This window comes from Flavobacterium sp. UBA6195 (assembly GCF_002422095.1).
Taxonomy (GTDB): Bacteria; Bacteroidota; Bacteroidia; order Flavobacteriales; family Flavobacteriaceae; genus Flavobacterium.
The window spans coordinates 1-57,671 of the sequence record NZ_DITB01000038.1 but is presented as its reverse complement, the minus strand read 5'-3'; the positions used below and the strand labels follow the sequence as shown (position 1 = coordinate 57,671).

Annotated in this window: 47 protein-coding genes and 1 pseudogene (1 of these 48 running past the window's edge); 20 read left to right on the top strand and 28 right to left on the bottom strand. The window is 32.1% G+C overall.

Annotation, left to right across the window (positions count from 1 at the left end):
- The 3 genes in view from fusA to rpsL are tightly spaced (at most 24 nt apart) and all read right to left on the bottom strand, a layout consistent with a single transcriptional unit that may run on beyond the window.
- Nucleotides 1-580: the 5' end (the start) of an elongation factor G gene (gene fusA / locus B4I81_RS03040; RefSeq protein WP_291107334.1), read on the bottom strand. Its footprint begins 1,577 nt before the window's first position; the window shows 580 of its 2,157 coding nt (coding positions 1-580); the start codon lies at nucleotides 578-580; its stop codon lies off the left edge, out of view.
- An 11-nt stretch (nucleotides 581-591) separates the two neighbouring features.
- Nucleotides 592-1,068: a 30S ribosomal protein S7 gene (gene rpsG / locus B4I81_RS03035; protein ID WP_291107331.1), complete on the bottom strand. Its 477-nt coding sequence runs from the start codon at nucleotides 1,066-1,068 to the stop codon at nucleotides 592-594.
- Nucleotides 1,069-1,092: 24 nt separating this feature from the next.
- Nucleotides 1,093-1,500 carry a 30S ribosomal protein S12 gene (gene rpsL / locus B4I81_RS03030; protein WP_231836113.1) on the bottom strand — a complete coding sequence of 136 codons (408 nt, stop codon included), beginning with the start codon at nucleotides 1,498-1,500 and terminating at the stop codon, nucleotides 1,093-1,095.
- Between the two features lie 304 nt (nucleotides 1,501-1,804).
- On the opposite strand from rpsL, the gene B4I81_RS03025 reads away from it, so the two are divergent.
- From B4I81_RS03025 to B4I81_RS03015, 3 genes are all read left to right on the top strand, one after another.
- Nucleotides 1,805-3,418, top strand: a complete 1,614-nt coding sequence (locus B4I81_RS03025; protein WP_291107326.1) for a hypothetical protein — start codon at nucleotides 1,805-1,807, stop codon at nucleotides 3,416-3,418.
- Between the two features lie 147 nt (nucleotides 3,419-3,565).
- A complete protein-coding gene (gene rlmB / locus B4I81_RS03020; protein WP_291107324.1) occupies nucleotides 3,566-4,300 on the top strand; it encodes a 23S rRNA (guanosine(2251)-2'-O)-methyltransferase RlmB in 735 nt (244 codons plus the stop codon).
- 30 nt (nucleotides 4,301-4,330) lie between these two features.
- Nucleotides 4,331-4,831 carry a hypothetical protein gene (locus tag B4I81_RS03015; protein WP_291107321.1) on the top strand — a complete coding sequence of 167 codons (501 nt, stop codon included), beginning with the start codon at nucleotides 4,331-4,333 and terminating at the stop codon, nucleotides 4,829-4,831.
- Here the strand turns inward: B4I81_RS03015 and B4I81_RS03010 are convergent, their stop codons facing one another.
- On the bottom strand, nucleotides 4,832-5,584 hold the full coding sequence (locus tag B4I81_RS03010) for a rhomboid family intramembrane serine protease (protein WP_291107318.1): 753 nt from the start codon (nucleotides 5,582-5,584) through the stop codon (nucleotides 4,832-4,834).
- 242 nt (nucleotides 5,585-5,826) lie between these two features.
- Here B4I81_RS03010 and B4I81_RS03005 point away from each other — a divergent pair, with 242 nt between their 5' ends.
- The gene (locus B4I81_RS03005; RefSeq protein ID WP_291107315.1) at nucleotides 5,827-7,104 is read left to right on the top strand and encodes a replication-associated recombination protein A; all 1,278 of its coding nucleotides are present in this window, start codon (nucleotides 5,827-5,829) and stop codon (nucleotides 7,102-7,104) included.
- A gap of 15 nt (nucleotides 7,105-7,119) precedes the next feature.
- On the opposite strand, the gene B4I81_RS03000 is transcribed toward B4I81_RS03005, so the two are convergent.
- The 9 genes and pseudogenes from B4I81_RS03000 to B4I81_RS02960 all read right to left on the bottom strand — a co-directional run bounded on the left by B4I81_RS03000 (nucleotide 7,120) and on the right by B4I81_RS02960 (nucleotide 15,575).
- On the bottom strand, nucleotides 7,120-7,818 hold the full coding sequence (locus B4I81_RS03000) for a hypothetical protein (RefSeq protein ID WP_291107312.1): 699 nt from the start codon (nucleotides 7,816-7,818) through the stop codon (nucleotides 7,120-7,122).
- Between the two features lie 2 nt (nucleotides 7,819-7,820).
- The gene (locus B4I81_RS02995; RefSeq protein WP_291107309.1) at nucleotides 7,821-8,513 is read right to left on the bottom strand and encodes a YjjG family noncanonical pyrimidine nucleotidase; all 693 of its coding nucleotides are present in this window, start codon (nucleotides 8,511-8,513) and stop codon (nucleotides 7,821-7,823) included.
- A gap of 50 nt (nucleotides 8,514-8,563) precedes the next feature.
- On the bottom strand, nucleotides 8,564-9,055 hold the full coding sequence (locus B4I81_RS02990) for a hypothetical protein (RefSeq protein ID WP_291107306.1): 492 nt from the start codon (nucleotides 9,053-9,055) through the stop codon (nucleotides 8,564-8,566).
- On the bottom strand, nucleotides 9,048-10,304 hold the full coding sequence (locus tag B4I81_RS02985) for an ABC transporter permease (protein WP_291107303.1): 1,257 nt from the start codon (nucleotides 10,302-10,304) through the stop codon (nucleotides 9,048-9,050). Before B4I81_RS02985 ends, B4I81_RS02990 begins: the two co-directional genes overlap by 8 nt.
- Nucleotides 10,301-10,930 carry an ABC transporter ATP-binding protein gene (locus tag B4I81_RS02980; RefSeq protein ID WP_291107300.1) on the bottom strand — a complete coding sequence of 210 codons (630 nt, stop codon included), beginning with the start codon at nucleotides 10,928-10,930 and terminating at the stop codon, nucleotides 10,301-10,303. Before B4I81_RS02980 ends, B4I81_RS02985 begins: the two co-directional genes overlap by 4 nt.
- A gap of 467 nt (nucleotides 10,931-11,397) precedes the next feature.
- Nucleotides 11,398-12,057: pseudogene (locus tag B4I81_RS02975) on the bottom strand (superoxide dismutase); the annotation flags it as partial.
- A gap of 166 nt (nucleotides 12,058-12,223) precedes the next feature.
- A complete protein-coding gene (radC, locus tag B4I81_RS02970) occupies nucleotides 12,224-12,907 on the bottom strand; it encodes a RadC family protein (RefSeq protein ID WP_153207758.1) in 684 nt (227 codons plus the stop codon).
- A gap of 553 nt (nucleotides 12,908-13,460) precedes the next feature.
- The gene (locus tag B4I81_RS02965) at nucleotides 13,461-14,816 is read right to left on the bottom strand and encodes a UDP-N-acetylmuramate--L-alanine ligase (RefSeq protein ID WP_291107295.1); all 1,356 of its coding nucleotides are present in this window, start codon (nucleotides 14,814-14,816) and stop codon (nucleotides 13,461-13,463) included.
- 69 nt (nucleotides 14,817-14,885) lie between these two features.
- A complete protein-coding gene (locus B4I81_RS02960) occupies nucleotides 14,886-15,575 on the bottom strand; it encodes a tetratricopeptide repeat protein (protein ID WP_291107292.1) in 690 nt (229 codons plus the stop codon).
- Between the two features lie 111 nt (nucleotides 15,576-15,686).
- Between B4I81_RS02960 and B4I81_RS02955 the strand changes: the two genes are divergently transcribed.
- The gene (locus B4I81_RS02955; protein ID WP_291107289.1) at nucleotides 15,687-22,247 is read left to right on the top strand and encodes an MG2 domain-containing protein; all 6,561 of its coding nucleotides are present in this window, start codon (nucleotides 15,687-15,689) and stop codon (nucleotides 22,245-22,247) included.
- A 58-nt stretch (nucleotides 22,248-22,305) separates the two neighbouring features.
- On the opposite strand, the gene B4I81_RS02950 is transcribed toward B4I81_RS02955, so the two are convergent.
- From B4I81_RS02950 to hpt, 5 genes are all read right to left on the bottom strand, one after another.
- The gene (locus B4I81_RS02950) at nucleotides 22,306-24,453 is read right to left on the bottom strand and encodes a S46 family peptidase (protein WP_291107286.1); all 2,148 of its coding nucleotides are present in this window, start codon (nucleotides 24,451-24,453) and stop codon (nucleotides 22,306-22,308) included.
- 184 nt (nucleotides 24,454-24,637) lie between these two features.
- A complete protein-coding gene (gene obgE, locus B4I81_RS02945; protein ID WP_291107282.1) occupies nucleotides 24,638-25,648 on the bottom strand; it encodes a GTPase ObgE in 1,011 nt (336 codons plus the stop codon).
- A 141-nt stretch (nucleotides 25,649-25,789) separates the two neighbouring features.
- Complete coding sequence (locus B4I81_RS02940) at nucleotides 25,790-27,064, bottom strand: hemolysin family protein (RefSeq protein ID WP_291107279.1); 1,275 nt, start codon at nucleotides 27,062-27,064, stop codon at nucleotides 25,790-25,792.
- Between the two features lie 117 nt (nucleotides 27,065-27,181).
- The gene (locus B4I81_RS02935; protein ID WP_291107277.1) at nucleotides 27,182-27,757 is read right to left on the bottom strand and encodes an adenylate kinase; all 576 of its coding nucleotides are present in this window, start codon (nucleotides 27,755-27,757) and stop codon (nucleotides 27,182-27,184) included.
- Nucleotides 27,758-27,814: 57 nt separating this feature from the next.
- Nucleotides 27,815-28,345 carry a hypoxanthine phosphoribosyltransferase gene (hpt, locus tag B4I81_RS02930; RefSeq protein ID WP_291107274.1) on the bottom strand — a complete coding sequence of 177 codons (531 nt, stop codon included), beginning with the start codon at nucleotides 28,343-28,345 and terminating at the stop codon, nucleotides 27,815-27,817.
- Between the two features lie 108 nt (nucleotides 28,346-28,453).
- Between hpt and B4I81_RS02925 the strand changes: the two genes are divergently transcribed.
- From B4I81_RS02925 to B4I81_RS02890, 8 genes are all read left to right on the top strand, one after another.
- Entirely contained in the window at nucleotides 28,454-28,990 is a 537-nt protein-coding gene (locus tag B4I81_RS02925) for a hypothetical protein (protein ID WP_291107271.1), read from the top strand.
- 71 nt (nucleotides 28,991-29,061) lie between these two features.
- On the top strand, nucleotides 29,062-30,240 hold the full coding sequence (locus B4I81_RS02920) for a 5-(carboxyamino)imidazole ribonucleotide synthase (protein WP_291107268.1): 1,179 nt from the start codon (nucleotides 29,062-29,064) through the stop codon (nucleotides 30,238-30,240).
- A 344-nt stretch (nucleotides 30,241-30,584) separates the two neighbouring features.
- The gene (purE, locus tag B4I81_RS02915; protein WP_291107358.1) at nucleotides 30,585-31,067 is read left to right on the top strand and encodes a 5-(carboxyamino)imidazole ribonucleotide mutase; all 483 of its coding nucleotides are present in this window, start codon (nucleotides 30,585-30,587) and stop codon (nucleotides 31,065-31,067) included.
- A 160-nt stretch (nucleotides 31,068-31,227) separates the two neighbouring features.
- Complete coding sequence (locus tag B4I81_RS02910; RefSeq protein WP_291107265.1) at nucleotides 31,228-33,252, top strand: M3 family metallopeptidase; 2,025 nt, start codon at nucleotides 31,228-31,230, stop codon at nucleotides 33,250-33,252.
- A 127-nt stretch (nucleotides 33,253-33,379) separates the two neighbouring features.
- The gene (locus tag B4I81_RS02905; RefSeq protein WP_291107262.1) at nucleotides 33,380-34,741 is read left to right on the top strand and encodes a phospholipase D-like domain-containing protein; all 1,362 of its coding nucleotides are present in this window, start codon (nucleotides 33,380-33,382) and stop codon (nucleotides 34,739-34,741) included.
- 3 nt (nucleotides 34,742-34,744) lie between these two features.
- Complete coding sequence (locus B4I81_RS02900; protein ID WP_291107259.1) at nucleotides 34,745-36,382, top strand: hypothetical protein; 1,638 nt, start codon at nucleotides 34,745-34,747, stop codon at nucleotides 36,380-36,382.
- On the top strand, nucleotides 36,375-36,839 hold the full coding sequence (locus tag B4I81_RS02895; protein WP_291107256.1) for a hypothetical protein: 465 nt from the start codon (nucleotides 36,375-36,377) through the stop codon (nucleotides 36,837-36,839). Before B4I81_RS02900 ends, B4I81_RS02895 begins: the two co-directional genes overlap by 8 nt.
- On the top strand, nucleotides 36,836-37,705 hold the full coding sequence (locus B4I81_RS02890) for a hypothetical protein (protein WP_291107253.1): 870 nt from the start codon (nucleotides 36,836-36,838) through the stop codon (nucleotides 37,703-37,705). The genes B4I81_RS02895 and B4I81_RS02890 overlap by 4 nt, the downstream gene beginning before the upstream one ends.
- A gap of 30 nt (nucleotides 37,706-37,735) precedes the next feature.
- On the opposite strand, the gene B4I81_RS02885 is transcribed toward B4I81_RS02890, so the two are convergent.
- A complete protein-coding gene (locus tag B4I81_RS02885; RefSeq protein WP_291107250.1) occupies nucleotides 37,736-38,554 on the bottom strand; it encodes a hypothetical protein in 819 nt (272 codons plus the stop codon).
- A gap of 150 nt (nucleotides 38,555-38,704) precedes the next feature.
- On the opposite strand from B4I81_RS02885, the gene gcvP reads away from it, so the two are divergent.
- The 7 genes from gcvP (at nucleotide 38,705) to B4I81_RS02850 (ending at nucleotide 46,262) form a co-directional block, all read left to right on the top strand.
- A complete protein-coding gene (gene gcvP / locus B4I81_RS02880; protein ID WP_291107248.1) occupies nucleotides 38,705-41,548 on the top strand; it encodes an aminomethyl-transferring glycine dehydrogenase in 2,844 nt (947 codons plus the stop codon).
- A 70-nt stretch (nucleotides 41,549-41,618) separates the two neighbouring features.
- Entirely contained in the window at nucleotides 41,619-41,990 is a 372-nt protein-coding gene (locus B4I81_RS02875) for a group III truncated hemoglobin (protein WP_291107245.1), read from the top strand.
- A 132-nt stretch (nucleotides 41,991-42,122) separates the two neighbouring features.
- Entirely contained in the window at nucleotides 42,123-43,181 is a 1,059-nt protein-coding gene (locus B4I81_RS02870; RefSeq protein WP_291107242.1) for a 3-oxoacyl-ACP synthase III family protein, read from the top strand.
- A 100-nt stretch (nucleotides 43,182-43,281) separates the two neighbouring features.
- On the top strand, nucleotides 43,282-43,815 hold the full coding sequence (locus B4I81_RS02865; protein ID WP_291107239.1) for a methyltransferase: 534 nt from the start codon (nucleotides 43,282-43,284) through the stop codon (nucleotides 43,813-43,815).
- Nucleotides 43,816-43,830: 15 nt separating this feature from the next.
- The gene (locus B4I81_RS02860) at nucleotides 43,831-44,679 is read left to right on the top strand and encodes a glycosyltransferase (RefSeq protein ID WP_291107236.1); all 849 of its coding nucleotides are present in this window, start codon (nucleotides 43,831-43,833) and stop codon (nucleotides 44,677-44,679) included.
- A 66-nt stretch (nucleotides 44,680-44,745) separates the two neighbouring features.
- Nucleotides 44,746-45,492 carry an MlaE family ABC transporter permease gene (locus B4I81_RS02855; protein ID WP_414655079.1) on the top strand — a complete coding sequence of 249 codons (747 nt, stop codon included), beginning with the start codon at nucleotides 44,746-44,748 and terminating at the stop codon, nucleotides 45,490-45,492.
- Nucleotides 45,492-46,262, top strand: coding sequence for an ABC transporter ATP-binding protein (locus tag B4I81_RS02850; RefSeq protein ID WP_026725688.1), 771 nt, complete (start codon nucleotides 45,492-45,494; stop codon nucleotides 46,260-46,262). The genes B4I81_RS02855 and B4I81_RS02850 overlap by 1 nt, the downstream gene beginning before the upstream one ends.
- Before the next feature lie 2 nt (nucleotides 46,263-46,264).
- Here the strand turns inward: B4I81_RS02850 and B4I81_RS02845 are convergent, their stop codons facing one another.
- From B4I81_RS02845 to porU, 9 genes are all read right to left on the bottom strand, one after another.
- Nucleotides 46,265-47,320 (bottom strand): mannose-1-phosphate guanylyltransferase, encoded by a 1,056-nt coding sequence (locus tag B4I81_RS02845; protein ID WP_291107231.1) that lies wholly within the window; start codon nucleotides 47,318-47,320, stop codon nucleotides 46,265-46,267.
- Nucleotides 47,321-47,338: 18 nt separating this feature from the next.
- Nucleotides 47,339-47,947 (bottom strand): SprT-like domain-containing protein, encoded by a 609-nt coding sequence (locus B4I81_RS02840; protein ID WP_291107228.1) that lies wholly within the window; start codon nucleotides 47,945-47,947, stop codon nucleotides 47,339-47,341.
- 2 nt (nucleotides 47,948-47,949) lie between these two features.
- A complete protein-coding gene (locus B4I81_RS02835; RefSeq protein ID WP_291107225.1) occupies nucleotides 47,950-48,633 on the bottom strand; it encodes an SDR family NAD(P)-dependent oxidoreductase in 684 nt (227 codons plus the stop codon).
- Nucleotides 48,623-49,585 (bottom strand): M28 family metallopeptidase, encoded by a 963-nt coding sequence (locus B4I81_RS02830; protein ID WP_291107222.1) that lies wholly within the window; start codon nucleotides 49,583-49,585, stop codon nucleotides 48,623-48,625. Before B4I81_RS02830 ends, B4I81_RS02835 begins: the two co-directional genes overlap by 11 nt.
- Nucleotides 49,586-49,657: 72 nt before the next feature.
- Nucleotides 49,658-51,250 (bottom strand): 2-oxo acid dehydrogenase subunit E2, encoded by a 1,593-nt coding sequence (locus B4I81_RS02825; protein ID WP_291107219.1) that lies wholly within the window; start codon nucleotides 51,248-51,250, stop codon nucleotides 49,658-49,660.
- Nucleotides 51,251-51,255: 5 nt separating this feature from the next.
- Nucleotides 51,256-52,254: a pyruvate dehydrogenase (acetyl-transferring) E1 component subunit alpha gene (gene pdhA, locus B4I81_RS02820; RefSeq protein ID WP_291107216.1), complete on the bottom strand. Its 999-nt coding sequence runs from the start codon at nucleotides 52,252-52,254 to the stop codon at nucleotides 51,256-51,258.
- A 162-nt stretch (nucleotides 52,255-52,416) separates the two neighbouring features.
- Nucleotides 52,417-52,896 (bottom strand): cytidine deaminase, encoded by a 480-nt coding sequence (locus B4I81_RS02815; protein WP_291107214.1) that lies wholly within the window; start codon nucleotides 52,894-52,896, stop codon nucleotides 52,417-52,419.
- A gap of 66 nt (nucleotides 52,897-52,962) precedes the next feature.
- The gene (gene porV, locus B4I81_RS02810) at nucleotides 52,963-54,135 is read right to left on the bottom strand and encodes a type IX secretion system outer membrane channel protein PorV (RefSeq protein ID WP_291107213.1); all 1,173 of its coding nucleotides are present in this window, start codon (nucleotides 54,133-54,135) and stop codon (nucleotides 52,963-52,965) included.
- A 37-nt stretch (nucleotides 54,136-54,172) separates the two neighbouring features.
- On the bottom strand, nucleotides 54,173-57,671 hold a 3,499-nt coding region (gene porU / locus B4I81_RS02805; RefSeq protein ID WP_291107209.1), incomplete at its 5' end, for a type IX secretion system sortase PorU.

Below are 57,671 nucleotides of genomic sequence, written 5' to 3'. Positions count from 1 at the left end.
CTTGATTTTTCACTAAGTCAACTACTCCTTTGAAATCAGCCTCTTCACCAATTGGTAAAGTAATCGCTACTGCGTTTGATTTCAACATATCTTTAACTTGCTGACAAACTCCTAAGAAGTTAGAACCTTGACGGTCCATTTTATTTACGAATCCCATACGAGGAACTCTGTACTGATCTGCTAATCTCCAGTTAGTTTCAGATTGAGGCTCAACACCATCAACCGCACTAAATAAGAATACTAAACCATCTAATACACGTAATGAACGGTTTACCTCTACTGTAAAGTCAACGTGACCAGGAGTATCGATAATGTTAAAGTGATACGGTTTAGATTCAGGTAAAATTTTACCTTGGTTTGTTGGGAAATTCCACTCACAAGTTGTAGCAGCCGAAGTAATAGTAATACCTCTTTCTTGCTCTTGTGCCATCCAGTCCATTGTTGCAGCACCATCGTGTACTTCTCCAATTTTGTGTGATTTTCCTGTGTAGAATAAGATACGCTCAGTTGTTGTTGTTTTACCAGCATCAATGTGAGCCGCAATACCTATATTTCTTGTATATTTTAAATCTCTAGCCATTTCTTTATGAATTAAAATCTAAAGTGAGAGAATGCTTTGTTAGCTTCTGCCATTTTGTGAGTATCCATTCTTTTCTTAACAGCAGCACCTTCTTCTTTAGCAGCAGCTAAAATTTCAGACGCTAACTTTGCAGCCATCGATTTTTCATTTCTTTTTCTTGCATACAAAATCATCCATTTGATAGCGTAAGAAATTTTTCTATCTGGACGAATTGGCATTGGAATTTGAAATGTAGCTCCACCTACACGACGAGAACGAACCTCTACGTGTGGCATTACATTTGTTAATGCGTCTTTCCAAATTTCTAATGCAGATTTTTCCGCATCTTGCTTTTTGTTTTCTACGATTTCTAATGCATCATAGAACACTTTAAAAGCAGTTGATTTTTTACCATCCCACATTAAGTTGTTCACAAAACGTGTAACTAACTGATCGTTAAATTTTGGATCTGGTAAAAGAGGTCTTTTTTTGGCCTGTCTTTTTCTCATGTCTTTTGTTTAAAAGATTTTAAATTACTTTTTCTTTCCAGCTGCAGCAGGTGCTTGTCCTGGTTTTGGACGTTTTGCTCCATACTTAGATCTACGTTGTGTTCTACCTGCAACACCCGCAGTATCTAATGCTCCACGTACGATGTGATAACGTACTCCTGGTAAATCTTTTACTCTTCCACCTCTAACTAATACTATCGAGTGCTCTTGTAGATTGTGACCCTCTCCAGGAATGTATGCATTCACTTCGTTACCGTTTGTTAAACGAACCCTAGCCACCTTTCTCATCGCTGAGTTTGGTTTTTTAGGAGTTGTTGTGTAAACACGAGTACACACACCTCTTCTTTGAGGACAAGAATCTAAAGCAGCCGATTTACTCTTCTTAGTTATTTGGGTTCTCCCTGTTCTTACTAATTGTTGAATTGTTGGCATAATTAAATACTAAAAATTTTTAATGTTTAAAATTCCCGCTTTTTACGGGGTTGCAAATGTAGGAATTATTTTTTACTTTCCAAATCATAATTTATTAATTTTCAATGCAATTGTATTTTTTAGTGTTTTGATTGGCATTGAGTTAGAAAAAAGAAATACAAAAATTCAGATGAATTACTGCATTAGACTCTGAAACAAGTTCAGAATAACAAAGTAGATATAAAATTATTTTACTTTTTTTCGTTTCTTTACTGCTATGAAATTACTCTTGGGTTTACTACTATTTTTTTGTTTCCAATTTTCGTTGGGACAAAATTTCTATTTAAACATAAAAGGAACTTCTGAAATCGAAAACAAAACCATTGATAGTTTGCAATACGAAAACAAACACACTTCAGTAGCTTCTATTTTAGAAGAACAAAAACGATTTGAAAACATGTTAACGAATCAAGGTTTTTTCGATTGGCAGTTATTGGAACAGAAAAAAGTGAACGACAGCAGTTTTGTTTTTTACTACCGATTGGGAAATACAATAAAAAACAACACTATATATATAGGTAAACTTTCTGCTGAAGAAAAATCGCTATTACAATTAGAGAAAGACATTTTAACTATTGCCACGAATGAAGTTGAAAATTTCATGAAGAGCAAAATTGCACTTTTAGAGAAGAAAGGGTATTCGCTTGCTAATTTACAGTTAGTCAATCAGCGAAGAATTGGAAATAATTTAATTTCTGATTTACAAGTAAAACTCAATGCTAAAAGAAATATTACCGATTTAGTCATTGTAGGTTATGATAAATTTCCAGCTGGGATTAAAAAAGCAATTACCAAAAAAGCAAAAAAAGCCACTTTCAATCAAGACAATTTAAAACAGATTAACGATACTTTTGACAAGTTGCAATTTGTGAATCAAATCAAATATCCCGAAATTTTATTCACCACTGATTCCACTAAGATTTTCGTTTACGTTGAAAAATCGAAACCCAATAAATTTGATGGTTTCATTGGTTTTTCAAATGATGACCAAAGCAAATTAACTTTTAACGGCTATTTAGATTTACAATTGCAAAACATTTTAAACACCGGAGAAAAATTCAATTTGTATTGGAAAAACGATGGTAACCGACAAACTTCGTTTAACATCGGAACCGAGTTACCGTATATCTTTAAAAGTCCCATTGGAATTAAAGCGAATTTGAGAATTTTTAAACAAGATTCTACATTTCAAAATACCATAACCGATTTGAATTTGGGTTATTATTTTTCATACAACACCAAAGCTTTTGTAGGTTATCAAAAAACTACTTCTGTTGATATTCAAAATACCAATTCATTTAGTTTGAATGATTTCACTAACACCTTTTTAACTTCAAGTTTTGAACATCTTGAATTGAATCCTGATAGTTTTATTTTTCCTGAAAAAGCAAAAGTTTTTGTGAAATTTGGAACAGGAAATCGAACGATTGCATCTCAAAAAACGAGTCAGTTTTTTACCCAATTGGATGTGAATTATAGTTTTAATCTGAATCAGAAAAACAGCATATTTGTTCGAAATCAGACTTATTATTTACAAAGTGATGATTATATAATTAACGAACTTTTCCGATTTGGAGGAATTAATTCGATTAGAGGTTTTAACGAAAATAGTTTACAAGCCAATGCTTTTACCGGAATCATAGCGGAGTATCGTTATTTATTAGCTTCTAATTTATATTTACATTCTATTACCGATTTTGGCTATTTTCAAGACAAAACTTCCAATACAGAAGACCGTTTATTAGGTTTGGGATTCGGATTTGGATTGTTTACCAAAAATGGATTGTTCAATTTAGTTTATGCTAATGGTAGTACGAGCGACCAAGCTATAAAACTTTCCAATTCGATTGTGCATATTAGTTTTAAAACAAATTTTTAAGATTAAGCCACGGATTAAACGATTTTCACGGATTACTTTTCCAATGGAATATTTAAAAAATCCATTTCATCCTTTAATCCGTGGCAAAACCAAACTATTGAAAATCAAAATCTATAATAAATCAAACTAAAATCCTATCTTTGCCACATGGAAAAAGACAACCAAATATTCGGGATTAGAGCAATAATTGAAGCAATTAACGCAAAAAAGGAAATTGATAAAGTATTCGTTCAAAAAGAGGCACAAGGCGACTTGATGCAAGATTTGATGAAAACAATGAAAAGTAACAACATCAACTTTTCCTACGTTCCTGTTGAAAAACTAAACCGATTAACTCCAAATAATCACCAAGGCGCGGTGGCAACCATTGCTCCTATTTCTTTTGTTGCATTAGAAACTATGGTTGAAAGCGTTATCGAAAGTGGTAAAAAACCTCTATTCCTAATTTTAGATCAATTGTCAGATGCGCGTAACTTTGGCGCTATCATTAGAACAGCAGAATGCACAGGTGTTGATGGAATCATCATACAAAAACAAGGTTCGGCTCCTGTGAATGGTGATACGGTTAAAACTTCAGCTGGTGCTGTTTTTAATGTACCAATTTGTAAAGTAGACCATATTAAAGATGCGATTTTTTATTTGCAAGGTTCTGGAATTAAAACCGTAGCTGCAACTGAAAAAACAGAGCAACACATTTACGACATCAACTTCAACGAAGGCGTTGCGATTATTATGGGTAGCGAAGACCGAGGCGTGAATCCTTCAGTATTGAAAATTGTAGATGAAAAAGCAAAATTACCTATGTTTGGCACAATCGAATCATTAAATGTTTCAGTGGCTTGCGGTGCTTTTTTGTATGAAGCTTTGAGACAGAGAATGTAGTTTACTCAAACTTCCTTAAAATTAATGTTCATGAAAAATTTCATTTTATTTATCGCTGTTTTTATATCAATTCCAAGTTTTAGTCAAGATTTAAAAATAGTAAAAACTACCGATTACGAAATCTCATATCCAAGTAATTTAAGATATGATGATTCTAAAACAAGAGGTACTGAATTTATTATTTACACTGAAAAAGAAGATGAAAAAGATACATTTATTGAAAATATAAATCTTTTAATTCAAAATTTTAAAGGATACCAAATTGATTTAAATCAATACATTGAAATAACTGAAAAACAAATAAATGAAAATGGAATCTTAATAGAATCTAAAAGAACTGTCTTAAATAATTCCGAGGTTCATATTTTAACTTACGAAGCAAATTTAAATGTGAGAAATCTCAAATTTCATCAATATATTTTAGTTAAAAATGAAAAAGCGTATGTACTCACTTATACTGCTGAAATTGATAAATTTGATATTTACTTCCCAGAAATAATTAAAATTTTCAACTCTTTTTCTTTAAAGTAATCACTTCTTTCCTCCCAAAAACTCATATACCACTCTAATTGAAGAAGTAAAATATTCTCTAATGACTTCCTCTGGTTTTGGTGGTGGATTAAAATTTCCTTTTTCGTCGAAGTTTTTCATAAAGGGATCGAGTTCGGGATTGAAATCGGGTTTTTCCCATTCGTAGAAAATCGGTTTTGAAAATTGAGGTGTTTTTAGAACTAAAGCTAAGGCTAATCCCACAAGAAATCCTGCTAAATGGCCTTCCCACGAAATGCCTTCTTTTACATTGGGAAACATATACCAAACACTTCCACCGTATAAAATTACAATGGTGAAAGATAAAGCTACCAATCGGTAATATTTGGTAAAAATGCCTTTGAAGAAGATAAAACTCACCAAAGCATAGATTAATCCGCTGGCGCCAATGTGGTAACTTGGTCTTCCCAACAACCAAGTTCCTAATCCTGAAAAGAGAATTCCTAAAAACAAAACTATAAACGATTGTTCTTTGTAGAAATATCTCAAAATAGGCAACAAGACCAATAACGCGATGGAATTATTCGTCAAATGCTCAATATCGCCATGTAAAAATGGACTAAATAGAATGCCTTTTAATCCAAAAACTTCTCTTGGATAAATTCCAAAATGCGATAAATTATGTTGAAATTGTAATTCGTACCAAAAGACCAACCATAATGTCAATACAAAAAATAACGGTAATAAAATGACCGCTTTTGTAAACTGAAAAGGATTATCGTGTTGTTTTTCCATACTGAATCGAACTCAAAGATAAAGCCAAAAAGATAATTATGAAATAATGGCAGTCTTATTTAAAACACATAGAGACATAAGTTTGACTTTTGGTAAAAAAGGCTTTACACTTAACATAGTTCACAAAGCAAAATCTATATAATCTTAAATTAATGAAATGCCTTTAATTAATAATTTTAGAACCTATGTTTCTATGTGGTAAAAATCTAAAAAAGAATCGCATATTTTTGTAATTTTACGTCATGAATCAACCATTAGCCGAACGCATTCGACCGCAACAATTATCGGATTACATCAGCCAATTGCATTTAGTTGGACCTGAAGGGTCGTTAACGCAACAAATTGCCAAAGGATTAATTCCGAGTTTGATCTTATGGGGACCACCAGGAACCGGAAAAACCACCTTGGCACAAATCATGGCGCAAGAAAGTAAACGTCCGTTTTACCAACTGAGTGCCATACATTCGGGCGTAAAAGACATTCGCGAAGTCATTGAAAAAGCGAAGCAAAGCAGTGGTTTATTCACCGCTAAAAATCCAATTTTATTTATTGATGAGATTCATCGTTTTAGTAAATCTCAACAAGATTCATTATTGGCAGCGGTTGAAAAAGGTTGGGTAACTTTGATTGGCGCAACAACTGAAAACCCGAGCTTTGAGGTTATTCCCGCTTTATTGTCAAGATGTCAGGTATATGTGTTGAATGCATTTACCAAAGACGATTTGGAAGCTTTATTGCATCGTGCGATGAAAACGGATGTGGAACTTCAAAAGAAAGACATTCAATTAAAAGAAACCGAAGCATTGTTAAGACTTTCAGGTGGCGATGGACGAAAATTATTAAATATTTTCGAATTAGTCATTAATGCTACTGAAAGCGACACCATTGAAATTACAAATGAAAAAGTAATGCAATTGGCGCAAAAAAACACAGTGTTGTATGACAAAACTGGCGAGCAACATTACGATATAGTTTCTGCTTTCATAAAATCAATTCGTGGAAGTGACCCAAATGGCGCAGTGTATTGGTTAGCTAGAATGATTGAAGGTGGCGAAGATGTTAAATTTATTGCCAGAAGAATGTTGATTTTAGCAAGTGAAGATATCGGAAATGCAAATCCAACAGCTTTGATTATGGCGAATAATACGTTTCAAGCTGTAACCACCATTGGCTATCCAGAAAGTAGAATTATTTTGAGTCAATGTGCGATTTATTTAGCAACTTCTGCCAAAAGTAACGCAAGTTATATGGCTATTGGAAAAGCTCAACAACTCGTAAAACAAACTGGAGATTTACCTGTTCCTATTCATTTAAGAAATGCGCCAACCAAATTAATGAAAGAATTAGGCTACGGAGAAGAATACAAATATTCACACGATTACCCAAACAACTTTGCGGAACAAGAATTTTTACCTAACGAAATTTCCGAAACTAAATTCTTTGAACCAGGAGAAAATGCACGCGAAAAAGAATTACGTCAATTTCTAAAAAATCGATGGAAAGATAAGTATGGGTATTAAAAAGAGTTAAAAAAATTAAAACTTAACATCTACTTTTTGAGAAATTAATTTTTCTTCCTCATAGTATTCAAAAAACCAACCACTATTTTTCTTAATTAAAATACCACTCAGAACACCTTTAGTTGCAGTAAAAATATTGGTATTTGAAGTTTTTTGTAGATTAAAAACAACAACCGATTTCTCATTTACTAAATTATATCCAAGCTCTGTTGCAACTGCTGTGAATTTTTCAGATAGTACTTGTACTTCGCTGGTATTTTTAGAATCTTCTATTCTTATTTCTTCTTGACTTAAACCTTTTTCTATAGATTTTAATTTTTCTCTAACTGAAGATAAAGCAATTCGAAATGCTTCTACATACGCTTTTTGATATTCTTTTTCTCTACTAGATCCTAAATCGCTTACTAAAAGAACTTTATTGTAACAATCTTTAATCTCAATATTTATTTTAGTGACAAATAAATTATTATTTTCAATAACATTCACAAATAATGCTGAACAACGATTTTGCGCCAATTCTTTTGGAAATTGATCGGTATCATAAAAGGCCTCAAAACCTTCTCTTTCAAAGAAAGATTTAGTCATTGCATTTAAATTATATTTATTATTCTCATTAAAGAAGCTAAACTTTAAAGGAACAACTACATATTTATAATTTCCTTGAGCAAATGAAAATGAAAAACCCAATAACAATAATAAAAATAACTTCTTCATAACTATAATATATTTTTTAATTCTAATAAATGACTTACTTGTAAAACTGGATTTTCAACTTTGATTTTTTGTTCATTAAAAAATACAGCTTCAATTCCTGCTTCTTGTGCTCCAATGATATCAGCCTCATAACTATCGCCTATCATTAAGCTTTCTTCTTTTGAAGCGTTTGCCAAAGATAAGGCAAAATCAAATATGTTGCGATGCGGTTTTTTTACACCCGCCATTTCGGAATTGGTAATCGTTTCAAAATAATGATCAATTTTCGAATTCTTCATTTTTTTGGTTTGAACCGATGCAAAACCATTGGTAATGATGTGCAATTGATATTTTGGTTTTAAATAATCTAATAATTCAATAGCACCATCGAAAAGATGATTAAACTCTGGCAAGTATTTGATATATTCTTCCGATAAATGATGAATCATTTCGTCTGAAACTTCAAAATTCAAGGCATCGAAAACGTCTTTTAAACGATAATAACGTAAATCGTCGTGTGTGATTTGATTCACTTGATACAATTTCCAATAATGTTGGTTTCTTGGAATGTAGATATTAAGAAAATGCGATAATTCAATATCAAAACCTTGTTGTTTGAAAATAGTATCAAATGCAAAAGCTGAATTTTTATCGAAATCCCAAAGTGTGTGATCTAAATCGAAAAAGAGATGTTTTTTATGTTGGAATGAATGCAATGCTATGTGTTTGAATGATTAAAAAAAGCCCAAATGAATGGGCTTCTAAATTATTTGCTTTGAGAGATAATTACGGCGTCTTCGATATGGTAAATCCAATCTTCAACGTCTGTTTCGTTGTATCTAAAAGTCCCTTTTAAAGTCACGTAAGTATCGGTTTTTAACTTTGGAAAAGCGCCACCTTTAAATTTGATTCCAGCAATAGTCTCTGGTCCTGATTTTCCACAGAAGAAACAAGCTGCAAAAACGTTTTTACTTAATGCATAGTTTTTATTATCAATTGGCACAATAAATCCGCTCATGAAAACGGTTTTCTTTTGCATCATTTTCAATTTCATGTTCACTTGTGGGAATTCTACTTCGCCATAAGTCGCATGTTTTTTACGAACATATTTGATATCGCCTAACATTTTCCATGTTAGTGTATCTGATGCTACTGACGATTTTTTAGTAGCTTTTACAACTGAAGTTGTTCTATCTGAAAAGCTCATCATCGAAATAAAAACGACTAAAGCCAAACTTAATTTAATATAATTACGCATTTGCTAATGTTTTTGAAATATTTAAATTGTATGCTTTTATAGCTGGAATTAACGCTGCGATAAAGCCCACAAATATAGTTAGTAAAAATAAAGTTCCTTCTTTCTCCCAAATAAATTCGTATGGATTGAAACTCATTTTGAAATCTTCTTCGGCTGAGTTGGACAACATACTTAATCCTACTCTTCCCAAAATCGTACCAAAAATAAACCCAACAACACATAAAAGCAAACTTTCAATCATCACGACTTTTAAAAGTTGTAGTCTTTTGGCTCCGTTGACACGCATTAAGGCAAATTCATTTTCACGTTCTTTTAATGTGTTGTAAAGTGCGATGAAAATCGAAATTCCTGAAATCAACATGATTCCGTATGCTAAATATTGTAAAGCTGAAATTCCAATTCCGAATAAAGAGAATAAACGATTTACTTCGATTGCAGGTGAAGCAACTTGCATTTTGGTGTTTTGTGCGATGATTCTTGGCCAAGTTACAATTCCCATTTTGTTGCGGAATTTTAGTAAAACGGCAGTGATTTCCATTCCGGGTTCATCTAAAGTCATGTCTGCTTCCTCGTGATGTTCTCCTTCCACATGAACGTGACCTTCTTCCCCGTGAGCCGGATTTTCTTCTTCACCATGTCCACCGTGCATTTGCCAAACACTTGGAATTGTACATAAAATTAAATTATCAACTACTTTTCCTGTTGGTTTTGCAATACCGACAACTTTATAGGCGTAATGATCATGAACTTCTCCTTCAGTTGCATCACCGTGTGAACCAAAGAACTCATCTCCAATTTTTAAGCTTAATTTTTGAGCGATATCACTTCCGATTACTACTTCAAAATTCTTTTCGAATAGTTTGCCTTCTGAAATTTCGGCTCCATATTTATCTAAATAATCGGGTGTTGTTCCTAAGATTTTATAACCGCGATAATTGTCACCAAAGGCTAAAGGAATCGCTTTTTGAACAAACGGATGCTGCATCCAAACTTTTGCCGAATCGTAACTAATATTTCCTGTTGGAGCATCTACTTGGTAAACTGCAGATAAAATCAATTGCAATGGACTTCCTTGAGCGCCCATTACTAAATCAACTCCGTCAATATTACTAGAAAATTTTTCTTCAAATTGCTTTTCGACTAAAACTAAAGTCGTAATAATCGCAACACTTGAGGTTAGCAAAATAACACTCAAGATGGTATTTAATGGTTTGAACCATATATTTTTCCATGCTAATTTTGCTATCATATCAAGGTAATTTTATTGATAAATCTTTCTTTAATTCGGTTGTCGTGCGTAACGATTAGTAAAGCCGCTTTATATTCTTTCGATAATGAAGTCAACAATTCGATTACTTTATCTGCATTTTTATCATCTAAACTTGATGTGGGTTCATCAGCTAACAATACTTTTGGTTCATTCATCAACGCTCGAGCAATCGAAACACGTTGTTGTTGTCCAATACTTAATTGCGATGGTAATTTAGACGCTTGGTTTTCGATTCCCAATTGTTCTAATAATTTCTTAGCTCTTTTCGTATGCTTTTTACCCGTTGCTAACCAACTTGCCATTTCCAGATTTTCTAAAACGGTCAAAGCGCCAATAAAATGCGATTTTTGAAAAACCACTCCAATGTGTTTTCCACGAAATTTATCGGTTGCTTTTTCAGAAAGGGAAACGATATCGGTTTTATCGATTTCAATTGTTCCTGATTTTGGTTTTAGTAAACCTGCTAAAATATGCAAATAGGTAGTTTTTCCTTTTCCAGAATCACCTGTAATCAACAAAGTACTTCCTGCTTCACAATACAAATCGGGCATGTGAAAGATTTGGTCTTTGGTGTAGGAAAAAGTGATGTTTTTGGTGCTAATCATAGTTCAACGAACATTAATTTTAGTGTTGCAAGATAAGAAATTGAATAGAAAAATTTCTTAAATAATTTCTAATAAAAAACCTTGTGATTTACTTTCATCACAAGGCATTTATATTTTAATCTCAAATATTATTCTTCGTCATGAGTACACAATCCTACTATCGTATGGAAAGTGTCATGTAAACCATTTAAAGCTTTAGTGATTTTTTCATCAGAAGCTTTCGATTTCACTAATTTATCTAATGCTTTACTATCTTTTGCTAATTTATTAACCGAAGCTAAAATTTCTTTTTTATTGAATTGCGCTGGAATTTTAGCCATTTTTAAAGCATTTGCTTTTTCAGCCATTTCTGCACTTCTTTCTTTGATAGGCTGTAAATTTCCTTCTTCACTTGGATGGAAAGTTTGCGACATTACCTTGTGAAACGTTTTGATTTCTGGCCAAGAAGCAAAAGTATCTGGTTTTGGCATCGCTGTTTTGTATCTTTTACTTACTTCTGTCCAGTTTACAACATTCCATAAAGCAGATAAATAATCACCTCGTTTGTTTTGATATTTTAAATAATAAGCGTGTTCCCAAACGTCGATTCCGAAAATTGGCGTTCCTTTTACTTCGGCAATATCCATCAATGGATTATCTTGATTTGGAGTTGAACTCACTACTAATTTTCCTTCTTTCGTCACAACCAACCAAGCCCAACCTGAACCAAATCGACTTGCTCCTGTTGCATTTAATTTTTCTTTCAATCCGTCTAAACTTCCGAAAGTTTCATTTACCGCTTTTTCTAACTCAGCCGACATTTTAGTGTTTTTCTCAGGTGTTAATACCGACCAAAACAATTCATGATTGTAATGTCCACCTGCATTGTTACGAACAGCTGCTGGCATTGTAGAAACTTTTGCAAAAATTTCGTTTAAGCTTAGTTTTTCATCTGCTGTTCCTGCTAAAGCAGTATTTAGATTTTTAACATAAGCTGCGTGATGTTTGCTGTAATGAATTTCCATAGTTTGCGCATCTACAAAAGGCTCCAAAGCATTGTACGCATAAGGCAAAGCTTTTTGTGTAAACTGCGCCGAAGCAGTAAGAGTTACTAAAAGTGTTGCAACTAAAAGTTTTATGTTCTTCATGATATTTTAATTTTTGATAAAAATACGGCTTATTGATTAGATAAAAAATTAAGAATTCTTAAAATTTCTATAATTCTTGGTTTATACGCAAAGAACACAAAAGTTTTTCGCAAAGTTCGCAATGCGAAAATTAATAAAAACTATGTGCCTATGTGTTTTAAAAAAATCAAAAAATCCCTTCATCCTGAAAACTCAAATAACCATTTTCGGTAATGATAAGATGATCTAAAACTTGGATTTCTAATGTTTGCCCTGCTTCTTTGATACGCTTTGTGATTTTTAAATCGGCTTCACTTGCGATTAATTTTCCTGAGGGATGATTGTGGGAAAGAATTAATCCCGTTGCATTTTGTTCAAATGCCATTTTGAAAATGATTCGAATATCTACAACGGTTCCTGTGATTCCTCCTTTTGAGAGTTGGGCTTTGTAAATGACTTTATTGGAATTATTGAGATACAAAACCCAAAATTCCTCGTGAGGCAATTCGCCAATAATGGGTTGCATTATGTCGAAAACGGCTTTACTGGATGTGATTTTTTTGAGTTCTATGGCGTCTTCGGCTCTGCGTCTTCTTCCTAATTCTAATGCAGCGGCAATGGAAATGGCTTTGGCTTCTCCAATTCCTTTGAATTGCATGAGTTGGGAAACCGACATTTTCCCTAACGTATTCAGATTATTTTCGGAAGAAGCTAAAATGCGTTGGCACAATTGTACCGCACTCTCATTTCGAGAACCAGAACCAATTAAAATAGCAAGCAATTCGGAATCAGATAAGGTGGATTTACCTTTAAGAAGAAATTTTTCACGTGGGCGATCGTCTTCAGCCCATTGATTGATTGGCGTGTACATAAAATTTTATTTTGGCGTTTATAAGAACAAAGCTAATTAAAAAATCTAAAAAATGAAAAAAATCTAAACTTTTACCACATAGAAACATAGGTTGCTTTTCATTTAATAAGGCTTTTTATTTTTGATAGGTTACAGAGAAGCTTAATGAATCAATTTATTGACTAAGAAATTCTTTATTTTCTATGTTTCTATGTTTCTATATGGTTTTAAAAATTGCACAAAATAAATGGCTTAAAAATTGCGTTTGAAATTACAATCTGTCATTTAAACAAAGGAATAACCTCATAATATCTTACTTGATGTGATTTCTCCTTCGTCGAAATGACAAATTACAAATTTTATTTTTTTAATAGTTTATTTCCCAAAAAGATTATGAAAAATAAAACCCCTAAAAATATTAGAATTACAAAACAGATTATAAAAAAACTCAATAAGCGTTTTACTATGTGCAAATCTTTATCTCTAAATCTTTTATAATGCTTTTCAAGAGCCGGAAAAACATCTAAAAAATTAAAGAAATTGAAAATCAAATCAAGCAAATCTCCCATATTTGCTAATTGATTAATTCTTTCACCTCATCAAAATTCAATCCACCATAATTTCCTGAACTCATTAATAATAAAGCGGAGTTTTCAATATTTTGGCTGAATAAAAAGTCTTTAAATTCGGTTGGATTGGTGTAAATAATTAAATCTTCTCTTTGGAACGATTGTGCGATTTGATCATAAGTAACTTCCTCCAAACGTTTGATTTTTACCGCATCGGGTGAATAGAAAACTACGGCAACATCGGCCGCATCTAAAGCGCCTTGGTATTCTTTTAAGAACTCGGCATTTAAACTGCTGTAAGTATGTAACTCTAAACAAGCAATTAATTTTCTATCAGGATATTGTGCTTTCACCGCTTTTGTAGTGGCCGAAACTTTACTTGGCGAATGTGCAAAATCTTTATAAGCAACTTTATTTGCACTTTCGGCAATTTTTTCTAATCGTTTAGAAGCACCTTTGAAACTAGCGATTGCTTCGTAAAATTCGGCTTCGTCTACTCCCATGCATTGGCAAATCCATTTGGCACCGGCTAAATTGCTTAGATTGTGTGCCCCGAAAACTTCAATTGGCATTGAACCTTCTGGCGTATCTAGCAACGTGGTTCCGTTTTCAACTGTGTAACTTGGTGTTTGATACGCAATTTTTCGGATTGGATTTTCGGTTCCTTCGGCTACTGCTTTTACGGCTTCGTCATCTTCGTTATAGACTAAAATTCCCCCACGCGTGATTTGGTTAGCGAAAATTCTAAATTGTTCTACATAATTATCAAACGTTGGAAACACGTTGATATGATCCCAAGCAATTCCAGATAATAATGCAATATTCGGTTGGTACAAATGGAATTTTGGTCGCAAATCGATTGGAGAAGTCAAATATTCATCACCTTCCAAAACAATAAAATCATTATTTTCGGTTAAATGCACCATCGTATCAAAACCTTCCAATTGGGCTCCCACCATATAATCCACTTCAATATTGTGATAATGCATTACATGTAAAATCATAGAAGTAATTGTAGTCTTTCCGTGTGAACCACCAATCACCACTCGGGTTTTGTTTTTCGATTGTTCGTATAAAAATTCAGGATACGAATAAATTTTCAAGCCTAATTCTTGTGCTTTTAATAATTCTGGATTATCCGCTTTAGCGTGCATTCCTAAAATAATCGCTTCGATATCCGTTGTGATTTTTTCAGGAAACCAACCTTCTTCGGCTGGCAACAATCCTTTTTTCTCCAAACGCGATTTTGAAGGTTCGAAAATAGCATCATCGCTACCTGTTACGTGAAATCCTTTGTTATGTAATGCTAATGCTAAATTGTGCATGGCTGCTCCGCCGATGGCTATGAAATGTGTTCTCATTTTTTTGTTGAATTGTTAAACTGTTAATTTGTTAAATCGATTAAACGATTCAACATTTCAACAATTACACTATTTGTTTTCAAATTGTTCTTTTAACTTATTGGCTTTTGCTTTATCTTTTAACTTATTCAAATATAAGTCATATAATTTTTCGAAAGTAGTTTTTGAATTCCCAATTTCGTGTGCTTTTTTATAATGGATTTCTGCTTTCGCATAACGGCTGAAATAGACATCAATATATCCTTTTGCTAAATAACCATCAACTTTTGAAAGTGTCATTAATTCATCGGCATATTTTTGTGCTTTTTTTTCGCTTCCGCCAATAATTGCTGGTAATTCGATATATAACATTACTAAAGCCCAACGTGTTTCGATATGTTTTGAATCTAATTTTGCTGCAGTTAAAAACGATTTTTCTACTTCATCAATCATTCCTAAAGCTTTGAATTTATTGGATTCTTTGGCTTTCATTCCTAATGCGCCACCATATTTATACCAATAATTAGCATTTTTAGGATAACTAATTTTTAGTCTTTTATAGTTGGTAATCGCGACATCCCATTTTTTTTGATGTCCAGCAATATCGCCAAGAAATTCGATGGCTTTAGTATGATTTGGTTGTGATTTTAAAAACTCTGAAAATAGCTTTTCTGCTTCGTTGTATTTTTTTTGTTCATACAAATTCTCAGCCTTTTCAAATGTTGATTGCGAAAAGACTGAAAACGAAAAAAACAGGAAAAACAATTGGATAATTTTCATTTTTCAAAAATAGTAAAATGATTTTGGTTAATTTTACTTACAAATAATTTATTTTTTATTCGTCCCAACCTTTTTATATTTTTTTCACTCTATAGATAAAAACAAACTATTATGCGCAAAATATTATTATTAATCTTGTTAGTTAATTCTTTCCATGTATTTAGTCAATATGATGATAAGTGGAAAGAAGTTTACAAATATGAATTGGACGGAAAAATCAAATCCGCACAAGAAGAAGTAGAAGAAATTTACAAAAAAGCAAAACGTAAAAAAGAGGAGGTTCAAATTATAAAATGTTTTTTCTATTTATCAAAATTTGAACAAGTTTTTGATGAAAAAGCTCAAACTACGATTATTCATAATATTCAAAAAGAAATCAATGAAGCAAAACCTGTTTCAAAAGCACTTCTGCACTACATATACATTGATATTTTAGAAGAATATTATAATAGAAATCGTTATACAATAAAAAAAAGAACTAACTTAGAAAATCAAAAAAACACTGATTTTTTAACTTGGACAGAAGATGATTTTAAAGCTCAAATAGAGAAAAATTACAACCAACTGTTACTTAACGAAAATGATTTAAGATCAGTAAATCTTGATAAATTCAAAGATATTTTTGATATTTCACCAAGTGTAGACGATAAAAATTATTCAATCTATGAATTCCTTTCTCAGAAAAGTTGTAACTATTACAAATCAAGAATTGTTTCATGGAGACTAAAAAAATCAACTGATTTTGAAAATGATATCAAAATATTTTATACTAATCCTAATTCCTTTGTAAATTTTGATTCTAAAAAACTAGAAGATGAAAATCTAAGAAAGTTAATTTCGATTTTTCAGAAAAATGAAAAATATTATTTAGATAAGAAAAATTTCGACAAAGTTGATTTTGCTTATTATGAAAGGTTAAAATTCATCAAGGAAACGTTTTGGAATGAGGAAATATATTTGGAAAAAATTTCTTCATTAGAGAAAACGACTCAAGGTTTATTTTTAAAACAATTTTTAAGAGTTGACAGAGCTCAATATTATCAATCTAAAACATACAAAAACGGAAAAATCAATTCCTACAAAAATACTTTATCTTTAATTGACACAATACTGAATGCAAAAATCAACGTTAATGCACTAGCTGAAGCTGAAAAAATAAAAATAGAAATTACGAATAAAAGTTTGAACATTAAATTACCAAAAATAATTTACCCATTACAAAACAATAGAGCCTTTGTAAACTTCAAAAATGTAGACACAATTTCCATTTCTTACTTTAGGCTAAATGAAAAAATTAGTGCTCTTTTAGATAATAACTATGATTATACCCGAAATAAAAACATCAACACAGACTCTATTGTTAAATTAATAATAGCTAAAAACACGCCATTAAAAGAGCAAACAATTGTTTTACCTAACAAAAAAGATTATTTTGAGTATAATACAGAAGTTTTACTAGAAAAATTAGATACTGGAAAGTATTTAATTTATGTAGAAACCAATAACAATCTGAATACAAAAGCTTTCGCTTACAATAAAATTTCAGTTACTAACCTTTATTTAATAGAAGATAAGGAAGATAAGAAAGATGTATTTTATTTGTATGATAGAAAAACTGGAAGACCTTTAGAAAATGTAATTATTAGAAATGAAGATGAAGCAATAAAAACAAGTAAAAATGGGAATGCATATTTTAAACATAGAGATAGAATTAAAGACAAAACATACAAAAATGAAATTTTAGTAACCTTTAAAGATGATTCGCTTACAACAAAATACAATCGTGGCTTTTCATATAAAAACGAACAGAATAATCAATATGAAGACGATTTTATCAACTGGGAAGCTAAAGCTTTAGTATTTTTTGATCGTGCAATTTACAGACCTGGGCAAAAGTTATATTACAAAGGCGTGATTATTCAAAAGAAAGACAACAACAAAAGTGTTGTTCCATTTTTAACTGTACATGTAAGTATTTACGATGTTAATCAGACAACCTTGAAAGAATTTGACGTTCAAACTAATGAATTTGGAAGTTTTTCGGGTGAATTTGAAATTCCTAAAAATGTTCTAACAGGCGAATTTACTATAGAAATTGATGAGCCAAACAACTACGAACAAGATTCAAAATACTATAACAAAAAAGATGATGAACATCAATTTTGGGACAATGTTGATTTTGAAAGTCACACCGAATTTAATTTTAAAGTTGAGGAATACAAGCGCCCAACATTTGAGATAGTTTTTGATGAAATTACAGAAAATTACACTATTGGCGATTCTATAAATATTAAAGGAAATGCAAAAGCATTAGCTGGAAATAATCTTACCAATGCCAAAATTGAATATTCCATTTCAAAAAGTGTCCATAGTAAAACTAATAGTATTCCGTTTGATGAAGATTATATTATTTCAGAAACTACAACTGATGAAAATGGAAATTTTTCAATACAATTCATGGCTAATGAACCTACTGTTCCAAACAATGAAATTGAAACAATAAATTTTACAATTGATTTTAAAGTTACTGATATTCAAGGAGAAACGAGAACTGCCTCACAAACTATTTCAGTAGGAAGAGAAATGTTAAATATTAATTTAAGCATCAAACCTGAATTAATTTCTGAAGAAAATAACATCTTGTATATTTCCACAAAAACGCTAAACAATTATCCCATTGAAGCAAAGGGTGTTGTGAAAATTTATGAAATAAAAAGTAACGCATTTTTAAAAAGAAGGCTTTTCTCAATTCCTGAAATACAAACAATTAAACGAGAAGAATTTAAAAAATTATTTCCTCATGAGCCTTATGATAACACCGATGAAAAAACAGAAGAAATTCTCATAAAAACTATTCCTTTTGACACAAAAACTAGCAAAGAAATTGCTTTAGAATTTTTAAAAAATTACAGAAATTCTAAATTCAAAATAGTTGCTGAAGCTTATGATTTGAAAAACAATCTAATAACTAGACAAAGAGTAATTAATGTAAAATCAAAAGAATATCCTTATTCTGAAGATGAACTTTTTACTTACAAAGACATTACAACTCCTAATTCTAAATTTTATACTATTGAAATTCAATCTATTATTCCTGATTTATATATAACTTCTCGTTTTTATGCAGACGAAGATCTAATACAGGAAGTGAAGACAATTCAATTAAAAAATGGAAAAACTGTATTTAATTTTAACAAGGAAGTAAAATATTTGAACCATTTAACATTTCATTTCTCAACCATATGGGAAAATGAAGGTTATACAAAATCACACCAAATAAAAAGAGAAGAATCAGATGAAAAGTTCTTAATTGAAATTGAAAGTTTACGCAATAAAATTGAACCTGGAAGTACAGAAAATTGGTCCTTTGAAATTACAAATCCAAAACAACAAGCCGAAATTTTAGCCAGTATGTATGATAGTTCTTTAGACCAATTTGCAAAAGATCGTTGGAACAGCTTTCATTTCCAAGAAAATTATTCCTATCCAAGAATACCTTATATTACAAATTATGGTACTACCATTAATCTTTTTGTAAACAATTTTAGAACTCCAAGAAATCACTTTGCTATTTATAAAAGAGAACCTGAACTATATTGGTTTGGTTTTGATTTTAATGACCCAAAAAACAATTACACATATAAAAATTATCAGAAGAGAATAAGTAATGTAAATAAAATTCCTAAAAACTCTAAATTAATTTCTGGAGTTGTACAAGATGAATTGGGACCAATACCCGGAGCAAATGTATACATCAAAGGAACCAACAGAGGTACTACAACCGATTTTGATGGCGAGTTTTCTATTGAAGCCGCTAAAGGAGAAATTATTGTTATAAGTTATACCGGAAAAAAATCAGAGGAAATATCAATTGAGCAATTAAAAAATATAGAAATAAATTTAAAAGACGATTTGATTAATGGTAATGAAGTTGTTGTTACAGCTTTAGGCATCAAAAAGCAAGAAAAAGTTGTAACATATGCAGCTCAAAGTACAAATTCAAACATATTTTTAGAGCATGAAGAATCTGACTTAGTTAATGCTCTTTCAGGTAGAATAGCTGGTGTTCAAGTTACTAATTCTTATGGAGGCGTTGGATCAAGTACTCGAATTGTATTAAGAGGAACTTCGACAATCACAGAAGAAAATCAAACTTTATATGTAATAGATGGAATTGTTTATGATAGTTCAAACTATGACAACACAAATTCTAATGCAATTTCTTTTAATCCAGATGATATTGAGTCTATTTCGGTTTTAAAAGATTCTATAGCATCTGCTTTGTACGGAATTAGAGGCAAAAACGGAGTAATCATAATTACAACTAAAAATGGATTAAAAGAATTAACTCAAGTTAAAACAAGAAGTAATTTTAATGAAACGGCTTTCTTTTATCCTCATATTAAAACGGATAGTAATGGTAAATTTTCTTTCCAATTTACTACACCCGAATCCTTAACCAAATGGAAATTACGTCTATTTGGTCACAATAAAAATTTAGAATCAGGTTATTTTGAATCGAGCATTATTTCGCAAAAAGATGTTATGATTCAAACCAATATGCCTCGTTTTGTTCGTGAAAAAGATGAAATTACCTTAACGGCAAAAGTGGTAAATCTAACTAATGAAATCAAATCAGGAAATGCTATGTTATTGCTTTTTGATGCAACTACTATGCAACCGATTGATGCAATTGCGAATAATAGTTCTAATGTAAAAGCTTTCAATTGTAAATCAAAAGAAAGTGTTCCTGTTTCTTGGACAGTTACAATTCCAGAAGGAGTTCAAGGATTACAATATAAAATAGTAGCTAAATCGGGTAATTTTTCTGATGGTGAAGAAAATATTTTACCCGTAATAAGTAATAAAGTCTTACTAACCGAAAGCATTCCGATTTGGGTAAAAGGGAATTCTAAAAAAGAATATGTATTTGATAACCTTAAAAACAATGAATCTAAAACTTTAAAAAACCATTTATTTACTTTAGAGTATACTTCAAACCCAACATGGCTTGCTCTTCAATCATTACCCTATTTAATGGAATACGAACATGAATGTGCAGAACAAACTTTCTCAAGATATTATGGCAATTTTATAGCTACAGAAATTATTTCTAGTAATTCCAAAATAGCTAGCTTATTTGAATCTTGGAAAAATAACCCGAAAGCGGTTTCAAAGCTCACTCAAAATGAAGAATTAAAATCTATTGTTTTAAATGAAACACCATGGTTATTAGATGCCGAAAATGAAGAACTAAAAAACAAACGTTTGGCGCTGTTAATGGATTTAAATACCATGAAAGAATCTCAAAAATCTACCATCAAAAAAATAGAAGAAAAACAATTAGCCTCTGGTGGGTTTGCATGGTTTGATGGTGGAGAAGAAAATATTTTTATTACCCAACATATTTTTTCAGGCTTTGGGCATTTAAGTAAAATGTTCCCTGAAAAAAAATCGGAATTTAAAAATATAACTTCAAAAGCAATTCCTTATTTAGACAGTAAATACATAAATCAAAGTACGCTTAAAAATGAACGTATTAATTATTACGCTTATTCCAACTTACATTATTTATATGCCCGAAGTTTTTATTTAGAAGAATATCCTATTTCAAAAAAAATAGATTCCATTATAAACATTCAAAAAGTGGAGTTTAAAGCTAATTGGTTAAATTATTCTTTATACCAAAAAGGATTATTAGCATTAACGATGAATCGATTTGGTGATAAAAAATTCGCAGAGAAAATCATTGAAAATTTAAAAGAAACAGTAGCTCGAAATGATGATTTTGGCATGTATTGGATTGAAAATAAAAATGGATATTATTGGTACCAATCGGCTATAGAAACACAAGCATTATTAATTGAAGCCTTTTCCGAAATTGAAAAAGACAAAAAGTTTGTAGATGAAATGAAGGTTTGGCTGTTAAAACAAAAACAATTAAAACATTGGCCTACAACAAAAGCCACAACAGAAGCCATTTATGCGCTTTTATTACAAGGAACCGACTGGACAAGTATAAAAGATAATACCAAATTTAAAATCGGAAACGAAAAAGTATTGTCTAAAAAAATATCAGAAAAAAATAAAGATGCAAGTACTGGATATATAAAAATGAATTGGAATTCTGATGAAATTTCAAAAGAAATGGGACAAATTTCAGTTGAAAACAAATCAGATGTAGCTGGATTTGGTGGTTTATATTGGCAATATTTTGAAGATTTAGATGCTGTAAAATCAGATAGCACCTCAGCACTTTCAATTACAAAAAACCTTTATAAAAAAGTAAAAACTTCAGAAGGAGATAAACTTATCGATATAAATTATGAAAATGTAAAAGTTGGTGATTTAATTACCATTCGACTAATAATTAATACGGATAATGATTTAGAGTTTGTTCATTTAAAAGACTTACGAGCATCTTGTTTTGAGCCTATTGATGTAATTTCGAAGTACGAATGGAAAGACGGCATCAGTTTTTACAGAAGCACAAAAGATGTAGCAACTCATTTCTTCTTTGACAAAATTAAATTCGGAACTTATGTTTTTGAATATGATGTTAGAGTAAATAATTCAGGAGTATTTAATGACGGAATTGCAACTATTCAAAGCATGTATGCTCCAGAATTCTCGAGTCACTCAACCAATACCAAATTAAAAATTCAAAAGTAAACCATAAAAAAAACGTCCCGAATAATCGGGACGTTTCTATTTATATTGTAATTAAAAATTACTTCACAATAGTCATTTCGTCTACAATGTGTTTAGCACCTGAGAAATTCTCAATTACCCACAATACATAACGAATATCTACGTTGATTGTTCTTTGTAATTTTTTGTCAAAGATTACGTCACCTGCCATAGCTTCGATGTTCCCGTCGAATGCTAAACCGATTAATTCACCTTTTCCATTTAATACTGGCGAACCTGAATTTCCTCCTGTAATATCATTATCAGTTAAGAAATTTACATGTAATGAACCATCTTTATCTGCGTAACGACCGAAATCTTTAGCTGCGTTCATTTGTAATACTCTTTCTGGCAAATCAAATTCTAAATCACCTTTTTTGTATTTTTTAACTTGACCAGCTAATGTAGTGTAGTTATTAATTTTAGCATCATTACGTTTGTCTGCTGGTAAAGAACGTACTTTACCATAAGTTAAACGTAAAGTTGAATTGGCATCTGGATATTTAATTTCTCCAATTTTAGATTCTCTCAAACCTTCCACCAATAAACGGAAAGAAGCACCAAAATCGTTTTGAGCTTTGATTAATTCCTCACTTCTAAAGCTATAATGAGTTAATAAATCATTTGTTAATACATAAAGTGGATCATTTTTAAGTAATTCTTCAGATGGTAAATTTAAGAAAGCTTTTACTCTATCAACAGAAGTAAAAATACTTAAATCAAATGCTGCGTTTACATATTTAGTAAAATCGCCATTGTTTTCTTTAGCTAGTTTTTCAACCATTGGAGCCAAAGTATAACCTGCTTTACTAGAATATAAATTTAATTGTGCCGCTAAAATATCTTTCTCTGCTGGAATATGCATTTCTTTATACATTTCATCCACCATTTCTAAGATTGCAGGTGCCATTTGTGCTCTTTTAGCTGCATCTGCTTTAGCATAATTTTCTAATTGTCTTCCTAAACCTCTACTAACAGTTCCAAAAGCAGAAGTTCTAAATAATTGCATTAAATAATTATCATGACGTGATTTTTCATTCGTCATTGCATAATATTTATTAATTGTAGGAACTACATTACCATATTTTGCTTTGTTAGCTGGTTGATTAGCCCATTTATGGAATTTAGCTTCTTGAGCTGCTTTTGTTTTTGCTGTTCCAAATTTTGTCAATGCATCAATCATTCCTTGACGGTTTTTCCAGTAATTAGCTACTCCTGCAAATTTAGAAGCATAGATAAGGTTTAAAGCATCAGATTGAACCATATATTTTTTCATATTGTCCATTCCTGTTTTAGAACCTTCAACCCAAGCTGGATAAGCAAATTTTACGTTTTGCTCAATTCCGCCTGCTGGCATCCAACGGTTAGTTCTACCAGGATAACCTAAAATCATTGCGAAGTCATTTTCTTTAACTCCACCAATGTTTACTGGTAAATAATGTTTTGGTTGTAAAGGAACGTTATTTGTAGAGTATTCAGCTGGATTACCGTTTGCATCAGCATACACTCTAAACATAGAGAAATCTGCTGTATGACGTGGCCATTCCCAGTTGTCTGTATCACCACCAAATTTTCCTAAACTTTCTGGTGGAGTTCCTACTAAACGAACGTCTTTGTAATCTTGGTAAACGAAATAGTAATATTCATTTCCTTGGAAAAATGGACGAACAGAAACTGTATATTTCCCACCTTCGTTGTTTTCTTTCTCAATTTTCGCGATTTCAGCATTGATAGCTTTTTCTCTATCCGCTTCGCTCATTGAAGGATTTACAACAGATAAGATTCTTTTTGTACAATCGTCCATACGAACAAAGAAACGTACATATAAACTTGAAGGTTTTAACTCTTCAGCTCTGTTTTTTGCCCAATACCCATTTTTTAAATAGTTTTTTTCTGCTGAAGATAATTCTGCAATGGCATCATATCCACAGTGGTGATTAGTCAAAACCAATCCATCTTTTGAAATTAATTCAGCTGTACATCCACCATTAAATTGAACGATAGCATCTTTTAAACTGTGGTTGTTGATACTGTAAATTTCTTCGGCTGTTAATTGCAAGCCCATTTTTTGCATGTCGCGGTGATTTAAACGCTCAATGAACATTAAAAACCACATTCCTTCATCTGCTTTTACCGAAGCTGGCACAAGCATAATAGCAGAAACGACAAATAATACTAATTTTTTCATAATAAATCTGTGTTCTTTTGATTTGTGTGGCGAATATACTTAAAAATACGATTTCGATAAAATTATCATTTCAAAATCAAGTTAGATTGAAGCAATTTTAACTTTTTATTATAATAACTGCATTAAAAACAAAAAAGCACCTTCAAATAAAAGATGCTTTTTCTTACGTTTATTTTAACTTTTTTTATTTTTCTTCAGCATTCAACATTTGCCACAATTTGTCTTTCAACTCTTGTAAACCTTGTTGTGCAACAGATGAAATAAACATATAAGGTGTTCCTTTAAATTCCTTATCCAATTGTTTTTTCAATTCTGCTTTTAACTCGTCATCTAACATATCGCATTTTGAAATCACAATTAAACGATCTTTATCTAACATTTCTGGATTGTAACGACGTAATTCATCTAACAGAATTTCGTACTCTTTCTTAATATCATCGGCATCCGCAGGAACTAAAAACAACAAAGTTGAATTTCGTTCGATATGACGCAAAAAATAATGACCTAAACCTTTTCCTTCTGCTGCACCTTCAATAATTCCAGGAATATCAGCCATTACAAACGATTGAAAATCTCTGTAAGCTACAATTCCTAAATTAGGTTTTAAAGTTGTAAATGGATAATCGGCAATTTTTGGCTTTGCCGAAGTTAAAACTGACAACAAAGTTGATTTTCCTGCATTAGGGAAACCTACCAAACCTACATCTGCTAATACTTTTAATTCTAAAGTTACATCTACTTCTTTTACAGGCATACCTGGTTGTGCATAACGAGGCGTTTGATTCGTAGCACTTCTAAAATGCCAGTTACCTAAACCTCCTTTTCCACCTTCTGCTATGATTTTCATTTCATCGTGCTCTGTAATTTCGAACAAAACATCACCCGTTTCTTGATCTTTTACAACTGTTCCTAATGGGACTTCAATAAATTTATCTTCTCCATCATGACCTGTACTTCTTGAACTTCCTCCATCGCCACCGTGACCCGCACGAACGTGTTTCAAAAATTTTAAATGAAATAAAGTCCAAAGATTTTTATTTCCTTTAATATATACGTGTCCACCACGACCTCCATCACCACCATCGGGTCCACCTTTTTCAATAAATTTTTCTCTGTGTAAATGCGACGACCCTTTTCCTCCCTTTCCGGAAGAAACATATATTTTTACGTAGTCTACAAAATTTCCTTCTGTCATCTTTTCTTAGTGTTCAGTTATCAGTGTTGAGTGTTCAGTAATTTTCCAACCTACAAAACCTCTTTTCTGATAACAATTTGTTATTCTCAATGACACTATTTAGAACTGCATACTAAATACTGAACACTGAATACTTAATTATTATTCTTTTAAATTGGTAATTAAAACTTTATCAATTTTAACACCGTCCATATCGATAACTTCGAACTCTAATTTGTTCCAAATTAACTTTTGTCCTTGTTTTGGGATTACTCCTAATTCTGTTATGATTAATCCACTTACTGTTGTTACTTCGTAATCTCCAATTAACTCATCCATATCAAAATAAATTAAGAAATCGTGCAGCGAATAATGTCCGTCAACTAACCACGAACCGTCTTCTCTTGCTACAATTTTAAATTCGTCTTCATAGAAATCAGCCGCATCTCCTACTAACGCTTCTAAAATATCATTCAATGTAATTATTCCTTGAAAAACACCGTGTTCATCGGTAACCAAAGCATAATGCACTTTTGAAACCTTGAAATTTTCCAATGCTTTATATGCCGATGTTTGCTCAATAAAATATACCGGCTCTTTAATTATCGATTTTAAATCGAAATTTCCTTTTTCAAAACTGGCAAACAAATCTTTCAACAAAACGATTCCTTCTACATCGTCTAAATTATCCGCACATACTGGATAAACCGAATGCAATTCATCTAAAACTTTCGCTTTGATTTCTTCAATGGAATCTTCGTAAGACAAATACACAATTGAATTTCGGTGTGTCATTAATGAATTAACTTTTCTATCGCCAATATGAAAAACACGTTCCACAATATCTTGCTCAATTTCTTGAACTTCACCTACTTCAGTTCCTTCTTTTATAATGGCTTTGATTTCTTCTTCTGTAACTTTTCCGTCAGCTGTTGGTTTAATTTGCAAAAGTTTCATCAAAGATTCAGTTGAAATAGTCAGCAACCATATAAAAGGCATTGTAATGGTAGAAACTAATTTCATGGGAACCGCAACTGCTTTTGCAATTCCTTCTGGATAATTTAAACCGATTCTTTTTGGCAATAATTCACCTAAAACTAAAGAGAAAAATGTTAATACCACTACTACAATTCCCACAGCAATAGATTCCGAATACGGTTTTAATGCTTCAAAAGTAGCTACAAAATTTCGTACATCGGTAGTAATTTTATCTCCCGAATAAATACCCGTTAAAATCCCAATTAAAGTAATACCGATTTGAACAGTAGATAAAAATTCGTTTGGCGAATTGGCTAAATCTAATGCTACTTTTGCATTTTTATTTCCTTTTTTAGCCGCTGTTTCTAATCGGTTTTTACGAGCTGAAATCAATGCGATTTCCGACATTGAGAAAACACCGTTTAAAATAATCAGAAAGAGAATGATTAAAATTTCCATATTTAAAATTATAAAAAAAGAGCTAAAATCCCAAATTACGGAAATAGCTCCTTTTCAGTGTGCAAATATCGAAAAAAAAATCGAAAGCCCGAAATTTATCTCTCGGGCCTTATTTTATTATTTAAATGTGTCCAAAACCAAACTTAATCTTTCAGTCACTTCTTCAATAGACCCAATACCATCGACTGCGTAAAATTTGTGTTGCGCTTTGTAATAATCCATTAATGGCGCGGTTTTTTCGTTGTATTCTTGGTAACGATTTCTGATTTTTTCTTCGTCTTGATCGTCTGGTCTACCTGAAGTTTTTCCTCTTTCTAACAAACGTTGCACTAAGATTTCATCATTAGCTTCCAAAGCAACTGTTGCAATAATTTCTTGATTTTTACCTTCTAAAAACTTATCTAAAGCTTCTGCTTGTGCAATTGTTCTTGGAAAACCATCAAATAAAAAACCTGCTGCTTGTGGATTTTTGTCTACTTCGCTTTGCAACATTTTAATAGTTACTTCATCTGGAACCAAATCACCTTTATCCATAAAAGTTTTAGCTAATCTTCCTAATTCAGTATCATTTTTAATATTAAATCTAAAAATATCCCCTGTAGATAAATGCACTAAATTGTATTTGTGTTTTAAAAAATCGGCTTGCGTTCCCTTTCCTGCGCCAGGTTTCCCAAATAATACGATATTGATCATTGTTTTGTTGTGTTTATAAATTTTAGTCTTTATTCTATTTTCTCTATTCTATTTTCTTTACTCAGATAATTGATATACGTCTTTTAAATTTCTTCCTAAACCATCGTAGTCTAAACCATATCCTACGATAAATTTATTTGGAATTCGAATACCTACATAATCTAATTTAATGTCTTTTGTATAGGCTTCTGGTTTTAAGAATAAAGTAGCAATTTTGAAATGTTTCACATTGTGTTGCTTCATAATAGCTTTTAATTCCTCAATCGTATTTCCAGTATCTACAATATCTTCCACGATAATTACAGAACGACCTTCTAAACTTTGGTTCAAACCAATTAGTTCTTTCACCTCATTAGTAGTTTGCATTCCTTCATACGAAGCCATTTTTACAAATGAAACTTCGCAATTGTGACTGTATTTTTTCAATAAGTCAGCCACCACCATGAAAGCGCCATTCAAAACGCCAATAAAAACAGGAACATCATCGCAAAAATCGTCTTCAATTTGTTTGGCCATGTTTTCAATGGCGAAGTTAATCTCCTCTCCCGAGATAAAAACTTCAAATTTCTTATCGTGTAGTTGTATCACTTTAGTTAGATTTAGAAATAAACAACAAATTTAAGAAAGTCAAATGAATAGCTACAAAGTATTTCAACTTTTTTGCAAATTTGATATATTTACCGAATGAAAAGCCAAATGTATCAGAAAATCGAAGAAAGCACTTGTCATGTAGCCAGCCGAAAAATGGTAAGCAATTTTGCCATGAAAGATGAAAAAAATCTTAGCGAAATGACTGAATTAGCTTTTGACATCCAACATGAATTACATGTTAAAGCCTTTTGGAGTTTGGATTTGGTTTGCGAAAAGAAACTGAAACAATTTATTCCTTATATTGAAGATTTCTGTAGCGTTCTTCCCAAAATAAAAGATGATTCGGCATTACGACCAGCGACTAAAATTGCCTTTTTTCTCACCAAAAGCAATCATAGAAAAAACGGAATTTCTCTCACACAACAACAAGAACACAATTTAATCGAAGCGCTAATTGACCGATTGATTCAAGACGAAAAAGTAGCAGCAAAAGTGTATGCCATGAAAGCTCTTTTTGTCTTGGGAAAGAAATACGATTGGATTCACGAAGAATTAAAAACCATCATCGAGCAAGATTATTCGAATCATACCGCTGCTTACCAAGCAGCAACTCGAAATTTATTAAAGAAACTCAACAAATAGTATTTTCTGAATTCTAAATTCTGAATTCTAAATTCTTACTCTTATCTTTGCGACACAAACAACAACACACGATGAATTATTTTTCTTCTGATTTTAAATTAGGAATTTTAGGAGGTGGTCAATTAGGAAAAATGCTTTTGACTGAAACTCGAAAATTCGATATTCAAACTTTAGTTTTAGAACCAAGCGAAGAAGCTCCCGCACGATACAGTTGCAACGGATTTTACAAAGGCAGTTTAATGGATTTTGACACCGTTTACCAATTTGGTAAAATGGTCGATTTGTTAACTATCGAAATTGAAAATGTAAACTTAGACGCTTTAGATAAATTGGAAGCAGAAGGATTACCAATTTATCCTTCGCCAAAAACCTTACGTTTGATTCAAAACAAAGGAAAACAAAAAGATTATTACGTTTCAAACGATATTCCCACTTCGCCACACCAACGATTTGTTGACTTAAACGATTTGAGAAATGCTCTAGCAAAAGACGAATTAGAATTTCCATTCGTATGGAAATGTGCGCAATTTGGTTATGATGGAAATGGCGTTAAAATTTGTCGCTCAGCATTAGACTTGGTAAAATTACCTGATGTAGAATGTATTGCTGAAGAAATGGTTCCGTTCAAAAATGAATTAGCTGTAATTGTGGCTCGTTCTGTTTCTGGAGAAGTAAAAACCTATCCCGTGGTAGAAATGGAATTTCATCCTGAAGCCAATCAAGTAGAATATGTAATTTGTCCGGCTCGAATTGATGAAAAAGTGGCTCAAAAAGCTACCGAAGTTACTTTAAAAGTTTCGGAAGCTTTCAATCACGTTGGATTATTAGCTGTTGAAATGTTTCAAACATCAGACGATGAAATTTTGGTAAACGAAGTCGCTCCTCGTCCACATAATTCGGGACATTATTCGATTGAAGCGAGTTATACTTCGCAATTTGAAAACCATTTGCGTGCGATTTTAAACTTACCTTTAGGAAACACCGATAGCAAAGTTGCCGGAATTATGGTAAATTTAGTAGGTGAAGAAGGTTATTCTGGACAAGTAGTTTACGAAAACATAGAGAAAATCATGGCAATTGACGGCGTAACGCCTCATATTTACGGAAAAAGAGAAACACGCCCTTTCCGAAAAATGGGACACGTTACCATTGTAAATGAAAATATGACGGAAGCGAGAAGAATTGCTGAGGAAGTGAAGAATAGTATTAGAGTTATTAGTAGCCCCCTAACCCCAAAAGGGGGAATTTAAAACCGAATTGAAAATGACAAAAAAGATTTTACATATTATTTTTTATTCGACAATTTTGTTTTGTATTTTGTCGTTTATATCTTTTCTGTTTTCTTTGGTTTTTAATACTATAAATAGAACTTCTCCTAATTTAAAAATTGGATTTCCACTAAATTATTATAATCAACTAGCAGTCAGTGACAATTGTAATGGGATTGATTTATTACACGGTTCAAATTTTAAAAATTTCATTTTAAATTATATAATTTGTTTTTTAACAATTTTAATTTTAAGAATAAAACTAACAAAAAAATAAACCCTACTCACCCCTAGTAGGAATTCCCCCTTTGGGGGTTAGGGGGCTAATTATGAAAGTAGCCATAATAATGGGAAGCATTTCGGATATGCCAGTAATGCAAGAAGCCATAGACATATTAAAAGGATTTGATATTGAAACCGAAGTAGATATTGTTTCGGCACACAGAACTCCTGAAAAATTATTTGATTTCAGTAAAAATGCGCACGAAAGAGGTATTTCAGTAATTATTGCTGGCGCTGGTGGTGCGGCTCATTTACCAGGAATGGTTGCTTCTATGTCGCCACTTCCTGTAATTGGAGTTCCTGTAAAATCGAGCAATTCTATTGATGGATGGGATTCGGTTTTATCGATTTTGCAAATGCCAGGAGGAGTTCCTGTAGCAACTGTAGCATTAAACGGCGCTAAAAATGCTGGAATCTTAGCAGCACAAATTATCGGAAGCTCTGATAAATGTGTTTTAGATAAAATTATCGCCTACAAAGAAGGTTTGAAACAAGCGGTATTAAAAGCTTCAGAAGGATTAAAATAAAAATAGAAAATCCCGAGTTATTGCTAATTCGGGATTTCTACTCACAATTAAGTGACAACTATAAAAAAATTCTACTCTCTCTCTGTTTGGGACAAAAAAGGATGTTGCAACATCATTTCATCGACAAAATTATACACTTTATCGGTAAAAACAAATTTTTATGACACTTTTTTTAAAAAAATTTACAACAAAACACAATACGGCTCCATTTAGTAAGATAAATCTTTCAGAATATAAGGAAGCTTTTGAAAAAACAATTGAAGTTGCAAAAAAAGAAATCGATAGCATAGTAAATAATACTGAGACACCAACTTTTTCGAATACAATTGAAGCTTTGGATTATTCTGGAGAGCAATTAGATCGTTTATCAAATATTTTCTTCAATTTGAATTCGGCTGAAACTTGCGACGAAATGCAAAAAATCGCACAAGAAGTTTCTCCTTTGCTTACCGCTTTTAGTAACGATATTGCTTTGAACGAAGACTTATTCAAAAGAGTTAAAGCCGTTTATGATCAAAAAGATACTTTAACATTAACTACCGAACAAGCGACTTTATTAGATAAAAAATTCAAAGGTTTTTCTAGAAATGGTGCTTTACTAAATGAAGAAGACAAATTAAAACTACGCGAAATCGATACGGAATTAGCCAAACTAAAACTGACTTTCGGCGAAAATGTTTTGGCTGAAACCAATAACTATCAATTGCATATTACTAACGAAGCCGATTTAAAAGGTTTGCCTGATGGCGCTAAAGAAATGGCGGCTAGTTTGGCAAAATCGAAAAACTTAGAAGGTTGGGTTTTTACTTTGGATTTTCCAAGTTATTTGCCTTTTGTAACTTATGTCGAGAATCGTGAATTACGAAAAGAAATTACCATCGCAGCTGGAAAAAAAGCATTTCAGAATAACGAATTCGATAACCAAGAAAATGTAAAACGTATTGTGGAATTGCGTCACAAGCGTGCTAATTTATTGGGTTATGAATCACATTCGCATTTTGTTTTAGAAGAACGAATGGCTCAAAATCCAGAAAAAGTACAATCGTTTTTAAATGATTTATTAGAAAAAGCAAAACCAGCGGCTCAAAAAGAGTTTGCTGAATTAACAGCTTTCGCGGCAGCATTAGACGAAATTGACCAATTAGAAAAATGGGACGGCGCTTATTATTCGGAAAAATTTAAACAAAAATTATTCAGTTTAGATGATGAGTTATTGAAACCGTATTTCAAACTAGAAAATGTATTGAACGGCGCTTTCACGATTGCGGAAAAGTTATTCGGAATCACCTTCAAAGAAGTTTTTGATATTGACAAATATCACGAAGATGTGCAAACTTTTGAAGTATTAGATTTTGAAGGACAATTAGTAGCTGTTTTCTATTCGGATTTCTTCCCAAGAAAAGGAAAACGAAATGGCGCTTGGATGACATCCTACAAACCACAATATATAAAGGAAGGAATCAACGAACGACCACATGTTTCTATTGTTTGTAATTTCACGCCACCAACTGAAACAAAACCATCATTATTGACTTTTAACGAAGTAACAACATTGTTTCACGAATTTGGACACGCATTGCACGGAATGTTAGCCAATACAACGTATCCAAGTTTATCAGGAACTTCGGTGTATTGGGATTTTGTGGAATTACCGAGTCAAGTGATGGAAAACTGGTGTTACGAACCAGAAGCATTGGCTTTATTTGCCAAACATTACGAAACGGGCGAAATTATTCCGCAAAAATATGTAGAAAAAATCAAAGAAAGCGCGAGTTTCTTAGAAGGAATGGCAACATTACGTCAATTAAGTTTCGGAATTTTAGACATGGCGTATCATGGAAAATCGCAAACTATTGACGATGTGAAAGCCTTTGAAAAACAAGCTATGGAAATCGCATCGTTATATCCAGATGTGGAAGAAAATTGCATGAGTACTTCTTTTTCACATATTTTCCAAGGCGGTTATTCTTCGGGATATTACAGTTACAAATGGGCGGAAGTTTTAGATGCCGATGCGTTTGCCTATTTCCAAGAAAAAGGGATTTTCAATACAGAAGTTGCAACCAAATTCAAAGACAACGTACTTGCTAAAGGTGGTACCGAGTTACCAATGGAATTGTATAAAAAATTCAGAGGTCAGGAACCAAAAGTGGAGGCGTTGTTGAAGAGGGCGGGGCTTTTGTAGATTGTTAACTCCGACAGAGTTTGCAACTCTGTCGGAGTTGAAAAATTGTTAATAAAATGAACCCAAAGGATTATCGATAAAATATTGGTAATCCTTTTTTTGTTATTTTTGAGGAAATCTATATAAAATGCAAACAGAAGCTGTTTTTGAAAATATTGCCAATCGTATAATTGAAGAAATTGAAAATGCCAATCATTCAATCTACATTGCAGTCGCTTGGTTTACTAACAAAAATATTTTCGATAAATTATTTGAAAAAGCTAATAAAAACTGTAAAATTCAGCTCATAATTTCTAATGATGAAATAAACAACAGTTCTAAAATTAATTTTGAATTGCTTAAAAAAAATAAATGTAAAGTTTATAAAATAGGAAACGGCGACACCGAATTAATGCATAATAAATTTTGTGTCATTGATTTTAACACAGTAATTACAGGTTCCTACAATTGGAGTTACAAGGCTGAAAGCAATTTTGAAAATATTGTTATCAACTCAAACAACACTTCTCTTGCCAACCAATTTGTTTCAGAATTTAATCAAATAGTTAAAAAGTATTATCCAAATGAGAACAAAAGCGAAGATTTTTTTCCTTTGGATAAAATCATCAAACGTTTAGAAATTATTAAAAACCTAATCATTCTTGAAGATATTGAAGAAATTAATGAAACAACTAAAAAATTAAAACCATTTGAATTCAATGAAGATATCAATTTGCTGATTCAATATTTGAATCAACATGCTTTTTCAGATGCTATTTCTATCATTCAAAATTTCATTAACAATTATCAACAAATTACAATTTGGAACGATCCTGAAGTTGCTAGTTTAAAATTAGAAATCAAACTGTTAGAAAATCAAATTAACGCTTTTGACAATGAAAAAATTGAAATTGAGAATATTCTTAAAGATTTTCAATACCTTCATACCATAGAATTAGGCGAAGTCATTTTAGAAGTTTTACGACTTAGAAAAATCAAATACAAAAACCATAAAAAAGAAGCCGAAGCTGAAGATGATTTTAACAACTACAGCAAACAATATGACACTGAAAAAGAGAAAAAACGATTTGATCTCAACAATGAAGAAAAGAAAGAACTAAAGAAAAACTTTAGAAAAGCTACTACACTATGTCATCCCGACAAAGTAAGCGAAGAACAAAAAGCCGAAGCTGAGCAAATCTTTATTGAACTTAAAAAAGCATACGATGAACACGACATCGAAAAAGTAAATCAATTGTTATATGATTTAGAAAACGGAAAAAAATTCGTTTCACAATCTGATTCAATTTCTGAAAAAGAAAATTTAAAAATTACTTTAACCAAATTAAAACAGAAATTAAAAAATATTGAAAATGAAATCATTATTCTAAAAGAAAGCGATATATACGCAACGATTAACAACATTGCTAACTGGGACACCTATTTTTCTGAAACCAAAACCCAGCTAGAAAAAGAATTACAAAACCTAAAAATTGAATTAAATAACTAAACTATGGAAGATAATAATAAACTCATACCCATTACAAAAAATAGTTTAGTTGAAAAAGCAACCATTAGCATTGCAATTACCAACAAACTAGTTGCAGAAAACAATAAGCAAATGGTTTTGGAAATCTTTAGGAAAAACCCAAAACTTTTTATTGATTTAATTTCAAACTATTATCCTTTAGATCTCAATACTTTATTAGAATTTAAAGAAAATTTAAATTGGCAATTATTAAGTGCAAATGAAAATTTAGAATGGGATCTGGGTAATGAGAACCCTTTTGAAAAAGATTTAAATTGGGATGAAATAAATCCATATGATTATTTATTTGGTTTAGTTACACAAAAAGAAGTTTACTATTTATTTGATTTTTCATTTATTAAATGGGATTGGAAAGAGTTAAGTAAAAACAAAAGCTTACCTTGGTCTATTGAATTAATAGAAAATTATAAGGCCAAATGGGATTGGGGAGAATTAAGTAGGAATGAAAGTTTACCATGGTCTATTAATTTGATTGAAAAATTTACATATCAATGGGATTGGAAAATACTTAGTGAAAAAGAAAACCTCCCATGGTCTATTGATTTTTTTGAAAAATATATTGATAAATTAGATTTTCAATATCTTAGTGGGAATGAAAGTTTACCTTGGTCTGAAGATTTTTTTGAAGAACACTTTGATAAATGGTGCAACACAAAAGCTAGAAGATTTGAAAAAGATGGTCAAAATGTTTGGACTTATTATTCCGAAAAACATAATCGAATTTGGTATTTGGGTGCCATTGAATGTGTGGTAAACAAAAATGGCAAGCTTTTTAATCCTTTAATATGGCTACGAACAACAGATAGCGAAGTTTTTCTAAATGAAGTTATCCAAGAGAATATTGACGATTTAAATAAAGGATTATTGCAACCCATAGAACAATACAGCTTAAAACCATTTTACAAAGGTCAAGAAGAAGATATTTACAAAAATCAAAAACTTGGTAGATATTCTAATTACAGAATAGCAACTAATGAAGAAGCGTTAAAATTGAATCGAAGGTTTATTGATGTAAAAGAAATAAGTGATATAAATATTCCATATAGATCAAGTGTTAAAAATGTTACCTTTTGGAGTAATTTAAGCTCAAATAAAAGTTTACCTTGGTCTGAAGAATTTATTGATAAATATATTGATAAATGGGATTGGTACAATTTAAGTTCTAATGAAAGTTTACCTTGGTCTTTAGATTTTTTTAAAAAATATATTGAAAAATGGAATTGGAACATGCTGAGTATGAATGAAAATTTACCATGGTCAGAAGATTTTTTTGAAGAACATATTGAAAAATGGAATTGGAACAATTTAAGTCGTAATAAAAATTTACCATGGTCAGAAGATTTTTTTGAAAAAAACATAGAACGATGGAAATGGAATTATCTAAGCCAAAATGAAAATCTAACATGGTCAATAGAATTTATAGAAAAATATAGAGAAAATTGGAATTGGAGAAATCTAAGCTATAACGGAGGTTTAAAATGGAATATTAATTTAATACAAAAATATGCTGAAAAAATTGAAAGTTCAGAAATAATATGGGATTGCATTAAAGAATATGTTGATGTTGAATTAATAATTGAAATTTTAAATAAAAATGAGTAATACAAACGAACAGGAAAGAAAAAATGAAAAAGAAAAAACAAAAAGATTGAAAGAATTTTATGACTATAAATATTGGCGAGAAGTGCAAAGAAATCAACTTGGAGTTAGTGCTAATTTGTATTTTATCTTTTCATCAGCAATTTTTGGTTATGTTATTAATTTTACAATTGTGAATAAGGATGATTTTTTTCATTGTGAAATATATTTACTAATTCCATCACTAATTTTTCTGTTAATTTCATTTTTGTTTTATACATTATTTACAGAAAATAGACTAAAAGATTTCAAAAGAACTGCGGAATTAATAAATGATAATAGTGTAGCAATAGAAAATATTCCAAGATTAACAAAAAAAAGAGGTGTTGATTCATGGTCTTATTATAATCTACAACGTTATTCTCTTCTTGTTGGTTTCATCTTTGCCTTAATTGGTTTATCAATATTTATTTTCAAATGACAATCGCTATTCTCGCTTGGGGTTCCTTAATTTGGGATTCAAAAGAATTAAATTATAACAAATATTTAGGCTGGGTTTATGATGGTCCGGTTTTACCAATTGAATTTGCAAGAATTTCAAAAGATGGCAGACTAACGCTTGTCATCACAGAAAATGGTACACCAAACAAAACATTTTATACATTCGCTAATCAAAACCAGGCATTTGAAGAAACAATTGAAAATTTGAGAATTCGAGAAGGTAACTGTAACCGTAAAAATATTGGTTACTATAAAGCCGAAACAGATGAATTTCATTCAGAAGATTTTAAATACAAAAATGAAATCAGAAATTGGTCAAAAGAGAAAAAAATCAAAAATATCATTTGGACTGATTTACCCGAAAAATGGAATTATGAAAACGATAATAATGAAACCATTTCTATCAATCCAAACGAAAGAATTGACTACTTAAAAAGTTTAGTATCAGACAAAAAAGAACGCACTGAGGAATACATAAAAAGAACTCCTTTTCAAATTAAAACCAAATACAGAAGTATAATAGAACAAAAACTAAACTGGTTACCAACTATAGAAAAGCCTTTTAGTAATGAAATGGTTTTAATTGATGATAGGTTAATTTTATCAAAACTTGGCTCAATAGGCGAGCTTACTTGCTTAAATTGTTTTCAATCTGAAATGATTGCTCCTTATACAAGATTTAATTTAGGATATCAATGTCAATCTTGTGGAAAATTTCATAGTATAGAGAGAGAATCTATACAACCAAAATGTGATTGCGGAGGAGAATTAAATCGAGATAAACCTGTATTTTGTTCGAAATGTAAATCTTATTCAGTAAAATTCAAATTGAAATTTTTTGGGTAATTCAGATATTTCTGAGATTTTTAATTTTGTTTAATTTAAAACCACCAACACCAACCACCACAAAATCGGAACGCTTTCTAACCAAAATGATGCGTAATATCTCGAACGATTTTCATTGGCAAAAAAGAGAAAAATTGCAATAGTTCCACATACCAAAAGTTTGAAAAAGAAAGGTAAAAAGTGATTGTTATTGGTATAGAAAAACTCTAAAAGTAATAACAAAAACAATAATACATAACTAAGTTTTTTGGTCAACTCCACTCCTATTTTCTGCGGAACAGTTTGCAAATGCGGATCATCTAATTTAACATCGACAATTTCAAAAACCAAAACAAGAGAAAAAACCAACAAAAATCGTTGAATAGCCATCAACAAAACATCAAAAGAAAAAGAGATTTGTGCTTCTTGTAATGGCAGCAATACGGTAACTCCTACCCAAGTGATGGCAACTATATAAATTTTTACACCTTTCCAATTTCGGGCGTTTTGTTTGTTTGGAAAAAAAGGTAAAGTGTATAAAAGCGTAAGACCAAAAAAAGCGAAAGCACTAATTTTTGTCATCCAACTTAATTGCAAGAAAAAGTAAAAACAAGCCAACAAAGAAATAAAACTCAAAAAAACAATTCCCTTCAATTCTTTTTTGAGTTCAGTTTTGTTTAACCTTGCAATGGCATCGTACTTCACAAAATTATACCCTACAACTGTTCCAAAAAAAGCAAAAAAAGCAACACTAAAATCTCTTTCAACACCAAAGAAATATTGTGTCATAGACACCAATGCAAAAGCAGATAATGCTACATGTAAACTACTATTGATATAAAAATCGAGAAATTTCTTAAAAACCATCATTCAACAAAATTAATCAATCTGTTAATAAGACTTGAAATTAGTTGATAAAATCACAAAATTTCACATTTTAAAAACAAAAAATTACAAGATTAATAATTACTTTTGTTGTCCAAAACAACACATAATAACACACATACACATTTTTAATAAATGAGAACAGATGCATTCGCTTTGAGACATTTAGGCCCTCGTGAGAGTGACTTAAATCACATGTTAAAAACCATTGGTGTAGATTCTTTAGACCAATTAATTTATGAAACTATTCCAGATGATATTCGTTTAAAAAACGACTTAAATTTAGAAGCTCCTATGTCGGAATATGAGTATTTGACTCACATTCAAGAATTAGGAAAGAAAAACAAAGTATTCAAATCTTATATTGGTTTAGGATATCACCCAACGATTATTCCTGCTGTTATTCAAAGAAATATTTTTGAAAACCCAGGATGGTACACGGCTTACACACCTTACCAAGCAGAAATTGCTCAAGGTCGTTTAGAAGCAATTTTGAATTTCCAAACTACAGTTATCGAATTAACCGGAATGGAAATCGCAAATGCATCGTTACTTGATGAAGGAACAGCTGCTGCTGAAGCAATGGCATTACTTTTCGATGTAAGAACACGCGATCAAAAGAAAAATAATGTGAATAAATTCTTCGTCTCGGAAGAAATTTTACCACAAACTTTATCGGTTTTACAAACACGTTCAACTCCATTAAACATTGAATTAGTAGTTGGAAATCATGAAACATTTGATTTCTCAACTGAATTCTTTGGTGCAATTTTACAATACCCAGGAAAATACGGTCAAGTTTATGACTATGCTGGATTTATTGCAAAAGCTGCAGAAAACGAAATCAAAGTTGCTGTTGCTGCTGATATTTTATCGTTAGCTAAATTAACACCTCCAGGTGAAATGGGAGCTGCTGTTGTTGTTGGTACTACACAACGCTTTGGTATTCCAATGGGTTATGGCGGCCCTCACGCGGGATATTTCGCAACGAAAGAAGAATTCAAACGTTCGATGCCAGGAAGAATCATCGGGGTTTCAATTGATGCTAACGGAAACCGCGCTTTACGTATGGCTTTAGGAACTCGTGAGCAACATATCAAACGTGAAAAAGCAACTTCAAACATTTGTACAGCTCAAGTTTTATTAGCGGTAATGGCCGGAATGTATGCTGTTTATCACGGACCAAAAGGCTTACAATATATTGCTGATAAAGTTCACGCTTCTGCGGTTACCACTGCCGATGCTTTGAATAAATTAGGAGTTTACCAAACAAATTCTGCTTTCTTCGATACAATTTTAGTAAAAGCGGATGCAACTAAAGTAAAATCAATCGCTGAGAAACACGAAGTAAACTTCTTCTATCCAGATGCGGAAACGATTTCGATTTCATTTAACGAAACTACTTCAGTAAACGATATCAATCAAATCATTGCTATTTTCGCTGAAGCTACTGGAAAAGATGCCTTTACAGTAAATCAATTAGCAAATGAGTCAATGGTTCCTGAAAACTTAGTGAGAAAATCAACTTTCTTACAATACGATGTTTTCAACAACAACCATTCAGAATCGCAATTGATGCGCTACATCAAAAAATTAGAACGTAAAGATTTATCGTTGAATCACTCGATGATTTCTTTAGGATCTTGTACGATGAAATTAAATGCTGCAGCTGAAATGTTGCCGTTATCTATGGCAAACTGGAACAGCATTCACCCTTTTGCGCCTGTTGAACAAGCAGAAGGTTACCAAATCATGTTGAAAAAATTAGAGCACCAATTAAATGTAATTACTGGATTCCAAGGAACTACATTACAACCAAATTCAGGTGCTCAAGGAGAATACGCTGGTTTGATGGCGATTCGAGCTTATCATTTATCAAGAGGCGACAACCACAGAAATGTATGTTTGATTCCGGCTTCTGCTCACGGAACTAATCCAGCTTCTGCTGCTATGGCAGGAATGGAAATCATCGTTACTAAAACCATGGAAAATGGAAATATCGATGTGGAAGATTTAAGAGCAAAAGCAATCCAATACAAAGACAACTTATCTGCTTTAATGGTAACATATCCATCAACTCATGGAGTTTTTGAAAGTGCTATTATTGAAATCACGAATATCATTCACGAAAATGGTGGTTTAGTATATATGGACGGTGCGAACATGAATGCACAAGTGGGATTAACAAATCCAGCAACTATTGGTGCTGATGTTTGTCACTTGAACTTACACAAAACCTTCGCAATTCCTCACGGTGGTGGTGGACCTGGTGTTGGACCAATTTGTGTGAACGAAAAATTAGTTCCATTCTTACCAACAAATCCAATTATTCCAACAGGAGGAAGTCAAGCTATTACTGCTATTTCATCAGCTCCTTATGGTTCGGCTTTAGTTTGTTTGATTTCTTACGGTTACATTGTAATGATGGGTGCTGAAGGATTAACAAACGCTACTAAATATGCGATCTTGAATGCTAACTACATGAAAGCACGTTTCGAAGGACATTATCCAATCTTATATTCAGGAGAAATGGGAAGAGCGGCTCACGAAATGATTTTAGATTGTAGAGCTTTCGAAGAAAAAGGAATCAAAGTAACGGATATTGCAAAACGTTTAATGGATTATGGTTTCCACGCTCCAACAGTTTCTTTCCCAGTAGCTGGAACTTTAATGGTGGAACCAACAGAATCAGAAGATTTAGCGGAATTAGATCGTTTTTGTGATGCACTGATTTCAATTCGTAAAGAAATTGAAGCTTCAACTAAAGATGATGTAAACAACATTTTAAGAAATGCACCACATACTTTAGCTATGGTAACAGCAAACGATTGGAACTTCCCTTATACAAGAGAACAAGCAGCATATGCTTTAGATTATATTGCAGAGAATAAATTTTGGCCAACGGTTCGTCGTATTGATGAAGCATATGGAGATAGAAATTTAGTTTGTTCTTGTGCTCCAATTGAAGCATATATGTAATTAAAAGTACAAAGTAATAAACCAAAAAGGCTCAAGTTTTTAATTTGAGCCTTTTTTAATAATTTATAAGATGGATGATATTCAGAACAGAGAAGATATTTTACTCATCATGCGTAAGTTTTACGATAAACTTTTAGCAGATGATTCGATTAATTTTTTCTTTACCAAAGTCACCTCAGTCGACCAACATTTGGATGCGCATTTTGATATTTTAGCAACTTTTTGGGAACAATCTTTATTTTTAAAAGGCGGTTATTTCAATAACATGTTTTCGATTCATAAAGACGTTCATGACAAACATGCTTTTACTAAAGAACACTTTAATACTTGGCTAACGCATTTTAATTCAACAATTGATGAGCATTTCGCAGGAAAATATGCCGAACAAATGAAAACACAAGCGTTGAGTATGGCAACGATTATGCAAATAAAATTCAATTAAAAGGTGTTAATTTTAGAATTTGATTTTTTTTTATGGATTTTTATATGATATTCATAAAAATGTTAAAAACCAATAGGTTATCCAATCAATAACAACTATATTTTGTAAATTCGATTTACCAAAAAAAACAGAATGAATATCAAAATAACAGGTTCAGGAAGCTATATTCCTACCGAAGTAGTTTCCAACATCGATTTTGCGCAACATACTTTTTTAAATGACGACGGAACTCCTTTTCCTCACCCAAATGATGTTGTTGCTGAAAAATTTTTAGAAATTACGGGAATTAAAGAACGACGTTATGTAACGGATAATTTATGCACTTCTGATATTGCATTAATTGCTGCTGAAAAAGCTATTGAAGATGCTAAAATTGACAGGGAAACTCTGGATTATATCATTTTAGCACACAATTTTGGTGATGTTAAAAAAGGAGCTATTCAATCGGATATTTTACCAAGTTTGGCTACTAGAGTTAAACATGGATTAAAAATTAAAAATCCGAAATGTGTCGCTTACGATATTCTCTTTGGTTGCCCTGGTTGGGTGGAAGGTGTAATTCAAGCCTACGCATTCGTCAAAGCTGGAATGGCAAAAAAATGCTTGGTTATTGGCGCCGAAACTTTATCAAGAGTAGTAGATTTACACGATAGAGATTCCATGATTTATTCGGATGGTGCTGGCGCTACAATTATAGAAGCAACCGATGATGAAGGCGGAATTCTAGCTCATGAAACGGCTACATTTACCTATGACGAAGCCTATTATTTATTTTTTGGGAATTCTTTCAATAAAGACCATGACCCAGATGTTCGCTATATCAAAATGCATGGAAGAAAAATCTACGAATTTGCTCTGAGTAACGTTCCGAAAGCAATGGCTTCCTGTTTAGAAAAAAGTGGCATCCCAATAGAGAAAGTCAAAAAAGTACTGATTCATCAGGCTAACGAAAAAATGGATGAAGCAATTATTCATCGCTTCTTCAAACAATATAAGCAATCACCACCAGAAGGCATTATGCCAATGAGTATTCATAAATTAGGAAATTCTAGTGTTGCAACCGTGCCTACACTTTTCGATTTAATGATGAAAGGCAAATTAGAAAATCAGGAACTTAAGAAAGGTGATGTCATCATATTTGCATCCGTTGGTTCTGGTATGAATATTAATGCGATTGTCTATCAAATGTAATCTTTTTTGTTTCAAGTTTGAGGTTTCAGGTTTCAAGTTAAATTGTTAATTTTACGAACTGTTTTCAACTTGAAACTTTAAACTTGAAACAAATTTTATAATGTACGAAAAAACATATCCGAGCAAACGATTCAACATCACTTTAGATTTTCTAAAAAAACACATCAAAACTTCTGAAACCATTTTTGACTTAGGTGTTCCAAATCCTTTTTCAAAAATCATGGTGGATAATGGTTATACTGTTATCAATACAAAAGGCGAAGACATTGACAACGACCAATCGGCGCTTCAAACTGAAAACTACGATGTGTTTACGGGTTTTGAAATTTTCGAACACTTACTTAATCCTTATACCGTTTTACAAAACGTAAAAGCAGATAAAATTTTGATTTCGATTCCTTTGCGTTTGTGGTTTTCTCCTGCTTATCGAAGCAAGACTGATATGTGGGACAGACATTATCACGAATTTGAAGATTGGCAATTGGATTGGCTACTTGAAAAAGCAGGTTTTAAAATTGTGGACCGAGTAAAATTCACTCATCCAGTAAAAAAAATAGGTTTTAGACCTTTATTGAGATGGTTTACACCAAGATATTATTTGGTTTATGCCGAAAGAGTGAAAAGTGATAAGTAAAAAGTGACAAGCCAAATGAAATACTACATTATCATTCCTGCTTACAACGAAGAAGCTTTTATGAGTTTAACGCTACAATCATTAGTAGAACAAACCGTTTTACCAACAAAAATTGTAGTGGTGAATGATAATTCTACCGATAAAACTCCGGAAATTGTTTCTGAATTTGCTTCCAAATATCCATTTATCACTTTAGTGAATAAAAAATCAGATGCCATTCATTTACCTGGAAGTAAAGTGATTCAAGCATTTCAGGAAGGAGAAAAAAATATTGATGACAATTATGACATCATTGTAAAGGTAGATGCCGATTTAATTTTTCCAAAAAACTACTTCGAAACGATTATAAAACATTTTCAATCCGATGAGACAATTGGAATGGTGGGCGGATTTTGTTACATCGATAAAAATGGAAATTGGGTTTTAGAAAATCTTACCGATAAAGATCATATTCGTGGTGCTTTAAAGGCGTATCGAAAAGAAACTTTCAAACAAATTGGCGGATTGAAACCGCAAATGGGTTGGGATACTGTTGACGAGTTGCTTTGTAAATTTTACAATTGGAAAGTAATTACTGATGAAAGTTTACACGTAAAACACCTAAAACCAACAGGCGCTAGTTATAACCAAGCTGCAAGATTTAAACAAGGCGAAGCATTCTACACTTTAGGTTACGGATTTTTTATTACAGCCGTTGCATCTTTAAAATTAGCGATGCGAAAAGGAAGACCTTTATTATTTTTAGATTACATCAAAGGGTTTTGGAAAGCCAAAAGAGAAAACAAAACCATGTTGGTCACACCTGAACAAGCAAGATTTGTTAGAAAATATCGTTGGAAGAAGATGAAAGAGAAGTTATTATAATCTTTTCCATAAAAAAATATAGTATTTTTACTGCTTATTAGAAACTGAATTCAGAACACTATCAAAATGATGCTCATTCGCTACTTATCGCAAATAGGAAAATATTTCATCATGTTGAAAGAAATTTTCAACAAGCCAACAAAATGGTCGGCCATGAAACAATTGATCTTAAAAGAAGTTGATGACTTAATCATTGGTTCGCTAGGAATTGTTTCTTTTATATCGTTTTTCGTAGGTGGTGTTGTGGCAATTCAAACGGCATTAAACTTAACCAATCCGTTAATTCCTAAATTTTTAATTGGATTTGCAACGCGTCAGTCAGTTATTTTAGAGTTTGCTCCTACTTTTATTTCTATCATTATGGCGGGAAAAATGGGTTCATTTATCACTTCTAGTATAGGTACAATGCGTGTTACGGAGCAAATAGATGCTCTAGAAGTTATGGGAGTAAATTCCTTAAACTATTTAGTTTTTCCTAAAATCATCGCGTTATTTTTATATCCTTTTGTGATTGGATTAAGTATGTTTTTAGGTGTTTTTGGTGGTTGGATGGCAGCTGTTTATGGAGGATTCACTACAAGTTTCGAATTCACAACCGGACTTCAAGCGGAGTTTATACCATTTCATATAGCCTATGCTTTCATTAAAACTTTTGTATTTGCATTTATCTTAGCTACAATTCCTTCTTTCCATGGTTATTACATGAAAGGTGGTGCTTTAGAAGTAGGAAAAGCAAGTACGGTTTCTTTCGTTTGGACATCGGTAGTTATTATTTTAGTGAACTTTATATTAACCCAACTTCTTTTAAGCTAATGATTGAAGTAAAAAATATCGTAAAAAAGTTTGGAGAACAAACCGTTTTAAAAGGAGTTTCTACTCGTTTTGAAGCGGGAATGACCAATCTAATCATTGGACAAAGTGGCTCTGGAAAGACCGTTTTCTTAAAATCGCTATTAGGAATTCATACGCCAGATAGCGGCACTATTTCTTTCGACGGCAGAATTTATTCTGAACTTTCAAACGACGAAAGACGTGAGTTAAGAACAGAAATTGGGATGGTATTTCAAGGAAGTGCACTTTTTGACAGCATGACAGTGGAAGAAAATGTTGGGTTTCCATTAAAAATGTTTACCAATAAATCTGCAAAGGAAATTAAAGAACGTGTTGATTTTGTAATTGACAGGGTTCACTTAGTGAATGCGCACCAAAAAAGACCTTCTGAAATTTCGGGTGGAATGCAAAAGCGTGTGGCGATTGCTCGAGCTATTGTAAATAATCCGAAATATCTATTTTGTGATGAACCAAATTCAGGCTTAGACCCAAAAACGGCGATTGTAATTGACAATTTGATTCAGGAAATCACACAAGAATACAACATTACCACAGTAATTAACACACACGATATGAACTCGGTAATGGAAATTGGCGAAAAAATTGTGTTCTTAAAAAATGGTTTATTAGAATGGGAAGGCTCCAACAAAGAAATATTCAAAACCGATAACGAAGCTGTTACCGATTTTGTATACTCTTCAGAATTATTCAAACGTGTTCGAAAAATGTATTTGGAAGATGATGTGAAATAGTACTACTGAATTTTAGATACTATTTGCTTAATATCTTGCTCTTTATTTTTTGGATAAATCAACAAAACATCGTCTTTATCTACAATAATATAATCGGTTAAACCATCAATTACGACAAGCTTTTTACCTTCGGTTCTGATAATGTTATTGGTTGCGTTTTCAAGATAAACAGAAGCATTAACTACGGCATTTTCTTGTTCGTCTTTTGGTAATTTATCATATAGCGAACCCCAAGTTCCTAAATCGTTCCAGTCGAAAGTTGCTGGTAACACATAAACATTTTGGGCTTTTTCCAAAATAGCATAATCCACCGAAATATTTTGAGCTAAAGGATAATTATCTCTTATAAAAGCTTCTTCTTTTGGTGTATTTAAAGCCTCATAACCATTCATAAAATGATCATACATCACCGGTTGAAACTCTTCATAAGCTTTTAAAACGGTTTTAGCACTCCAAACAAAAATTCCAGCATTCCAAAGATAATTTCTACTTTGTATGAACTTTCTTGCGGTTGCATAATCTGGTTTTTCTCTAAACTGCTTCACCTTTTTAATTGGACGAGAATCTAATTTATCGAATTCGATATAGCCATAGCCTGTATTGGCAAATGTTGGTAAAATACCCAAGGTCATTAAGTTTTCATCGCGCTCGCAAAAATCAAAAGCATATTGAAGATTAGAACAAAACTGCACCTCATCTTCAATCCAATGATCAGAAGGCGCCACTACCATAACTGCATCTGGATTTTGTTTTTTAATTTTTAAAGAAGCATATAAAATACAAGGTGCTGTATTACGCATAGCTGGTTCTAAAACAATTTGCTCTTGTTGAATCATTGGCAATTGTTCCAAGACGATGTCATTGTAAACTTCGTTCGTAAGAATCAAAATATTCTCCTTTGGAATAATTTGAGACAAACGTGTGAATGTTTTTTGAATCAATGTTTCGCCTGTTCCTAACATATCGTGAAATTGCTTAGGAAATTCGGTTGTACTTACTGGCCAAAAACGAGAACCAACTCCTCCAGCCATTATGATTGCGTAATAATTTTTGTTCATTTTGTATGTTTTTTGTTGCTAGAACTTATTCGGCAACAATTCTACTTCGGCATTGGGTTGAAACAAATATAAGCGTCCAGAACTTATTTCTAAACATTCGTATCGCTTAACTCGCAATGCTATTTTCTTGAAAATTTTTCCATTGTAAATTCTAAAATGACTTCCCATTGGAATTTCAAAGATATAATTTTTATCGGTTTCTTTTTGGTCAAATAGTTTTAAAGCGATGGCTAATTTTGCATCTGTATCACTACTTGCTTTCGGATTTCTAAAATGTTTGGCAAGTAATGGCAACAATTGATTTGGAAATATTTCAGGACGAATAAACGGCACCATCATTTTTTGAAAAGTGAGTTTCCATTCATCTCCATGCGGTTTTATGTTACGACCATATTTTTCGAAAGCTACCAAATGCGCAATTTCATGAATTAGAGTTATTAGGAATCTATATTTATTCAAACTTGCATTTACGGTAATCAAATGATATCCTTGTGCGTCTTTTCGATAATCGCCATGACGGGTTTGACGTTCATTAACGATTTTAAGATGCACATGATTCGCTTTGATTAACTCAAAACAAGGATGAACTGCGTGTTCAGGTAAGTATTTTTTTAATACGTCACTCAATTTTAAGGCGTTGAAGATGAAACTTGCAATACTTTTCCGTTGTAATATTTGTTTCCAGTTAAAGCAAAATTGAAGATATAATCCGCCATTTCTTTTGCTGAAAGTGTTGCTTCGTAACCTGGGAAAGCTTCTTGTAACATTTCGGTATTCACAGCTCCAAGTGCTAAAACATTAAATGAAATTCCTTGTTCTTTGTATTCTTCTGCTAATAATTCTGACAAGGTAATCACCGCGCCTTTACTAGAAGAATAAGCTGCTAAACCAGCGAATTTCATGCTTCCTTGAATGCCTCCCATAGAACTAATAGTTACCACATGACTCCCTTTTTCCATGAATGGAATACAGATTTTTGTTAATTCGGCAACTGCAAAAACATTGACTTTATATATGTTTTGGAATTCTTCTGAAGTTATTTGCGTGAACGTTTTATGCAATAAACTTCCTGCGTTATGAATTAAAACATCTACTTTTTTCCAAGTTCTATTAATGAAATTTTCAACCTGAAGTAATTCTTCTGGATTTGAAATATCAATTGACAAACAAGTTATGTTTTGATTTTCGATTAACTCTTTTGGTGTTTTTCTAGAAATAGCTAATACTTGATGTCCTGCATTTGCAAATTGCAAGGCTAATTCGTAACCTATTCCACGAGAGGTTCCTGTTATGATGATATTTTTACTTTTCATTTAATTTGATTTCTTTTTTTGGAGCATTGATCATTTTTTCTAAAACTAGAATTGTTTTCGAAATCACTTTTGTCATGTGTTTGGTATCCATCAATTCAAACTCATCATCTGGTTGGTGATAGAATTGGAAATTTTCAAAATCGAAAGTCGAAACAGTTTGTGCTGGGACATTAAATTCAGTGAAAAACGGATAATTATCAGATGCTCTGAATAGCATGTATTTGGTTTCAATTGGCAAATATCCTACTAACTTTTCTCCAGCATATTCATTCATTGTGGTTGCCATATTAGATTTACCAAAACCAGTTAAATAGAAATCCATTCCTTTGTCTTTCATTGGAACACCAATCATTTCAAAATTGAACATGAAATACAAATCCATTTTTTGTTCTTTCAATTTAGCAGCCAAATGCTTTGACCCTAAAAGACCTTTTTCCTCGGCAGAAAAGAATACAAAAAGTACACTTCGCTTGTTGTTTTTAAATTTTGCGAAATATTTTGCTACTTCAGTTACTGCGGTGGTTCCAGTTGCATTATCATTTGCTCCGTTTCCAATATCATCGCCGTTTACAGCTGCAATTTTTCCAATATGATCATAATGCGCCCCAATAATAACAAATTCATTTTTTAACTCTTTATCGTTCCCTTCGATATAACCAACTACGTTGTAAGAAGTTTTATCAAAATTAGAAAGTGTATCGCGATACGTTTTAAAATAAGGCTTAATTCCGTTCTCTTTTAAAATATTTTCTAAATATAAAGTTGCCAATTCAATTCCTTCACTACCTGAATCTCTTCCTTCCAGTTCATCCGAAGTTAGATATGACAAAGTTTTAATTACATTTTCTTCCGCAACTTGGCAATTGAAATTAAAAATGTTTTTCGAAGTAACATTGTTTTGTGCATGCAATGACAATCCAAGAAAAGAAATTAGGAATATGATTTTTTTCATAGTTTATAGTTTTAAGTAAAAATAAAAAAATCCCGAGTAAATCGGGATTTTGTATGATAATTTTAACACTTATTAGGCTAACATCGTTACTGGATTTTCCATAAACGCTTTGAACGTCTGTAAGAATTGAGCTCCAGTTGCTCCGTCCACTGTTCTGTGATCACAAGCTAACGTAACTGTCATTGTGTTTCCAACTACGATTTGACCGTTTTTAACTACTGGTTTTTCAATAATAGCACCAACAGATAAAATAGCAGAATTTGGTTGATTGATAATCGATGTAAATGATTGAATTCCGAACATTCCTAAGTTAGAAATCGTGAATGTACTTCCTTCCATTTCTGCTGGTTGAATTTTTTTAGATTTTGCTTTTCCAGCTAAGTCTTTCACATTTGCACCAATTTGAGTTAAACTCATTTGGTCTGTAAATTTCAATACTGGAACCATTAAACCGTCTTCAACTGCTACCGCTACTCCAATATTCACGTGGTGATTGATAACCATCGCATCTTCTCTCCATTGTGAATTTACTTGTGGATGCTTTTTCAATGCCATCGCACTTGCTTTGATTACCATATCGTTGAAAGAAACTTTCGTATCTGGTAATCCGTTAATCATATTTCTTGAAGCAATTGCATTGTCCATATCTAACTCAATAGTTAAATAGTAATGCGGTGCTGTAAATTTAGATTCTGATAATCGTCTCGCAATGGTTTTACGCATTTGCGAATTTTTGATTTCTTCTTGGAATGCTTCTCCTGCTGGAACAAATGGTTTAACTGCTGCAACTGCATTTGTAGCTTCTGCAACGGCTTGTGCTGGAGTTGCAACAGCAGATGGTGAGAAATTCTCAACATCTGATTTTACAATTCTTCCATTCTCACCAGAACCTTTTACTTGAGATAAGTTAATTCCTTTATCTTGAGCAATTTTTTTAGCTAAAGGAGAAGCGAAAACTCTACCTGAAGTAGATTGTTCTGCAACTACTACTTCTTGAGCAACTGCTTTTACTTCTTCTACTTTAGGAGCTTCAGCCACAGCGCCAACTTTGTAGTTAGCCGCAATACCTGAAACATCAGTTCCTGCTGGACCTAAAATAGCTAAAATTGTATCTACTGGAGCAGAATTACCTTCTTGAACTCCGATATATAATAACGTTCCTGCATTGAAAGATTCGAATTCCATCGTAGCTTTATCCGTTTCGATTTCAGCTAAAATATCGCCTTCTTTTACAGTATCTCCCACTTTTTTCAACCAAGTTGCAACTGTTCCTGTTGTCATTGTATCAGACAAACGAGGCATAGTTACTACTTTTACACCAGCTGGAATTTCAACTGCTGCTGAAGTAGGTTTTGCTTCTTCAACTACTTTTTCTTCTTTTGTTTCAGTCGCTGTTCCACCACTTAATAAAGCAGCAATATCTTCACCGGCTGCTCCAATAATTGCTAATAAAGAATCTACTGGTGCTGATTGTCCTTCTTGAATCCCGATGTATAATAAAACACCGTCATGAAAAGATTCGAATTCCATTGTAGCTTTATCCGTTTCAATTTCGGCAAGAATATCACCAGTTTTGATTGTATCACCCACTTTTTTTAACCAAGTTGCTACAACTCCTTCGGTCATCGTATCACTCAAACGGGGCATTGTTATAATTTGTGCCATAGTCCTTATAATTTATGTGGAATGAAAGGATAATTTTCTTGTTCGTACACTACGTCATACAACTGTTGTGCCTCTGGGAATGGAGATTCTTCAGCGAATTTTTCACATTCAGCAACTAAATCAGCTACTCTTTGATCGATTGCTTCGATTTCAACATCTGTAGCATAACCGTTTTCTTTGATAATATCTAAAACTTGAGTAATTGGGTCGATTTTTTTATATTCTTCCACTTCCTCTTTCGTTCTATATAATTGTGCATCAGACATTGAGTGCCCTCTGTAACGGTAAGTTTTCATTTCTAAGAAAGTTGGTCCGTCTCCACGGCGAGCTCTTTCCATTGCTTCGTGCATTGCTTCAGCCACCTTAACTGGATTCATTCCATCAACTGGCCCACAAGGCATTTCATAACCTAAACCAAGTTTCCAAATATCAGTATGATTAGCCGTTCTTTCAACAGAAGTTCCCATAGCATATCCATTATTTTCACAGATAAAAACTACTGGTAATTTCCAATTCATAGCCATGTTAAAGGCTTCATGTAAAGAACCTTGACGTGCAGCACCATCACCAAAATAAGTCAACGTAACACCACCCGTTTCAAAATATTTATCTGCAAAAGCCATACCAGCACCTACTGGAATTTGTGCTCCAACGATACCATGTCCTCCATAGAAACCATGTTCTTTAGAGAAAATATGCATCGATCCACCCATACCTTTAGAAGTACCTGTAGCTTTTCCGTACAATTCTGCCATAACTCTTCTTGGATCTACACCCATTCCAATTGGCTGAACGTGATTACGATAAGCGGTAATCATTTTATCTTTAGACAAGTCCATTGCATGTAAAGCTCCAGCTAAAACTGCTTCTTGACCATTGTATAAATGCAAAAATCCTCTAACTTTTTGTTGGATATAAACAGCAGCAAGTTTATCTTCAAACTTTCTCCAAAATAGCATATCCTCATACCATTTTAGGTAAACTTCTCTTGTAATTGGTTTCATTTTTAGTTTGTTTTTTAATACAATTGAACTGCAAACAATATAACATAATCATTCGCAATTTTACGAACAGCAAAAATACTACATAGAACCTGATTGAAAAAATTAAATTCTACGATTTTTGTATTTTTTATAACAAAATCGATAAAAAAAGTTACGAAATCGTTATAGATGATTCTTGTCGAAAACTAATGGTAAGATATTTTTTAGCGAATCTGATTTATAAATATCCCCTTTTGCTCCCATAAAGAAAATTGCAATTGGTGCATCTTGTTTAAATTCATACTCAGCAATTGATTGTCTGCAACTTCCACAAGGAGGAATAGGTTCTTCTAAATCTCTATCTTGTGGTGATGCTGTGATGAACATTTTTATAATTTTAGCATTTGGATAAGTTGCACCTGCGTAATAAATTGCTACACGCTCTGCACATAAACCAGAAGGATAAGCCGCATTTTCTTGATTGGAACCCTGAACTACTATACCATTATCTAAAAGAATAGCCGCTCCTACAGTAAATTTAGAATAAGGCGCATAGGCTTTACTTCTTGCTTCAAATGCTTTCAACATTAAACTTGTTTCTTCTTGAGACAATTCGTCTTTAGATAGTACCGAAATGGAGGTGTTTATTGAAATTTGCTTCATATGTAAGGAAAAAAAATCCAAATTCTTATTTTAGAATTTGGATTGTTAATTAATTTATTTTAAAAATTATAGTTCATCGTATTTATCACCGAAATTAAATGTAAGCGAGAAACGTAATGTGTTTTCCAATGGATTTTTAACTGTTGATGTTGAGAATAAATAAGAAACATCAATTTTTACGATATTATATTTAAATCCAGAACCTAAAGTAAAATACTTTCTAGCACCTTTTAATTTATTCTCATTAAAATAACCCATTCGCAATGCAAATGAATCTTGATACCAATATTCAGCACCTAAAGCATAAGTAAATTCTTTTAATTCTTCAGAAAAACCATCTGGAGCATCTCCAAAAGACTTAAAAATCCCTGTTACCCAAGGAATTGCTCTGTAGTTTCTATCAGCCAATGCATAATCTGAATTATCAACATCACCATCACCATCTTCATCGCCAACCTTAGGTGGAGTAGGAACCATAAGTTTTGTAACCTCTGCGGTAACCCCAACTTTATTATATTCATCAAAAATAAAATCAAAACCTCCACCTAATCTCATATTAGCTGGCATAAAATTATCATTTAAATCATCATTATCATAACTGATTTTTGGTCCCATGTTTTGAAAATTGAAACCCGCTCTCCATCTACCATTAAAATCATCATATGCAATTTCTTCTGATTGATAGTATCCTGCAATGTCAACCGCAAAAGAGGTGGCTGAACTTGCGTCTGTATTTTCATCAGCAATTTTAAGTGCAGAACGAACATATTTACCACCAACTGCCATTGAAAAACGATCGCTTAACTTTAACGAATAAGAACCATCTAATACAAATTCATTTGGATTAACCACTCTAGGAATCTCTCCAGGATCTCCCGTTCTTCTTAATTCAATATCACCTAAACCAAAATAGCGGAAAGACCCAGAAAATGCACTTCTTTCATTTATTCTGTTGTAATAAGTCAATTGACCTAAGGAAATATCGTTAGCTATACTTGTTAAATAAGGCGTATAACTAATTGAAAAACCTTGTTTATCAAGCGAAAAGGCATATTTAGCAGGGTTATATTGTTGTGAAAAAGCATCAGCTGAAGTTGCAACTCCCATATCAGCCATACCTGCAGATCTAGCGTCAGCAGCAATTAACAAGAATGACACCCCTGTAGTTATAACACGGTCTTGAGCTTTTGTATATTGAATAGCTAATGAAAGAATTAATAATAGCGCAATTTTTTTCATTGTTTTAATAAATTAATTTGACAAATATAGTATTTTATTATAGTATTACAAGTTTCTCATATTTTTCAACATACTTGCCTGTTGATGTAGATCTTACTTTTAGTTTATAAACATAAACTCCTTTTCCAATTTTGTCTCCAAAATCATCCCTTCCATCCCAAACAATATCTCTACATAAAAAACCATCTGTAGTCACTTGTTGATTGATTGTTTTAACAAGTTTACCAGAAACAGTTAAAATCTGAACTTGAACATCTAAAGGCTCAAAAGGCATATTGTGATTAAACCAAAATTCGGTGTAACTAACGAATGGATTTGGATAATTTAGTACATGCTCAATTTTCAAACCATCATCAGAACACACCGCGTTAAACTGAATTTCAGCCGTAACCAAATTATTATACACATCCCAGGCCTTAAACAAAATCGTGTGTAATCCTGGCGATAAATCTCTAAACGGAAAACGCACAAATCCTTTTGTATAATCGTCATTTTCTGTTTCATAATATTCATTTAAAACATACGGATTAGTTTCGTCTCCATCTAAAATCGCCACAATATCATGCCCTATTCCACTTGCTGTATTAATACCATTTTCATCTTCTAAAAACGCCAATAATATAGGAGAACAATTTGTGATTCCGCCAGAAACAAAACTTTCATCATTCATATGAATCTTTATTTTTGGAGGATTTGTATCATTAACAGCATTTACGTTAACACCTCCTATTAGGATTGTTTTATCATAACCTGTTTGATTATCTAAATTTGGAGCACTGCGTTTAGCATAAAAACTAATTTTACCATTCCCAACAGGAACTCGAATATCTTGAGGCACAACAAAACTAAATTCAAATTGTCCATTAACAACAGAAGCATTTCCTCTAAAGATTGTTTCTCCTAAAGTTGTGAAATTCATCTTTATTAATTGTCCTGCTGAGAAAAAATTTCCCATAATATTTATTCCTCCTGGGCTTGGTGCTACAACACCATTATTTGCCAAAGTACTTCTTTCAATCTCTTTATCAAAAATTTGAATTGCTAAATCACCATTATAATTTGATAATACCAAATCATTTTCATCTCTAACCTCACCTGATATTTTGATTAAACTTAATGCTTGAAACACAGGTAAAGGCTGTCCTACCGGCACATCATTAACACTTGTAAGTACTACTTTTGATTTAGGTATTGCCAGTTTCAATGCTGGATCTCCAATAAAAAAAACAACTCTTCTATTGTCTGAACTTGTATTTAATTTTGTTAAACGTAAAGCCTCAGCTATTGTAGGGTAATCACTTGACCCAAAAGCGTATAAATCTTCACTAAATAAATTATTCATCACAAACCCTGTTGTAACTCCAATTTGACGTGTAGTTGCAATTAATCCAATAGCCCCTCCGCTTTTATTCCAATACATATACTCCCCTCCAGTAAATCGATTTGGATCATCAAAACGTGTAAACTCACAGGTTATTGTAATAAACAAAGGATATCTGTAACGATTTGATAAATTTTGTGCATCTATTTTTTCAAACAAACGCTCTCTTGCTAATGCTTCTTCATTACCATGTCCGAAATAATTAAAAACCAAAGCTCCTTTTTCTAAAGCACTTAAGAATTCATTTTTTGCTTGCGGATAACGCTCACCTCCTGCCGCCACTTGTTGCGAATAGGAATCAGAGTGTATTTTTTTTACATTAACAAAAGGTTTTTGAGTAGTAAGAACATCGGCTAAATTATCTAACCCAAATTGCAATGTAACATCTGTTTCATTATCAGCATCATCAGAATAGATAACATAATTATTTCTCCATCTTCCATACGACTTTTCATCATTATATTCAATTACTTTATCCACCATTTCTTTTGCCTGACTTATGCTAGAAACTAACATTCTACCAACTGCAATATCTATTCCATCAACTCCGTCTAACATCTGACCTTCATCAGTATCCATTAATCCATAAAAATCATCAGACATAAAACTAGAATACAAAGACATATTAGACACATTATTTACTTCAGAAGCTAAAGGGTTAAAGCCATGAAATACAGGAACAATATTAGTATTATTAAAAATCCTGTCTTTATAATCATACGAAGCATCACCAAAAAGATTAACATATTTAACCCTCTTGTCAGAACTTGATGCATTCCAATAGACATATTTAATAAAATTACGTATTGCCGCAATATCTTGCTTACCTGAAGAAAACTCTTGATAAATCTTCTCCAATTCTACAACTCGAACGCTTAATCCTGAATTATTTCTATGAAAATCCGCTAATCGCTCAGCTTGAGCCACTAAAAATCTTGGTGTAATTATCAAATAATCTATATCTTGAAAAACACCCTGATTATTATTGAAAATAGTCCCTTTTAAGTTTTGATTTTGAACAAGACTACTACTTTCTTTTAATGGCGAATAGGTATCAGTCAAATCAACGGCAATATATTTTCTTTGTGTTCCAAGATTGACCTTAAAAGCAAAATTTGAACCTGAAATATTCGTATATGAAACAGCATTATAAATATCAGTCACATCCCAAACTTGAGAAACTGATGTTGCATTACTTATTACATATTCACCTATTCCAATATTACTCAATTCATCATTGTTAAAAAAAGTAAATTGTTTTCCATAACCCGTAAGATTTCGTTTTGATTTTATACGAATAAAATCTAAATAACCATTTGAATTTGGAACGCCGCCGTTATCATAAGTTAGCTTTATATTTATATCATTTGATGTAACTACAAAATTACCTGATATCGCAGACTCATATGCTTCAATTCCATTAAAAGCGATTAATTCAGGAAAATTCAAACTCCCAACATCTTGATTGTTAATTTTAAAATTAAACGAGGAACTACCAAATGATTTTGATGCGGTATTGATGTAAAAATTTAAAGGAAAACTTGTATCTAAATTAGGAATAGTAAAATCAAATTCTTGCTCATTTGTAATGTTAAATTGCTCACCAAACCATCTTCTACCAACTTTAGCGATATTTACCAAATCTTTTTCATAATATAAAACATCGTCAAATTTTGAAAAAGAAAGTGCAGGAGCTCCTGTGGGTTCCACTGCATTTTGAATTCTTTTCCCTTGACCACCTGCGCTTGTTACATAATAATAAGACTTGTCTGAAAACAAATTAACTGAAGTTAAACTTTCAGAATTCCATGTATCTACTCCTTCAGCATAAAATAAAATATAATCATTATTATCAAAAACACCATCTTCTTCACCTACAAATTGTATAGCATTTTCAACCAAATCATCAGGAAAATAAATTGAATTATCTAAAGGTAACATTCTCCCTCCATTTCCAAATATTTTAATGTTTTTAGGATTTACATTAACGTTAAAACCTAAACTTTGCAAAAAAGACTTGGAAATTTTATAAATTCCAGATTTTTGAATGTAAAACCTGTACCAATTACCCGAAGTTAAAACAGAATTAGAAATAGTTTGAAACGAATTATTTACTCTATTTGAAGTTGCATTTCTATAACTATACGAAAATGAT

Bases quoted from the DNA above. Each gene is read 5' to 3' on its own strand.
- rpsG (WP_291107331.1), bottom strand. From the start codon at position 1,068: ATGAGAAAAAGACAGGCCAAAAAAAGACCTCTTTTACCAGATCCAAAA.
- rpsL (WP_231836113.1), bottom strand. From the start codon at position 1,500: ATGCCAACAATTCAACAATTAGTAAGAACAGGGAGAACCCAAATAACT.
- rlmB (WP_291107324.1), top strand. From the start codon at position 3,566: ATGGAAAAAGACAACCAAATATTCGGGATTAGAGCAATAATTGAAGCA.
- B4I81_RS03015 (WP_291107321.1), top strand. From the start codon at position 4,331: ATGAAAAATTTCATTTTATTTATCGCTGTTTTTATATCAATTCCAAGT.
- B4I81_RS03010 (WP_291107318.1), bottom strand. From the start codon at position 5,584: ATGGAAAAACAACACGATAATCCTTTTCAGTTTACAAAAGCGGTCATT.
- B4I81_RS03005 (WP_291107315.1), top strand. From the start codon at position 5,827: ATGAATCAACCATTAGCCGAACGCATTCGACCGCAACAATTATCGGAT.
- B4I81_RS03000 (WP_291107312.1), bottom strand. From the start codon at position 7,818: ATGAAGAAGTTATTTTTATTATTGTTATTGGGTTTTTCATTTTCATTT.
- B4I81_RS02990 (WP_291107306.1), bottom strand. From the start codon at position 9,055: ATGCGTAATTATATTAAATTAAGTTTGGCTTTAGTCGTTTTTATTTCG.
- B4I81_RS02985 (WP_291107303.1), bottom strand. From the start codon at position 10,304: ATGATAGCAAAATTAGCATGGAAAAATATATGGTTCAAACCATTAAAT.
- B4I81_RS02980 (WP_291107300.1), bottom strand. From the start codon at position 10,930: ATGATTAGCACCAAAAACATCACTTTTTCCTACACCAAAGACCAAATC.
- radC (WP_153207758.1), bottom strand. From the start codon at position 12,907: ATGTACACGCCAATCAATCAATGGGCTGAAGACGATCGCCCACGTGAA.
- B4I81_RS02965 (WP_291107295.1), bottom strand. From the start codon at position 14,816: ATGAGAACACATTTCATAGCCATCGGCGGAGCAGCCATGCACAATTTA.
- B4I81_RS02960 (WP_291107292.1), bottom strand. From the start codon at position 15,575: ATGAAAATTATCCAATTGTTTTTCCTGTTTTTTTCGTTTTCAGTCTTT.
- B4I81_RS02955 (WP_291107289.1), top strand. From the start codon at position 15,687: ATGCGCAAAATATTATTATTAATCTTGTTAGTTAATTCTTTCCATGTA.
- B4I81_RS02950 (WP_291107286.1), bottom strand. From the start codon at position 24,453: ATGAAAAAATTAGTATTATTTGTCGTTTCTGCTATTATGCTTGTGCCA.
- obgE (WP_291107282.1), bottom strand. From the start codon at position 25,648: ATGACAGAAGGAAATTTTGTAGACTACGTAAAAATATATGTTTCTTCC.
- B4I81_RS02940 (WP_291107279.1), bottom strand. From the start codon at position 27,064: ATGGAAATTTTAATCATTCTCTTTCTGATTATTTTAAACGGTGTTTTC.
- B4I81_RS02935 (WP_291107277.1), bottom strand. From the start codon at position 27,757: ATGATCAATATCGTATTATTTGGGAAACCTGGCGCAGGAAAGGGAACG.
- B4I81_RS02925 (WP_291107271.1), top strand. From the start codon at position 28,454: ATGTATCAGAAAATCGAAGAAAGCACTTGTCATGTAGCCAGCCGAAAA.
- B4I81_RS02920 (WP_291107268.1), top strand. From the start codon at position 29,062: ATGAATTATTTTTCTTCTGATTTTAAATTAGGAATTTTAGGAGGTGGT.
- B4I81_RS02910 (WP_291107265.1), top strand. From the start codon at position 31,228: ATGACACTTTTTTTAAAAAAATTTACAACAAAACACAATACGGCTCCA.
- B4I81_RS02905 (WP_291107262.1), top strand. From the start codon at position 33,380: ATGCAAACAGAAGCTGTTTTTGAAAATATTGCCAATCGTATAATTGAA.
- B4I81_RS02900 (WP_291107259.1), top strand. From the start codon at position 34,745: ATGGAAGATAATAATAAACTCATACCCATTACAAAAAATAGTTTAGTT.
- B4I81_RS02895 (WP_291107256.1), top strand. From the start codon at position 36,375: ATGAGTAATACAAACGAACAGGAAAGAAAAAATGAAAAAGAAAAAACA.
- B4I81_RS02890 (WP_291107253.1), top strand. From the start codon at position 36,836: ATGACAATCGCTATTCTCGCTTGGGGTTCCTTAATTTGGGATTCAAAA.
- B4I81_RS02885 (WP_291107250.1), bottom strand. From the start codon at position 38,554: ATGATGGTTTTTAAGAAATTTCTCGATTTTTATATCAATAGTAGTTTA.
- gcvP (WP_291107248.1), top strand. From the start codon at position 38,705: ATGAGAACAGATGCATTCGCTTTGAGACATTTAGGCCCTCGTGAGAGT.
- B4I81_RS02875 (WP_291107245.1), top strand. From the start codon at position 41,619: ATGGATGATATTCAGAACAGAGAAGATATTTTACTCATCATGCGTAAG.
- B4I81_RS02870 (WP_291107242.1), top strand. From the start codon at position 42,123: ATGAATATCAAAATAACAGGTTCAGGAAGCTATATTCCTACCGAAGTA.
- B4I81_RS02865 (WP_291107239.1), top strand. From the start codon at position 43,282: ATGTACGAAAAAACATATCCGAGCAAACGATTCAACATCACTTTAGAT.
- B4I81_RS02860 (WP_291107236.1), top strand. From the start codon at position 43,831: ATGAAATACTACATTATCATTCCTGCTTACAACGAAGAAGCTTTTATG.
- B4I81_RS02855 (WP_414655079.1), top strand. From the start codon at position 44,746: ATGATGCTCATTCGCTACTTATCGCAAATAGGAAAATATTTCATCATG.
- B4I81_RS02850 (WP_026725688.1), top strand. From the start codon at position 45,492: ATGATTGAAGTAAAAAATATCGTAAAAAAGTTTGGAGAACAAACCGTT.
- B4I81_RS02845 (WP_291107231.1), bottom strand. From the start codon at position 47,320: ATGAACAAAAATTATTACGCAATCATAATGGCTGGAGGAGTTGGTTCT.
- B4I81_RS02835 (WP_291107225.1), bottom strand. From the start codon at position 48,633: ATGAAAAGTAAAAATATCATCATAACAGGAACCTCTCGTGGAATAGGT.
- B4I81_RS02830 (WP_291107222.1), bottom strand. From the start codon at position 49,585: ATGAAAAAAATCATATTCCTAATTTCTTTTCTTGGATTGTCATTGCAT.
- B4I81_RS02825 (WP_291107219.1), bottom strand. From the start codon at position 51,250: ATGGCACAAATTATAACAATGCCCCGTTTGAGTGATACGATGACCGAA.
- pdhA (WP_291107216.1), bottom strand. From the start codon at position 52,254: ATGAAACCAATTACAAGAGAAGTTTACCTAAAATGGTATGAGGATATG.
- B4I81_RS02815 (WP_291107214.1), bottom strand. From the start codon at position 52,896: ATGAAGCAAATTTCAATAAACACCTCCATTTCGGTACTATCTAAAGAC.
- porV (WP_291107213.1), bottom strand. From the start codon at position 54,135: ATGAAAAAAATTGCGCTATTATTAATTCTTTCATTAGCTATTCAATAT.